The organism is Candidatus Seribacter sulfatis (assembly GCF_964187635.1).
Classification (GTDB): Bacteria; Verrucomicrobiota; Verrucomicrobiia; order Opitutales; family Seribacteraceae; genus Seribacter; species Seribacter sulfatis.
This window is the reverse complement of the sequence record NZ_CAXLMO010000112.1, coordinates 1-50,168: the sequence shown is the minus strand read 5'-3', so window position 1 is coordinate 50,168 and position 50,168 is coordinate 1. Positions and strand designations below refer to the sequence as shown.

Below are 50,168 nucleotides of genomic sequence, written 5' to 3'. Positions count from 1 at the left end.
CGGTAATCATAAAAGATAGCCTGACCGTTGATATTTTTCATGAAATAAATCCAGTTGGATGAATTGTTTGAGTACAAAAATGGCCATACTCCTTCTTGTTTTCATAATTTTAATGTTTTGAGTTAAATAAAATATTTACTTTCGATATACCATTTGCACAAAACAAGATAAAAATACAAAAAAAAGATTTTATATTCATAAATAAAATTTAAACTAATTTTCTGTACGAGCTTGCGAAGATTAGGGGTTCGAGCATAATTACACCATCTAATGAAATCCAAAAAGTCATATTTCTATTTATTTGTAATCGCAGTACTTTCAGTTTTGAGTCCACTCAGTGCTAAAGAGTTGGTTATTTGGATCAGTTCTTTCCAGGACCAGGTCTATTATGAACAGATGGGTGAGTTGTATTCGAAAGCGACCCAAAATGATGTCAAAATCAACGTGAAAGCATACGGTTTTCGCGAGATGCCTGATAAATTGGGAGTTGCCATTCGGTCGGGGCAGGGAATTCCCGACATGGTCCAGTTGGATGAAACTTTTTTTGGCGTATTTTTGAACGAAGATTCGCCTTTTGTTGACCTAACAAAAAAAGTGAAGAAATCCGGTTTAAGCAAAGATTTACATCCAAGGAGGTTGGAGGTTTTTACTTACAAAGGAAAGGTGATGGGGGTTCCCCAGTCTCTTAGCGCGATGGTGCTATATTATCGAAAGGATTTGTTTGAAGAATTCGATATCAAGCCAAGTGATTTAAAAACTTGGGACGATGTGGCAGAAGTGGGAGCACAATTACAGGAGGACCAAGGCCAGCGATTTATGGCATTGGATGGTACACTATTTGATGTATTTCTCCGGCAAAAAGGGACTGATTTATTTGATAAAAAAGGAAATTTTTTACCAGATGAAGAGAAAGCACTTGAAGTGCTGGAGGAGTTTGCCGAAATGTCAGCAGCTCAAATTACTGTAATGCCAGACAGAGGGTCCATTTTCGATCCGGTTTTCTTTAGCGGAGATTTGGAAACTGGCGAAGTGCTTTGCGTGCCCGGAGCCGATTGGTATGGTCTTGACCTTTTTCAACAGTTTGCGCCAGGGATGAAGGGATTATGGGGAATGATGCCACTTCCCACTTGGCGAAATGAGAAAGGTGAACTTGGGCCCCGAACTGCCACTTTTGCCGGTCAGGGGCTCATGATTTGCAAGGGAAGTAAAAAGAGGGAGGAGTCTTGGGACTTTATTGAGTTTGTGATGAAGAATAAGGAGGCCAATGCGGAGCGTTTTTTACAGGGAAACAGCTTTCCGGCATACCAGCCCTCATGGAAAGATGAAAGACTGTTGGCGAAACACGAATATTTTGAACAGTCCATTGGCGAGTTATTGATCCAACTCGCAAAGGAGATCCCACCGGTAGTCGTCGATCCAAGACGGCCCCAGGCTATTTTCCTCATGCAGGAGAATTATTTCGGTTCGGTAATGTTTGGTGCGTTGTCCCCCAAAGACGCGATCAAGCAGTATAGAGATGCGATGAAAAATAGCGGTCGCGATCGATAATTTTTTCTCCTGATTTTGGTTCTGTCTCAATACGAAAAAGGCTCTCTTTTTTGGCTTCTTGTTCCTTTTTTTGGACTTTGGGTTTTGTTTTGGTTGGTTCCGCTGATTTTAGGGATCGATCTATCATTACAAAGTCCTACTTTTACAGCCCCCCACCGGGAGATAATTGACTCAACAGGTACCAAGCCTCCCCCATTTTCCTTATCCTGGAATTTGCCAGAGAATTCTGAGGTGATTCAGGGAGACAATATAAAATATATTGGATTGCAAAATTTTAGTAATGTACTCGAAGATGCAAAATTTTATAAAGCCTTAAGAAATACTTTAATTTATGTATTGGGTTCGATTTTGTTACTCATTCCACTTTCATTCATACTGTCTGTCTGCCTGTTTCAATTAAGTGGATTTTTACGGGGCCTGCTCGTTTTTTGTTTAATGATACCCGGTTTGGCACTTCCCGGTGTCCTGTCCACTTTGTTTTATCTCTTCTTTCATGGCCGAACTGGTGCATTGAATCAATACCTTGTAGTTCCCCTCGGTTTTGAACCGGTGAATTGGATGATGGATCCGTCTTTTATTATGCCCTCGCTGATTATTCAGGCAGTTTGGCGGTGGACGGGAATGGTAACCCTATTTTTTCTTTGTGGATTACAGGCAATTCCAAATTGGCAATGGGAGGTGGCCAAAATTGAGGGTGCAGGGAAATGGTTATTGGTTCGAAAAATCTTAATCCCAAATCTTTGGCATCTGGCTTTGTTCGCAATGGTATTCTTGGTGGTGGATGGTTTTGCTTCGTTTTCCGGTGCCTATAACCTACTGGGTGGTTCGGGAGGAATATTAGACTCCGGTTTATTATTGGTCACCTATGTGTACCAAGTTGCTTTCCCAGGAGGTTCGGGACGATTTGATTTTCCGGGAGCGGCTGCGATGAGTCTGTTGGTGGTTCCTGTTACGGCGTTGCTTTTATTTATAATTTTACAGGGGCGGAGGAGGTGGGTTCTCCGATGAGAAAGTTAATCTCTTTTTGTATTTTGACGGGATCGGTCATTATCTGTCTGTATCCCTTCCTGTGGATGTTCCTGTCGTCTTTTAAGACGAATCGCGAAATTTACCAACCCACTTTACTTTTTCCGGAAAATTTTGAGATAGATTCCTACCAAAGTTTATTTTCTGAGCAGTACCTTCCTTTTTATTCCTTTTTTTCCAATTCCCTTTTTATCTCTGGTTTACAGGCACTTTTTGCCACCTTGATTACTGCAGCAGCGGCATTTGTATTTGCCAAGTATTCTTTTCGTGGAAAATCCTTTTTATTTGGCGTGGCAATTCTCGTAATTTTGATTCCCAAACAAGCTATGGCAGTCCCATTGTTTGATTGGATGTTATGGCTTGGATTGCAGGGAACAAGTTGGTCATTAATTTTTCCTGGTATTGCCAGTGGGTTGGGGATTGTTTTTTTTACACAGGTATTTCGAAAGATTCCCAACGAATTACTGGAATTGGCAAAAGTGGAAGGATTCTCTATTCCCCGTACATTTTTTCTGATACTTCCTTTAGTCGCACCTTCTTTAATTACTTATGGGCTGCTTCATTTTATCCTAAGTTGGCAGGAACACCTTTTACCGTTGTTGCTTTTGGATGATGAAAATACCACCTTGCCCATTGCATTATCAAAACTCCGGGATTCCAGTCATCGAATACCGGAGTCAGTAGGGATGGCGGCCGCTACCATATCCCTATTTCCAGTGGTGATTCTTTTTGCCGTTTGTTTTCGAAAAATGAAAACTGCTCTGGTCCACCTCTCGTTATCGTAGGACTCGCTTTTCTGTTTGAAGGTCAAACCAATGAACTCGGTTCCAATGGGGGGTCAGGAAATACTGTCTCCCCACCCGAAATTCCCGTAGTTCTGATTTAGCTATTATAGCATTCTCCTGAGCTGAAAAGTGTAGAATACGAGTGTCGCCTAAATTTTCAATTCTTTGGAGTGTTGCAGATAAGGAGTGAGAAGGTGCTTCATTATGAACTGTCCAATCTTCTGGGCGAATTCCCAATTCAATTTCTCTATCCGAAAGATCTGAATCCTTTGGTAAAGGGATTTGAATTGAGCCGTTGGTAAAAAAGGAATTATTTTGAACACTTTGAATCTCGCCCTTAAACAGATTGATTGGAGGGGATCCAAAAAATTCCGCCACAAAGCGATGCTCGGGAAAATCATAAATTTCTGTTGGAGTTCCTACTTGAATGATATGCCCTTGGTTCATTACGCAAAGCCGTTGTCCGAGCGTCATTGCTTCGACCTGGTCGTGTGTTACAAAAAGGGTGGTTTTTTGATATTCGTTGTGGAGTTTTGCCAGTTCATGCCGCATGGATGTGCGTAAATTTGCATCCAAGTTGCTCAATGGTTCATCCAGTAGGTGGATACTGGGATTGCGGACGAGTAATCGACCTAAGGCAACCCGTTGTCTTTGCCCACCAGAGAGTTCGTTTGGTTTTCGCTTAAGGAGTTCCTCGAGTCCGAGCCTTTGGGAGACGGGAATAATTTTTTCTTTGATTATCACTTTGGAAACTTTTCTGGCCTTGAGTCCAAAGGCAAGGTTATCATAAACGGATAGATTGGGAAAAAGAGCATAGTTTTGAAAGACCAGTGCCAAGTCTCGGTCCTTGGGTAGGAGCGAATCCGCATCTTTCCCTCCGATTTTAATCGATCCTCCAGTAAGTTCGTCAAGACCGGCGATTAATCGTAGTAATGTCGATTTTCCGCAACCGGAAGGTCCGACAAGGACGAGGAATTCACCTGCTCTAATCTCTAAACTAATTTCCTGTACCGCTCGTGTCCCATCGGGAAATACCTTGCTTATGTTATGGAGGGAAATACTAGACATTTTGATTATTGTGAAGGATGATGAGCCAAGGGTAAAGCATAGAGGGATTTGTTTTGTCGCTTGAGGAGTTTGGGTAAATTTGTAGATTGTAGTTCACACGATGATTACCTTGATGCAATTTTTCATTTTTATTGGAACCACGATCCTGTTGTTTTCCTGTGTGCCGGAGGTAAAGAAGGACTCCGTTGCGTTAATGAGTGATTCGCAAAGGGGGGAAACTTTGGTTGCAGAGTGTATGCTTTGTCACAGCAATAAAGAAGCCCAGCGTGGTCCTATATTACACGGTATGGAAATGTGGTACCTGATGGATCAATTAGAAAAATTTCGCTCGGGAGTGCGCGGGAAATTGGCTTCGAATCGCTCCGAGTATTTGATGGGGGTTGGAGCGCGAAAAATAAAAGATGATTTTGAATTGGCTTATGTGGCCAATTGGTTTTCTGAACAGGATCCACTGCCTGCCATTCGGACCGTGCAGGGTAGCTTGGAGGAGGGGAAGGAATATTTTAACCAAAGGTGTGCTTCCTGCCATGGGGGGAATGGAGAGGGCAACCGGTTGTTGAATGCTCCTTCCTTACAAAGACTGGAGGGTTGGTATTTTCTGGAGCAAATGAGAAAGTTTCGATCGGGGGAACGCGGGTATCACCCTCAGGATATTGGAGGACAGGCAATGGCGGCGGCATCCCAAGAGATCTCGGATCGAAATTTGCGCAATGTGGTCGCTTATTGTGTTGATGCGTTTGGCCCTGAGGAAGAATTATCGAATCGGGACCGCCTGGCTCCGAACAAATCGGTCAAACCATTTTAATTCCCATGATTTGCCTGTATGGCATGTAAGCGCTCGGGGGTGCCGACATCATCCCATTCTCCCTGATGGAGAATCCCTGCGACTCGATCCGATGCAATTGCCTGTTTTAGCCTCGGCACAATTGAAAATTTTTCCACTTTTGCACCTTCTAGAATTGAGGGGTGGTAAAGAGCAATACCGGCGTACAGGTATTGTGGTGACTCTGATTCTACAACGCGTCCATTGACAAGTGAAAAGTCTCCCCGCTCCCTCCATTCGGGTTGTTGGACAAGGTAAAGAAGAGATTGGTCATTTGACTCGAGCGAACGGGGAATCGAAGAAAAATCCAAATCGCACCACACATCTCCGTTCACTAGAAGAAAGGTTTCAGACCCTAGTAAGGGCAACGCTTTTGCCATGCCGCCTCCGGTTTCAAGGGGATCGGGACCTTCTTCGGAATATTGAATCGAAAGTCCCCATGTATCTCCATTTCCCAACGCCTCGGGAATCTTGGCGCCCAAGTGACCCAGGTTTATTACTACCTCTTTAATCCCTGTTTGGGCGATTTTTTCGAGGTGGTGTACAATGAGTGGTTTTCCTCCAATTGAAACCAAGGGCTTGGGTGTGTGGTCTGTTAATGGGCGCAATCTTTTCCCATAACCTGCGGCTAAAATCATCGCTTTCATAAATAATTAAGTAAGAATTTTGGCTCGATTAAATAATTCCTTTAAATCTTGTAATAGAGGGTTTCGATCGAGCACAGTGTTGATGTATTTTATTACCCGGGGCACTTCTTTCATATAATCAGGCTTGTGATCGCGAATGTGAAGGCGGTGAAAAATTCCGATACATTTTAAATGCCTTTGTAAGCCTGTAAAATCGAGCCAACGAATAAATTCATCTGTTTCGACCCGAGCATATTCAAGGTTGGAAGAAAGTAGTGAATCCTGAAACTGTAACGTGGTTTGCTTAATCCAATTTTCATCATTATCGACATAGCAATCTCTTAGCAGAGAAACCAGGTCATAAGTAACCGGTCCATGCATTGCTCCTTGGAAGTCGATAATTCCCACTTGCTCATTGGGGCAGAGAAGTAGATTTCTACAATGAAAGTCACGGTGCATAAATGCTTTTGGTATCCGGTCAATCTGCTCAATAAGAGTTTGAGTACAATGAAGATACTCGGAGTCAGGAACTCCCGGGAGGCACCATTCACGAAAGATATCGAGTTCCTTTTTTTGCCATGCCTGATCAAAAAGGGGTAGTTTTTCCTCGGAGTCAGTTAATGCATTTTGAAACTTTATAATTTCCGCAATAGCTGACTGGTAAAGAGATTCTCGATTTGGCCCTTTTATGGCATCCTGGTAGTGGAGATCCCCAAAATCAGAAAGAACTAAGAAGCCAAGTTCAAGATCCTGGGCAAAGATTTCGGGTACTTGGATTGCCGACTGCTTCATCCATTGCCCAATTTGCACGAAGGGCAAGGAGGGTTCCAAATCGGGTGGGGCATCCATAACGATATAGGATTGGCCCTGATGAACTAAACGAAAATAACGCCGGAAACTCGCATCCGCAGAGGCAATGGAAAGAGAACCGCCCTGGAAGGGAGTTTTTTCCTGAAGCCAATCCGCCAATAAGGCTTTTCTGTTATCCACCACCGAAATCACAGTGAAAAGTACTGTGGATTCAGGGGTAAATGGTCAAAGCAAAAATAGAAAACCTTGCCCAGATTTACCACTCATCGCGTGCATCTTAGGCAAGCAGGTCGGGTACAATTTTGGGATGCTCCACACCGGTGAGGCGTTGGTCGAGACCGAGATATTTATAAGTGAACCGTTCATGGTCGATCCCCAGAGCCCGTAATACTGTGGCGTTAAGATCGTTCACATGAACTGGGTTTTCCACGATATTATAAGCGTATTCATCGGTTTTCCCGTATTCAAACCCGGCTTTGAAACCACCGCCTGCCATCCACATTGAAAAGCTCCGGCCATGGTGGTCTCTTCCGTGGTTGTCCTTGGTTAGTTTTCCTTGCGAATAAATCGTTCGACCAAACTCTCCTCCGCACACCACGATTGTATCTTTGAGAAGACCACGCTGCTTCAGGTCCTTCACCAATGCCGCGGCCGGTTGGTCAATATCTTTGCACTGGCCCCGGATTTGCTTAGGCAAATTATTATGCTGGTCCCAGCCACGGTGAAAGAGTTGAACGAAAGGAACTCCGCGTTCGGACAGTCGCCTGGCAATCAGGCAGTTATGGGCAAAGGTACCTTTCTTCATGGCATCCTTGCCGTAGAGGTCGAGAACATGCTTGGGTTCATCTTTCAGGTCCACTAGTTCGGGGACACTCGTCTGCATACGGTAAGCCATTTCGTACTGGGCAATACGGGCATCGATTTCCAAATCTCCCGTTTCCATTTTCTTGGCCTGATTGATTTTGGCAATCCCATCGAGCATATTACGGCGCATATCCCGCGAAATACCATTGGGGTTGGAAAGATAAAGCACGGGATCTCCTGCCGAGCGAAATTTTACTCCCTGATGCTTAGAGGGAAGAAATCCGCTTCCCCACAAACGGTCGTAGAGGGCCTGAGCATTTCCTTTCCCTTTAGAGATCATCACCACATATCCGGGTAAATCTTTATTGGGGCTACCCATTCCCCAGTCAAGCCACGCCCCCATGGATGGTTTCCCAGGTTGCTGGGAACCGGTGTTGATCGCAGTAATCGCGGGGTCGTGATTGATCGCCTCAGTGTGGACTGATTTTACCAAAGTTATATCATCGGCAATACTGGCAATGTTGGGAATCGCATCACTAAACCAGGAACCATTTTGTCCATGCCTGGTAAAATCAAACATCGGAGCCACACAGGGAAAAGAGGACTGCTTCGATGTCATTCCGGTTATACGCTGACCGTTACGAATACTGTCGGGTAGTTCTTTTCCGTGGAAATCACGCATTTCCGGATGATAGTCGTACAGGTCGATGTGTGAGGGGCCACCGGAAAGGAATAAATAAATGACCCGTTTTGCCGTGGGTTTAAAATGAGGGCCGGGAAGAGTACCCGCAAACTTGTCCGATGCTTCAGATGCGGCTGCATTCAACAGTGATGGATTCAACAGATGAGCTGCACCCAGTGCACCTAAACCACGGGCACCAAGCCCGATCATTTGTCTGCGTGTCTGATTTTGATGAAATTCAAATGGATTCATTTTGATTACTCTCTGTTTAAGGTTTCGTCTAAGTTTAAGATCATGGAGGCTAAAACCGTCCAAGTTGCGTGCTCTTGGGCGGGGATTGATGAATCCCGGGATGTTTCTCCAATTTTTAATAAATCAACAGCCCTTTTCGGTTCTGCTTGGAAAATTTTACTTTGGTAAGAGTGTGCATCTCGTAACACTTCCTTTCTTATAGAATCAGCAGGTCGTCCAGTAGCCAGTTCGAAAGCGAAGTCTAAGCGATCTGAGAAAGACTTGGCAGGACTTTTTAGAATCCGCTGAGCAAACGCACGGGAGGCTTCGACAAACTGTTCGTCGTTCAATGTTACCAAAGCTTGCATGGGAGTGTTCGTACGCTGTCTTTGCAGGGTACAGGTTTCCCTGGATGGGGTATCAAAGGCCATCATCCCTGGGTGGGGGGCAGAACGCTTCCAATAAGTGTACATGCTTCGACGATATAGCTTATCTCCGTTATCGCGTACAAATCTGAGTCCACCATTTAAGGAAACCTCATTCCATAATCCTGGCGGTTGGTAGGGCTTCACCCCTGGTCCGCCAAAAGTTCGGTTGAGCAGTCCGCTTAAGGATAGAGCATTATCGCGAACAAATTCTCCCATCAGGCGAAAGCGGGGAGCTCGTGCATGGTATAAGTTTACCGGATCTTTTTCCATGTGAACCGCACGAGTCTCCGAAGACTGACGGTAAGTGGAGCTCATCACCATCTGCTTGATGGTTCTTTTTACATTCCAATTATGATCAATGAAATCTTTTGCCAACCAAGAGAGTAGATCCGGGTGTGATGGCCAACTTCCCTGTGAACCGAAATCACCGGGAGTGCTGACCAAGGGGCGGCCAAAAATGGTCTGCCAGTAGCGGTTGACGGTAACTCTTGCGGTCAGCGGGTGATCTTTATCCATCAACCATTTGGCTAATCCAAGGCGGTTTTTAGGTAAATCCTTTTTCATCGGAGGGAGAAAAGAGGGAGTATCGGGAAGGATTTCTTTTGATTCATCCGGTGAGGCATATTGTCCACGCATCAGAACATAGGTTTTTCTCATCTTGTTAGGTGGATTGTCACCCATGATCATGGAGGTAAGCTTTTTGTTCTTTAAAGCATTTAAATCCTGCCTCTTTTTGGTAACCGTGGCCAAGGTTTGTTTGTATCCAGGATCATGTCGGTTGAGGTAGTAGTCAATAACCAGGTTTCGTTGGGCCGGGTTCAGGTGTTTGGGCTCCTGTTTAATGAGGGGGAGGATAGGATCAATGTAGCCCAGTCGATCAATTTCCCGGGTACTCAGTACTCGGGAGTACAGTCGAAGTTCATCCATTTCGAGCCCATTGGTTGAGGAACCGTTAAAACGACGTCCAATACGAAAGGCTTTTGAGGTTGAAATTGTTTTGGTGAGCGAATCATGAGTGACCTCCATTGGCTGAGTCTTTCCATTGAGATAGACTTTCAATCCATTCCCTTTATTTTTACCGTCGTAGGTAATGGTCAAGTGGTGCCACTGATTAACTGGAATTGGCTTTTTGGAAACTGCTTTGAGGGCGTTGTCGGGGAATTCGTTCACGATGTGCATACCAACCTTTCCACCCTCGAGCCAAATATCGTAGCCTCTATGTTTTTGGGATTCATCCATTTTGCTAAGGATTGCACCGGTAAGATTTTTGGGAGTTTTAATCCAAACCGACCAAGAGAAAGATTGGTTATGTTCGAGTTTACCGATTTGAGTAGATTCAAGAAACCCATTATTCTCGATTTTTAATCCATTTCGTGATTTTCCTAATTCAGTCTGCTTTGCTCCTCCATGAAGGACCAAATCTCTACTTGGTTTTGCTATGTCATTGGTTTTATTTCCTTCAAAAGAATCAAAAGTAAGCCCGGCGGTTAACCCTGAAGGTTCAGGAATAGACTGGTAGGGCAGTGACATAATAACTTTGATCTCCTCCAAGGAGAGTGTTCGGTTGTAGACCCGCACCTCATCAATCTCGGTGCCATTGACTTGAGCGGATTTGAACCGGCGACCAATACGGAAAGGTTTATCCGTTTTAATGGTGTTCGCTTTGAGTGTGTTAGTTGCAATGATTTTTTCCTGCTTGGTTCCATCCATATAAATTTCCACGGCATTTGCATTTCTTTGCCCGCTATAGGTCACGCAAAGGTGGACCCATTTATTGGCGGGGATCGTTTTCTTGGAAACAATTTTGAGTGCATTATCGGGCCAGGCGTGAACGATGTGAGTGCCGGGTCGTCCGGCATCTAACCATAGGTCATACCCGCGAAATTGGTTTCCTTCATTCATTTTACTGAGGATTGCACCCCCGAGATTTTTCTGAGAGGTTTTGATCCATGCACTCATGGAGAAGGCTTGGTTATGTTCGAAGTCACCAAAATTTGGTAACTCGGCAAAGGAGTTATTCTCGATTTTGATACCTCCTGAAAATTTGGCCTGTTTAATTGATTTCGGAGAGTGATGGAGAATGCATGATGGCGCTCCCTTAAGGCCTACTTTTGAGGTGTTGTTTTCGAGGTTAAGTTGGTCGAAGGGGAGGTGGGCAACCAAGCCCTGAGGGTCAAGAACTTGAGGGTTTTCTTCTAATTGTTTTTTGGTTTGTTGAGTCCATTGATCGAACGATTTAAGGGATTCTTTTCGCCTGCGTTGAAGGGAACTACTAGCTACTTCAACTGCTTGGTTTGCCTCGGACAGTTGTTTTTTTCTCTTTGGAGTTATCACTTCAACCATCGGTGCTGTATTTCCCCGCCTGGTCTGCATACCCGGATCTGCGTTATTATTGTAGAAGGCATAAAATTTGAAATATTCCTCCTGGGAAATGGGGTCGTATTTATGATCATGGCACTGGGCGCATTCCATGGTTAGTCCCATCCACACATTCCCCGTGGTTTTTACTCGGTCAACCACATATTCTACCCGAAATTCCTCGGGAATAACACCTCCTTCATCGGTAGTTGCGTGGTTACGGTTGAAACCGGAAGCGATTTTCTGGGCATCGGATGGGGAGGGGAGAAGATCTCCCGCTAATTGCTCAATTGTGAACTGATCAAAGGGCATATTGGACTTGTAGGCATTAAGAATCCAATCACGCCACGGCCACATGTCACGGGGGCCGTCATCATGAAAAACCGATGTGTCACCATAGCGGGCAGCGTCCATCCATACCAAAGTCATTCGCTCGGCATAGGCATCGGATGCAAGTAAGCGGTCCACCACTTTTTCATATGCTTGGGGTGAGTGGTCGAGCAAGAAATCGTTTATTTCTTCGGGGGTTGGAGGCAACCCGGTCATATCGAAGTAAATTCTGCGAAGAAGGGTTCTACGGTCGGCCTCCGGAGAAGGATGAAGGTCTTTTTGTTTTAAGGTTTTAAGAACGAAAGAGTCGATGGGATTGCGTATCCATTGGGGCATTTCAGTCTTTGGTTCTTGTTGCTTATTTACGGGAATGAATGCCCAATGACCTTCCCATTTAGCTCCCTGTTCAATCCAGGCTTTGATTGTATTAATCTCAACCTTGGTGAGTTCCTTCTTAAATTCGGGGGGAGGCATAACTTCGTCCGGATCATCGGAAGTTATTCGGTGCCAAGCTTCGCTGTCTTCCAAACTATTTCGAACAAAGGCGGCAATTTCATCTTTCTCCCTAAATGCTTCCTCTTCAATATCCAGACGTAATTTCGCCTTGCGCGATTTTTCCGAAGGGCCATGGCAAAAAAAACATTTACTTGAGAGAATTGGCCTGATGTCCCGGTTGAATGATATTTCAGCGGAAAAGGCCCTGTTGGAAAACGGGGATAAGCAAATTAACGAGAAAATAGTGATAAAACTTAAGGATTCTCGAAGCATAATTAAAAAAATGGGTTTAAGTAAAGGCTTGCAGCAAGTTAACAAATAAAAGGGAGGATGAAATTTGATGTTTTAACGTACAAATCAAATAGTATAAATTGTCTTAATTAGGACAAGGAATTTGTTTACTTATAACTAACAATTAGTCTTTTTAGGCATTGTAGTTCATCTTTATCAATTAATTACTTTTAATTGTTAAAATTAATTTTAATATTGTGACATTCCACAGAAAAGAATTTTTGCCAAAAATATCGTAAAGATTATTTCAAATCTTCTTAACCTGCGTAAATTCGAGTGTTTTTAAACCTTTTCGTATGTATTCATTTTGATGCAATAGTTTCCAAATGAGCTGAGAGGAATAGTTTTCGAACATCAATAAAACGAGTCCTTTATCGATGCCCAGATAGCTTTTTGCAATCCATGGTTGGTTGCCTTTTGCCTTAGTTTTGAAGCTGTAGGCATCATACAGGCCATATTTTCCTACCAATCCGGGGATAGTATACATATATTTCAAGGCGGAAATGGAAGCCTCTGGAGTAAAAGGAAGAAATGAAAGAGCTCCGTAGGGTGCCACGGTACCATCTTCCAAAAGTTTATATCCTGCCCCGATCGGATAAGAACCATAATGCCCGCTATATCCAGTAGTGGGACTAATTGAGGCCGACATTCCCCATGAATTTTTCCCTAAACCTTTAATTCGGTGGGCATTGTCGATAGCATACTGCCGCGCGGCCAACGACGCGTGCCTGGAATTGGTGAACCAATCCCTGCCCAGTCTGTCCCGCAGGTTACGAAAATCGATAAACGCATGAGTCCATTGATAGGTAAAGGCGGCTCCTGTTCCACAAATAATAAATTTCTCGCCCTTGTAACTTCCTTTGTAAGTTTTCATTGCGTAGTATGAATCCGGTCCTGTGGCGAAATGTTGATTGGGGGAACCTGCCGCGAGGATGTAGAGAAAAATATGTTCCGCATAAGCAGACCACCCGCCAAACATCCCATCTTCTGTTATTCCAAAGGGTACTTTATCGGGAAGATCTTCCGGGTAGCAGGCGAGGTACGGGTGTTTGGTTTCGGGATTGGTAAACCATTTCCAGTTCATTTCCCGATACAGTTCATCGGTTAATACTTTGATTTCACCACCAAAATATTCTGCCGCCGCTAGTGCGCCTAAAAGCATAGTTCCCGCTGATGCATTACTAAGTTCAATATTATTTGAATCTTCCCACCCTCTTTTTCCGGTATCCGGATCAATGAAATGGTACCAAAAGCCGTTGATGCGTTTTAGTTTTTTCATTGTGTTCAGCGTGGTTATGATTCTTTTTTCAGCGCTCTTGCGACTTATCCAGCCCCGTTCTACTCCAATAATGATAGCGGCGAAATAAAACCCCTGTTCTTCAATGGCAATGGGACTATATTTATCCATCCCCACGTAATCCCCATTGGTCATACCATAGGTGGGACTTTTCGGATCGTCGTTCCACTCCTCCCAAAAAAAGTGGAAGCATCCTTTGAGTTCTCTTTCCATTATTGGAGTTAGTGTTGGAGCTGTCTCTCTAATCTTAAAAGGACTACCGATCAGAGGAGGGCCATTGAATAACGCCAAAACAAAAAAAGTAATCGTAAAAGATTTCGTCATGAAAGAAAAAGTGTAAATGTAATAATAGCCTTGAAGTGAGATTTCACATTGATTCAAGCTCTTAATTTATACATTAGTATTTTAATGAGTGAATCAACCCAGGAGGAAGAAACAATTGAAAAGCCGCAGGAAGAGGAAGAATTTTCTTTTGATGCCGTTGATTTGATGTTGGAGGGAGACCTCAAGTCTCAGATTAATTATTCGATGGTGAAGGGAATAGCCCAGGCATTGGATGAAAAGTCTCAGATTTTAATTAAGGCTGAGGAATCTTTTGAACCGCAGGAAGAGGAAACTTTTGCAGAGGTAGCCTTGCCCGAAATCGAGGCCATGGCTCTAGCCATTACGGAAGGTTGTGTGGACTTTACCAAAATCCGGTTTTGGGAGGCATGTGAAACTGCAGAAGTTGCCTGGGAGGAATCTAAAGATGCGGATGGCAATGTGGTGAGTAAGATGCCTTACGGTAATCCATTGGAAACCCCGGCGGAAGGGAACCGTATTCTGGCAAACCTGAAGCAAATTTCGACATGGTTGGCAGAGGTTCATTCCCTGCACGAGAAAAATGGAATGGGCTGGGTCTCTCCTTACGGTTGTCCGGAAGACGGACAACAGGCATATGATAACCGATCCAATTCGATCAATCAATTATCCCACATTATAGAATCGATCGGAGCAAACTTTGACTTATAACAAACGGGTTTATTCCCTTATGGTAGTATAAACACGGGGAACTCTTTTGGTAATCGAACAAAGCAATTCCCAAGGTATCGTTTTTGCATGAGTCGCAAGTTCAGTCAGTAGGATTTCCTTCTCCTTTTGTCTCCCAATTAGAGTGACTGTCTGTCCGAGTTCAATCTCGGAAGGTGCGTCGGTTAAATCAATCAAGGTCTGATCCATTGTAACTCTCCCCACTAAGGGGTAATTCTGTCCGTTGATTAAACCAAAGGCTCGATTCCCACAGGGAAGTGGAATGGCGTCGCCATAACCGGCACTGATAATCCCAATTTTTGAGTCCCTTTGCAGGGTATACTGACGACCATAGCTCAAAGTTGTTCCTTCGGGCAGATTTTTGATCATGGCCAGTTTCGCATGAAATGATAGAACTGGTTCAACTGGCAGATCCGCTAAAATACTACCCTGTGGAGGGGAGACTCCGAATTGAAGAAGACCGATTCGAACTGCATTGAAAATTGCGTTTCGATCAAATGAGCGAAGAGAGGAGGAATTATCCGCATGAACAAGAAATCCTGGTTTTTGGTGAATTTCTGTGTTTTGAAGAATCGATAAAAAGCGGGTTCTTTGTTCTTCAGTAAAAGAAAGATCGGAGGGCTGGGCAAAATGAGTCAGGGCTCCACAAAGTTTAATTTCACTGTGTTTTTTGATTTCTTCAATCAGTGGAATCGCATCATTCCACCAAATTCCATTTCTCCCCATCCCAGAATCAATTTTTAAGTGAACTGAGATTTGTTTTTGATGTTTTTGAGAAAGGGCACATAGCCTATTTAACTCCACTTCGGTGGAGAGTGTTGGAATTAAATCAAACTCTATCAATGCTTCATCTTCCTCTTCCAGTAGGGGACCTAAAATTAAGATTGGCCAACCGGAGCCCATTTCCCTGATCTCCGTCGCTTCTTTAATATTCGCAACGGCAAATAAATCGACCCCGCTTTGCATTAATCGAGCGGCAGTGGGATGAATGCCGTGACCATAGGCATCTGCTTTCACGACTGAAACATAGCGAACATGAGGGGGCAGTGAATCTCTAATCAATCTTAGATTCCTTTCAAGGGCGGCCAGATTAATCTCTGCCCAGCAACGCTGTGTTATCATTCTATTACTCTAGCTGTCCGGAGACAGGAATTTTATTTCCGGAACCCATTTTTTGAATTCTGGTGGTCGGGGAGAATAAATTTCTAGTTCTTCCTTAGGCTCCGAGATCTTAATTAAGTCCGAAAGCCCGTTCATTTTATTCAATCGATATTCCAAAATATTGTCTGGATCAATCGAGGTGATTTTTCTTCTTGGATCTTGAAGGTGTAAGCTCGATGGAAACTTTTTGAGTGCTTCCTCGCTTTCGAAAATTTCTTTTTTTCCAATGGGATGTTGATTGGAAGAAGAGCGAACGATTCGCCAACCCATACGAAAGGGAGCTTGAACGAAGTCAGGGTAGGGTTTCACCATTTGACTGGCAAGGTCAAGGGCATTGTAGGAGTAGAGTGCGAATTTGTTTTCGCATTCCCATTGTACTGTTTTTACAAATGCAAGGGTGAGGCGAAGGCCCAGTGTGGATCCAGGTCCGGCGCAAAAGAAAATAGAATCAATTTCTTTGATTCCCAATTCTAATTCTTCGAATAGTTGAGCCACGGATTGGAAAACTCCATCCATCGGAGAATTGGAAGTTTCTACTATTTTCCTCCATCCATTTTCTTTGGCAATTCCGACCTGTACATTGGCAGTGGACACATCCAAAACGAGAGCGGTAGAAAGCGGACTACTGGTCTTGTCTTCTTCCATTCCTCAGAGTACTTGAGTGGGGATCAGGTAAATGAACAGATTAATACCGGCGGCGTAAGTTTGTGGGAGAAATCCCAAGTTCTTCGCGATACTTTGCAACCGTTCGACGGGCGAGTTTGATTTCTTTTTCAGCTAGCAAATCGACAATTTTACGATCGCTTAATGGTTTACTCGGGTCTTCCTGTTCAATAATAGAACCAATTATTTCCTTCACACTAGTATTGGAAACGGAATCTCCGTCCTTCCCTGAATATCCGGGTGTGAAAAAATACTTTAACGGGAAAGTGCCATGGGGAGTCCGGACAAATTTGTTGGCGATGGCACGCGATACGGTTGTTTCATGAACTTCGATGGAGTCGGCCACTTCGGACATAGTCATGGGGCGTAGTTTGGAGGAGCCTTCTTCAAAAAAGCCTGTCTGTCTTTCAATGATTTTTCGGGTAATTCGTTCGATGGTATTTTGACGTTGATCGATCGAGCTTATGAGGAATTTACCTGCTCGCATTTGATTGCGAACATATTCCTTTTCCTTACTGGATAATACCCCTTTGGCAATCAATTCTTTATAGGTCCTGTTAATTTTTAGCCTGGGAATAAAATCACTGTTGAGGCTGATCACCCATTCATCACCGACTTTTTCCACAGTCGCATCGGCCGAGATTGACTGGTTATTATCTTCGGAAAACCTCTTGCCAGGAGCTGGATCGAGTTCACTAATCTTTTCGATTGCTTCGTGAATTACTTGAGTGGATTGAGATAATTTACGGGAAAGTTCAGGGACGCGCCGCCTTACAAGTAGAGGAAAATGGTCTTTTACGATTCGGTACTGATCTGTATCCTCCCAATCCCGAGCATCCATTTGCTTAATCAGGCAGTCTTGCAGGTCAATGGATGCAATCCCAATTGGTTCGAAGGTCTGTAATGTACGCAGTGCTTCCTGTAAGTCGGCCAGGGGCATTGATGAAAGAAGGGCAATGTCGGACAGATTTGAATTGAGAAAGCCATTTTCATCCAAGCTACCAATCAGGTATTCTGCGGCATCCCGAACGCCTTGGCTAATTTCAGTTAATTTTAATTGATCGAGTAAGTGTTCCTGGAGAGATACTTCGGAGGTGAGTGAATCAAAGAAAAACTTTCTTTTATCCTGTGCGTCGGTATTTCCTAATTTAGCTTCTCCTTCAAACTCGCTTTCAAAATGTTCTCTTAAATCCTCTTCCATCTCCTTGAGGATTGCAAATTCATCCGAAAAATCGAGGTCTTGTAATTCTTCTTGATTCTCGGATTCAATATCCTGTTCTTTGTCAGAATCCTTACCCTCTAATTCCGAACCAGGTTCTTCCGGGAATTCATCGACTTTTTCCACTTCCAATTCGTCAGGGGAGGGTTCGACTTCTGATGCATCAAGACTTTCGTCGTTGTTTCCTAATTCTTCAAGAAGGGGATTAGTTTGTAATTCTTCAAGAATAGCAGAACGCAGTTCGAGTGCAGGAACCTGTAAGATTTTGAGGGATTGCCTTAACTGAGGGGCAAGGACAAGGTTCTGAGTTTGCTTCTGAACTTGCCTGAGACCTTGGGATTGCATGGCCATAATAAACTTTCAGGTTTTAATTATCTGCAAATCGGGTTTCCCCGCGATGCCAACGAAGTGCTGCATTCTCTCCGTCATCTCCAAAAACATCATAAATATAAGCCGCTAACTTCTCGTTCGTGGGCCCATATCCTTCGCCATAAATAAAGCTCTCGAGTTCGGTGAGCATTTCTTCCGATGATTGATACCTCTCATCTCGTGCCCTCATCAGGGAAGTTTGGAGAATTTTATCAAGCCGCGGATCAATATCGGGACGGATCTCTTTGAAGTTTGGAACTTTCATTTCCAATATATTACGAATGGTATCCTCTGATTCATATGCTTCGAAGAGGTTGTAACCCAAAAGAAGTTCAGACATTACAATCCCACAACAAAATAGATCAGCACGATGATCTGTTACTTCACAGCGTGCTTGTTCTGGAGATAGGTATTCATCCTTACCGGCAATTACATCGCCTTCTTTATTGTACATTAGGTCCAGTGCCTTCGCGATTCCAAAGTCAGTCAATTTAACATCTCCCTCTTGGGCGATCATGATATTTTTTGGGTTAACATCGCGGTGGACAATCCCGAGCAAGCGACCTTGTGAATCTTTCTTGCGATGAGCGTAACCAAGTCCTCTGCATATTCGGGAAACAATAAAAACCGCCAAATCTGCGGGTATGTATTGTTCCGTTTCCACATGCCTATCGAGAAATTCCTCAAGATTCCAACCCGTTACATATTCCATGGTCATGAAATATTGCTCTCCAATTTTGCCTAGATGGTATGTCTGGACAATGTTGGTATGAATCAAGTCAGCAACTAATTTTGCTTCTCCGATAAAATTATTTCTAAACTCTTCAATTGCAGAATATTCTTCCCGAATCAGTTTGATTGCGACCACTTTTCGGAATCCACCAATTCCTTTTTGTGTAGCTTCGTAGACCAATCCCATCCCACCTTCCGCAATTTTACGAGTTAGTTCGTAGTGTACTTCGTTAAATATGTGTTTCATTTATGCCAATGTCGTAAAACTAAGTATTATCCTATCAGTTTTCAAGAAAATACTTAATTTTTTAAGAGTAAATAGTATATTTGGCATAATTTACGCTTATAGTCGCTTGATTTGACATAATTCTCTCCGATGTTAGTAATTATCTATGATCAAATTAACTATCGAAGCAGCCAAGGAGATCGAACGAATGTCAAAAGACTCTGATTCTGATAAAATACTCCGTATTTTTATTGAGCCTGGAGGATGTTCTGGATTTGAATACGGAATGTCAATGGATCGGGCTAAAGATTCTGATCAACTTGGCGAAAGTCAAGGAGTCCAATTTGCAGTTGATGGAGAAAGTGTAGAGTATCTGTCCGGCACAGAAATCCACTTTGATGATGGGTTGAGTGGAAAAGGTTTTGAAATCCGAAATCCAAATGCCCAGACAACTTGCGGGTGTGGGAAATCCTTCAGTTGAATGATTTAGTTGCTAGAATTCCGCTTCTTCTTATCTCGCTATTTCTGAGTGTTACCTGCTTGGGAATGAAAAAGGTAGGCCCTTTGCGCATGCAACTAGTGGCGGAACAAAACGGAGTTGTTCCCGGTGAAGATTTTTGGATTGGTTGGCACATTGTAAGAGAAAAGGGTTGGCATACTTATTGGAAACATCCCGGAGATGTTGGTGTTGCTCCTTCCCTTGAGTGGTCAACTCCAAAGGGGATATCAATTGGTGAACTAATTTATTGTACACCCGAGAAAGTGAAGATGGCAAGTATCCGTGCCAATGGAAATTACGGGGAAACTCTTTTTCTGTGCAAGGTAAGTGTAACTGATCAAGTGAAAGCAGGAGAGATTATAACTCTCAATGCAAGTGCATCTTGGCTTACTTGTTCCCGACAATGCCTGCCCGGGTTTACTAATTTATCGATTGAATTAGAGGTGGTAAATTCGAGGGAATTCGATTCGGATTGGCATCAGAAGTTCGAGCAGTTTAGGAGCTCAATTCCTCCACCTCTTCCTGACCATTGGGAGCCATCTGCAAGACTCAAGGGTAAGTTTATCGATTTAAAATTACTAAATAAAAACAATTGGGAGTCGAGTGAAGATCGCCCAATATTTTTCTCCTCCAATCGTTTAATTAGTTCGGATGGAAATCAGTTGTATAAAAATAAAGAAGATTTTCTTCATTTACGCTTCGAGCGTTCACCATGGGCTCGAAAGGATGAAAAGTTTTTATCAGGTTTACTTTTTAACGAGAAAGGATGGGGGGAAGGTTCAACTAGCCAATATTATAGTATTGAAGTCCCTTTGGTATCTTCAAAATAAATAACATGTTCTACTTTTAGAATTGAAAAAAATTCATTTTATAGGACTTTAGATATTATGATAATGAAAGCACACATTCTTAGGCGTATGATTTTGGGATGGATTGTAATATGTTCTATTCCAATATTACCCGCTCAGGATTTACCCGGGAGTTCTCTTCCTGGTTCTTCTACCACCATTGTGCCACCAGCAAATGAAGTAGCTCCTGCCGCAGTGGTGAAGAAGGAGTTAGATCCTGCGATGGTAAAAGAAATTAAGGATGTGGTAAAAACAAACATATTTGCCGTTTCCAAAAGGAATATCAACATGGCATTGAGTACGATCCATCCTGAATCTCCCACCGCAGAGAGTTCCAAGGATATGATGACTTATATTTTTGCCCGCCTTCAGCTAAAATACACGATACAACAGCTTGAGGTGAAGGAGATTGACGGCGATGAAGCGAAGGTCGAAGTATTGCAAGTTACACAGAAACTTTCCGGTAATGCCGCGTTTCGAGATAACCGAGTCAAGATGTTACACACCATGAAAAGAGATGGGAAAAAATGGAAAATGTTTAGCTCCGAGGCATTATTGATTGAATACCTTAAGTACTAAATCAATCATTTAGGCTGGAATTACATTTCCTCGAGTGTTTCAATTCCCAAAATATCCATTCCGATTTGTAATATAATTAACGAACGAGCACATAGAATAAGTCGGAGTGTTTTAATTTCTTCCTCTTCCACCATCACTTTGCTTTGGTTGTAAAACGAACTAAATTCGGTTGCTAATTCGAATAGATAGCAACCGAGAAAATGAGGTTTTAATTCTTTCGTGGTTTGTTTAATCACTCCCGGGAAAAAAAGAAATTTTCGAGCCAGGCTTCTTTCAGAATCTGTATTCGGTTGATAGTGGGTACTTAGAATTTGAGTTGGTAAAACTTGAGCTTTTCTAAAAATACTATGGATTCTGGCAACTGCGTATTGGAGATACGGTGCTGTGTTTCCTTGCATTGCGAGCATCTTTTCCCAGGAAAAAACATAGTCAAGCGTACGGTCCTGGGACAAATCAGCATATCGAACTGCACCCAGTCCAATTGCTTTTGCTCTTTTTTCTATTTCTACCTCAGCAAGGTCAGGCTTTTTCTCTATCACCATCTTTCGAGCCCTCGATATTGCTTCGTTCAACAGATCGATAAGTTTGATCGGTTCTCCGTCCCGGGTCTTGATCGCTTTATTGTCATCCCCTAAAATAGTACCGAACCAGACATGTTCAAGAGATGGACTTTTTCTCTTTTCTGCGGAGTACCATTTTTGTACAGTGAGGAAGAGTTGTTCAAAATGATCGCGCTGCCTTCCATCAGTAACATAGATAATTTGATCCGAATTCCATTCGTTTTTCCTGTATTCCACGGTTGCCAAGTCCGTGGTAGCATAATTACTCGCACCATCCGACTTACGAATGATAAAGGGCTGCTTTGAGAATCTTTTATGCTCGGGATGAAAGACCACAAGTGCCCCCTCATCTTCTTTACAAATTTGATGGGACAAAAGGTTTTCATAAATAGGATCAATTTTGTCTTTGTAGAAACTTTCTCCAAGTGAGTGATCAAAATGGACTCCCAGTATTTCATAAATTGAAAGAAAAGAATCCATGCTTATTTCTTTAATCTTTTGCCAAAGTGCAAGGTTTTCAGAATCTCCGTTTTGAAGTTTCACTAACTCCTCCCGCGCTTCTGCCAAATTACACTCTTCTTCTTTTATCCATTTGTTTCCTTGTCGATAAAGGTTTTCCAATTTTGCAATTGGGTCAGGACCGAGTTGATCAAGAGCGATTTTTTCTCTTTTAATTGCATAGAGAAGAATGCCAAACTGGGTTCCCCAATCCCCAAGGTGATTGTCCCGTATTACTTCGTGGCCAAGAAAGTGAAGCAGTCGGGCTAAGCTTTCCCCTATAATCGTCGAGCGAATATGGCCAACATGCATCTGCTTGGCAGTATTGGGACCGGAGAAATCAACCACCACTTTTTGCGGGTTTTCAGTCTGGACCGCCTTTTGGATTGATTCGGTATCAGCAAATTTTTCGAGCCATTGTAGAAAATAAGAAGGAGAAAGTTTGAAGTTAATAAAGCCAGGACCCGCGATACTGGTTTCCCAAAGATCAGTTTGGGGTAGGGCATCCATTAATTTTTGAGCCAGTTCCCTGGGGTTGATGCCTGCCTTTTTGGCAAATGGGAGTACGCCATTTGCTTGAAAATCTCCAAACCTTGGATCGGCCGGTCGAACCTGAGGTTGAAAATCTTCACCGAAATGTTCGCTCGTAGTGGTTACCGTACGAATTACACCTTCAATTGTATCACTAGAATCAAATTCAATTAACATGGTGCGTAATCCAAGCATATTACTAGAAAGGGTCAAGTACGACTTGGAATAAAAGCCTCGACTTATTTGAACTAATTAACTATATAATTTGTTTTGCCGTTTATTCATACCCCCAAATCGCGTAAGGACAATTATCATGCCTAAAGCCATTAGTTCCAAAAATAGCACCCCATCATTCTCTTATTTAATTGAGAAAAAAAGAGACGGAGGAGAGTATACAGACGATGAAATTCGTTTTCTTGTCGATTCAATATTAGATGAAGAGATGCCCGAGTACCAGCAGGCTGCCTGGGTAATGGCAGTATATTTTCAGGGCATGTCAGCCCAAGAAACTGCTTTTTTTACTGAAGAAATGATGCTTTCGGGTGAAGTGATTGAGATGATGGATGTTTCCCGTCCTAAAATTGAAAAGTATTCCACGGGCGGTGTCGGTGATAAAACAACCATTGTACTCGGACCATTAGCCGCTGCAGCAGGTGTGGCAATGCCCTTAATGAATGGCGATGATGAAGAATTTTTGACTTCTAATTGCGAAAAACTCTCCGCGATTCCAAAGATAAATAGTAAAATCAACTTAGAGGATTTTGCCACTCAGATTCGAAAAGTAGGTTGTTCATTTGCAGATCGGAACGACGAAATTTCTCCTGTTGAAGGAATTCTTTACAAATTACGACAAACAATCGGGGCAATCCCATCCATTCCTTTTATTACCGCAGGTACATTAAGTCGTAAGCTAGCGGCGGGAGCAGAGGGAGTTGTGGTAGATGTGAAGTGGGGCAAGGGCTCATTCATAAAGACTGCGGACGATGCGAAACAACTAGCACGCTCTATTACCCGGGTTGGTAGAACTCTGAAACGAAGATGCGTCGCTCTAGTAACCGATGTAAATCAACCACTTGGTTCCTGCGTCGGTGCTTCTTTGGAATTAAAAGAAGCGATTGAATTACTGAAAGGGGAAGGCCCAGAAGACTTACAGGACTTAGTTATGAAACTAGGTATGGAAATTGTGCGTCTTGCCGGAGTAGCAGGATCGACGCTTTCTGCCAAGCAGACTGTGCGTAAACATCTTGAAGATGGAACTGCCTTAGAAAAATTTAAAGAAATTGTTGAATACCAAGGTGGTGATTCGAAGGTAATTGATAACCCAGAAAAGTTACCATTGGCCAAGCATACCAAGAAATTACCCGCACCTAAGCGTGGTTATGTTCATACAATTGATGCCGGTCAACTTGCCCGTGGTGTCCAAATTTTAGCTCATGGAGAAGGACAGAAGTTTGATCCTGCTGCTGGTGTTGCTGAGCTTTGCAAGGTGGGCACTCAAATGAAACAGGGTGAACCTCTAATGATTATTCATTACAACGACGAAAAACGCTTAGGCGTGGCAATGGAGTACTTCAAAGCCGCTTATCGGCTTGCTCCTAAAAGACCAAATCCTGCACCTCTTGTTGTTGAACGAGTGGCCTAGATTTTATTTCTGAAATTTAAAATTTTTAAGATGCCTCTTTTTAAGGGGCATCTTTTTTAGTTCACACGGCCTAGGTAAGAACGGTCGCCGGTACTAATCTTGATTACATCGTCCTTTTTAATAAACAAGGGCACTTGAATGGTAAGACCTGAAGAGATGGTGACGGGCTTGAGTACATTTCCCGCAGTATCACCTCTTAATGCATCGGGTGCTTCAATCACAGTTGCTTCGACCGAGGCGGGGAGTTCCAACCGGATCGCTTTTCCATCGATTAGTAAAATATCGTAGGTGTTTCCTTCTACGAGAAAATTATCATCTTCTCCTATCACCTCACTTGGGAGCACGGTATCTTCATAGCTTTCAAGGTCCATAAAGTGATGTCCGTCAGGATCCTTGTAACTAAATTCAAGCTTATTGGTAGTCGTATGCATGAATTCGACATTATCAGTCGATCGAAACTTGGTAGTGGTGGTCGAACCACTTTGCAAGTTCCTCAGGGTTGTTTGCACAAATCCAGCTTGTCTGCCTTGCGTGCGGTGCAGCATTTCTAATACTAGGTGGGGTGCACCTTGATAGTTCATTACCCTACCTTTACGAATGTCTGTTGGAGAAGCCATGTTAATTTCTTTTTCTTGAAGTATTGCGGAAAGAATACCATGGGTAGTAGATTCCTGAACCAATGCCAATCTTATGTTTTCAAAAATTAAAATTTAATGAGTAATAAAAATTCAACAATTGAAATGATTTCTTGGAATGTGAATGGTCTTCGGGCCTGTCGAAAAAAAACTTTTGATGAGTTCGTCGCAAAGAAAAATCCCGACTTACTCTGTCTCCAGGAAGTAAAGTTAAATTCAGAAGTGATTCCAGATGATGACTTCGGATACGCATTCAGACATTATCACCTTGCTGAAAAGAAAGGTTATTCTGGAACCGCGATTTTTTCTAAAACTAAACCACTCTCCATTCGTGAAGATTTTCCTGATGGTAAACACGTTGGTGAAGGGCGTACGATTACCTTCGAGTTTGAAGGTTTTTTCTTGGTTAATGTATATGTTCCTAATTCAAAAGGTGACCTTTCCCGCCTACCTCACCGCTATGACTCCTGGGATCCGGATCTTAAAGATTATCTTATCGAGCTGAGGCAATCGAAACCGGTTGTTTTATGTGGTGACCTTAATGTAGCACATCGAGAAATCGATTTGGCAAATCCAAAAACCAATCGAAAAAGTGCCGGTTTTACTGATGAAGAAAGGGAAGGTTTCTCCAATCTTTTAGCAGAAGGTTTCATCGATACTTACAGACATTTACACCCCGAAAAAACAGGAGCATATTCATGGTGGTCTTACCGAGCGGGTGCACGGGCCCGAAATGTGGGCTGGAGAATTGACTATTTTGTGGTCTCTGACTGCTTGGCCACCTCCATCCGCGATGCTTATATTCTTCCCGAAGTGGAAGGCTCTGATCATTGCCCAGTCGGACTGACGATTGCCCGTGCCTGATTTCGAAAAAAAGGAAATCCTTTTTCGAAGGACCCTAGAGCTGGCCAAAAATGGCTGGGGTAATACCCATCCCAATCCCATGGTGGGTGCAATTATTGAGGAAGGGGGTGAGGTGGTTTCAGAAGGACATCATAAACGTGCCGGCTCCCCACATGCTGAAGTTGCCGCTATTTCAAACCTCGGGCGAAGTCCGATTGAAGGGGCTTCGATGTTCGTCTCTCTTGAGCCCTGTTCGACGCATGGCCGAACCCCTCCGTGTGTGGATGCTATTTTAAAGTCTGGAATTAAGAATGTGTTTATTGGCTGCCTCGATCCAAACCCCGAGCATGCTGGGCGTGGAATCAAGATCTTAGAAGAGGCAGGAATTTCAGTACATCTTGGCTCAAAAGAAATTCAGGCCCAAGCCACCCGTTTGAATTTTGTATTTAATCATAATATGCTCAAGAATTGTCCATTGATTGCCCTCAAAATGGCAGTGACTAAAAACGGAATGGTTGCTGAAATCCAAGGAGTGCCGAGCCGTATTACCGAAGCGGAGGCCCGGGCCAATATGATGCATTGGCGACGATTTTTCCCCGCGATCTGTGTTGGGGCAGGTACAGTGCTTTCGGATGATCCCTCTCTCACCGCCCGCTTTACTGCTGAGACCTGGTGTCCACTTCGCATTATTGTCGATTCTAACTTGGTGACCCTTGGTTCACTGGTTCCAGACCGGGTTATTTATACCGATGAATTTGCTGATCGCACAATTATTCTCACCACCAGTCACGGGCTTTCTCGGCAAGATCGTGTGAGTCGGGCCAAGGAGTTGGGGGTTCGGTTGGTGAAAGTGGCTGAGGACGAGACTGGACGAGCCAAGCCTGATGCACTCAGATCTGCCTTGAATCAATTTGAAATGAACGCAGTTTATTGTGAGGGTGGCCCAACACTTGCCCGATCTTTACTTAATACAGGAAATGTGGATTACCTTTTTAAGTACCGTTCTCCCAAAGTATTCGATCATGAACAGGCCCTTTCAGGACCCGACTTTGATGATTTCCTCATAAAGGTACCTATAACAGAAAGTTTAGGCGAAGACCATCTAACACACGGATTTTTATGAAAACTATCTACTTAGCCTCGGGTAATGCCCATAAACTTAAGGAACTTCAAAGTGCACTCGATCTGGCAGGGTTGTCTGTTATCGTGTCTGGACCCGATGCGATTGGGGGTATGCCAGAAGTCGAGGAAACAGGCTCCACATTCGAGGCGAATTCCTTACTCAAGGCAAATGGTCTACGAGAAATTGGACCAGCTGGTGCTTGGTTCTTGGCCGATGACAGTGGGATTGAAATTGATGCCCTTAACGGAAAGCCCGGCGTTATCTCTGCCCGTTATGCCGGAGAGGAGTGTGATGATGAAGCCAATAACGACAAAGTTTTAAGGGAAATGATTGAGGTACCCCATAATCAGAGAAGCTGTCGTTTTCGCTGCGTTCTTGCATTGGTGGGGCATGATGTTGAGGAAACCTTTTCCGGAGCCTGTGAAGGAATGTTGCTAAGTAAGAGAACAGGAACCGGAGGTTTTGGCTATGATCCGTTATTTCAACCCTTGGAAAGTCAGTTCACCTTTGCGGAAATTTCCCTTGATGAAAAAGCAAAGATTAGCCACCGTGCCCGTGCTTTAATCAAACTGATCAGTTGGTTAAAGCAACAAGATGTTTAGCGTCACCTGTAAAGCCTGTCCTTAATCATTGATTTAAAAGAAGAGTCGCGTTTTATTTTACCCTTCTCCTTGACATCGAGAGGGCTGAAAGCCGGTGGCGAACCACTCGGGGGCCAGTAATTGCCCAGCGCACTCCCTACACGCCCATTGCATGCAGTCGATTGCCGCGTCGGTCACTTCGTTCTCTCCTCGCAATGACATGTGTGTGCGAGTTTTGACCGAACCGTACACTACCATTCCGTTCTACGCCTTGTCATCGCGAGGGCCTCGCCCGTGGCGATCCACTGTGAACCGGGAAGCGAATAGACAACTCACCCACGTGACTCGAGACACGATGGATTGCCGTTTCGCTCACTTGCGTTTCTTCCCTGTAATGATAAAAAGTGTGCAATTAAACAAAACGATTATCTTTTGCTTAATCGACCGAGCTTCCCCACCAATCCTTGTTTGGTTTGTAGTTCGGTTCGAGAAAGGTGGCGTGACGTTTTTCCAATCCTTGCTTTCCTGAGGATTTAATATTTTTCCAACGGGCGTCTCTCTTTACGGAATCAAATTGGGGGTCGGGCTTAGGAAATTGGGCATTGGTTTGTTTGATCCAAGTGATCAACTTTTTTCGCATTTGCTGGGCACGATTGTTTTCCTTTGCGATCAGATCGTTCTGCTCGCCAATATCATTAGCAAGATTATAAAGTTCGTTCCTTTTATCCTCATGATAATGAATGAGTTTCCAGTCACCCTCCATAATGATCGAACTGGGTTCGCCTCCCTGGTTTCCATAATGTGGATAATGCCAGTAAAGTGGGCGCTCGTTGATCGCTTTACCTTTTAATAAAGGAACAAGGCTGACGCCGTCCAAATTTTGTTTTTGGGGAAATTCGATTCCGCAAAGTTCAAGCAGGGTAGGGTACCAGTCGATTCCATTTACTGGAGTTGCTTCTATTGAGCCTGGCTTTGTGATGCCGGGAGCCTTGATATAAAAAGGTTCGCGAATTCCTCCTTCCCACTGCCGACCTTTACCCCCGCGCAGGGGTAAGTTTGAGGTAGCATAGGCATCCCCGGAGGAAACGCCTCCATTGTCGGAGGTAAAGCAAATGATGGTGTTCTCATCCAAGCCATGTTCATCAAGCTTAGCCAGTACGAGACCGATAGATTGATCGAGTTGCTCGATCATTCCTGCATAGATCGGACAGTCCTGTACCTGACGTACATTCAGACGACGATCGAAGAGGAACCTTTCTTTGTTTTTGATGAGCCCCATTTTTTCTGCTTTGTTCCGATATTTTTTCCACAGTGTTTCTGTGGTTTGAATAGGGGCATGAACGGCGTAGAAGGACAGGAAGGCAAGGAAGGATTGATCTTTGTTCTTTTCTATAAAGTCTGCAGTTTCCAGACCGAGGCGTCGCGTGAGGGATTCCCCATCCGCTCCGGATTGAAGATTTGGGTTTGTGTAGGGAGAAAAGAACCCACCCCGTGGACCACCCACATCCCATCCACCTTTGTTTAGATCAAAACCATGGTCGGTCGGCCACGAACCTTCGCTTCCCAGGTGCCACTTTCCGGCGAAGAAGGTTTTGTAACCGGCGTCTTTCATCGCTTCGGCAAGAGTGATTTCGGAATGACGCAAGTTGCGCTCATATTCGGGTGGGAGGTGACTGTCATTTCTTCCCCGCTTTCTCCATCCTTCTCCCGGTGAATCTCCTATCCAGGTGGTGATGCCATGATTGACCGGGTATTTTCCGGTCACAATACTTGCCCTTGATGGACTGCATACCTGACAGGTGGCATAGCCCCGGGTGAATTTCATTCCCCCGTTGGCTATTCGGTCAATATTCGGACTTTCATAAAAACCTGATCCTTCATTGGATAAGTCTTTTGCTCCCATATCGTCTACAAGAATAAACAGAACATTGGGTGGACTTGCCATACAAGCTATCGACAAACTTGAAAACAAAAAGGATAATAGAACCGATTTTTTTGGCATGTGAAACCCCAACACCAATAGTCGAATATTGGCAATGATTAAGAAAGGATTTCAAATAATGAAATTCGAGTTTAAGTGGAACTTAGCCTAGGTTATCCAAAGCCTGATTAAAGGTTTGGCTTGGTCGCATAGCGGCTGAAGCTTTCTCCACACTGGGGAGATAGTACCCGTCCAAATCAACTGGTTTGCCCTGGGCAGCGATTAGTTCCTGAGCTATCTTTTCTTCATTGTCGCGAAGAGTTTGTGCTAATCCCGAAAACTGAGACTGAAGATCACTCTCATCCGATTGCCCTGCCAGGGCTTCTGCCCAGAAAAGTGTGAGATAGAAATGACTACCGCGATTATCGATTTCATTCACTTTTCGGGATGGTGATTTATCTTCATCTAGAAACCGGCCGATGGCAGAGTTTAGTGTGCCTGCTAAAACCTGTGCTTTTGAATTCCCGGTTTTATTTGCTAAGTCTTCAAGCGACACTGCAATGGCCAAGAATTCACCAAGTGAATCCCAGCGCAAATGGCCTTCCTCTACAAATTGCTGAACATGCTTGGGTGCTGACCCACCTGCTCCGGTTTCAAATAATCCTCCTCCTGCGAGTAGCGGGACAATGGAGAGCATTTTTGCACTTGTTCCGAGCTCCAGAATGGGGAAGAGGTCAGTAAGGTAGTCACGCAAAACATTACCGGTTACGGAAATGGTATCGAGTCCGTCTTTACATCGTTGGCATGTGACTTTAGTTGCCTCAATCGGGGCAAGAATCTGTATGTCTAATCCTTCGGTGTCCAGCGTGGTCAATTTGGCATTTACATACTTGATCAAATTGGCATCGTGAGCCCGCTTCTCATCGAGCCAGAAAATGACCGGAGTACCGCTCAACTTTGAACGGTTTACCGCAAGTTTAACCCAGTCGATAATCGATATTTTTTTGGTTTGGCACATGCGCCATATATCTCCGGTTTCCACATCATGGGAAAGCAACACATTTCCCGTTTCGCCTACGACACGAACAGTACCTGCTTTTTCAATTTCGAAAGTCTTGTCATGGGATCCATATTCCTCTGCCTTTTTAGCCATCAATCCGACGTTGGCCACATTGCCCATAGTAGTAACATCAAATGCACCATTCTCTTTACAGAAATCGATGGTTGCTTGATATACTCCGGCGTAATTACGATCCGGGATTACTGCTTTTGTGTCCTTGGGGTTACCATCTGGTCCCCACATTTGTCCTGAAGTACGAATCATGGCGGGCATGGACGCATCGATAATCACATCACTGGGAACATGGAGATTGGTAATCCCCTTATCCGAATTAACCATGGCAAGGGGAGGGCGTTCCTTGATAATTTGATCGAGCTTTACACGAATATCTGACTGATCTTTTTTATCAAGTGTATCAAGGATGCGGTAAAAATCAGAAAGTCCATTATTGGGGTTGAATCCGGCGCTTTGTAGAGTTTCTGCGTGGTCCTCTAGAAGATCGCCTAGGTATGTTTCCACACAGTGTCCAAAGATAATTGGGTCGGAAACTTTCATCATGGTGGCCTTCATATGGAGAGAAAAGAGCACACCCTGTTCATTTGCTTCCTTTAATTGCTCTGCTAAGAATAAACGAAGCGAATTACGATTCATCACTGAGGCGTCAATTACTTCACCTTGGAGTAATGATAAATGATCTTTGAGTATCTTCTTCTCGCCACTGGCATCGATAAATTCAATGGAGACGACCCGATCTTTATCGATGATCGTAGATTGCTCACTTCCGTAGAAGTCGCCTGACTTCATGTGAGAAACATGAGTCTTGGACTCTGCTTGCCAAGGACCCATTGAATGAGGATTCTTTTGGGCGTATTCCTTGACCGGTTTAGCCACGCGTCGGTCGGAATTCCCCTCTCTTAGCACAGGGTTTACCGCAGAGCCGAGGACTTTGGAGTAGCGAGAGCGAATGGATTTATCTTCATCGGTTTGTGGGTCATCAGGAAAATCAGGGATGGCGAATCCTTTTCCCTGAAGTTCCAGTATCGCCTCTTTGAGCTGTGGTATAGAGGCACTGATATTAGGAAGCTTGATAATGTTAGCTTCTGGTTGGCTGGCAAGTTCTCCCAGCTCAGCAAGTACATCTGGAATGCGCTGATTTTCCGAAAGGTAGTCAGGGAAATGAGCCAGGATACGACCAGCGAGGGAAATATCTTTCGATTGAAAATGCACGCCACTGAACGATGTGAAAGCACGAAGAATGGGCAGAAGAGAGTAAGTCGCGAGCGCGGGTGCCTCGTCGGTTTTAGTGTATATAATGTTGGATGCAGAGGACATATTTAAAGTAAATTAAGTGATATATCCTTACTGCATTCGTGGGTGCCTGCAAACATCTTTCGAATAAATGTTTAAAAAAAACCTTATTCTTAAAAACAAAAAAACACTTAAGAAATAAAGGTTACTACAGTACGAAAAATCAATAGTTTGAATAATTTATTCCTCACAGGAATATGGCCATCGGCTCTTCTAGGAATGGAAATGAACCAAAACTATTCCTTTCAGGTTCCCTTTTTGAGGAGCGTTTGAAAGAGTGGTTGATTATTACCGAAGTAGCGATGTATTTTTCCCAAATGAATTAGGGCAATTTAAGCATTAACATTTTAAAATAAACCCTGTTCGCAGGCATGAACAAATGATTCTCCCACTCCCTTTAGTTCCTCCCATTCTTTGCGAATTTTTTTGCTATCCTCAGCACAAATCTTGCTGTCGTTTTTGTTGCTTTGGGATACGACTTGAAGGAGGTCGGAAAATTCACGGACTAATTTTTGTGTATGTGCAAATAAGTCTTTATTTGGATCTTTTTCGGTGCTTGGATTGGGACAATAAAATCCGTCTGCTTTTTGACACAGCCAGGAAATAATTTGTTCGTCCCCTGTGGCTTCGAAGATTTTCGCTAAGCGGTCGAGAGGGTTAGTAGCACCGCTGTCAGTCGGTTCATCCCCAGGTTGGCACCATTTGTAAAGAAGGGAAGGAGAAACCCCCAAGTCTGATGCAATGGTTTTAACCCCCACATCCTCTACGGATTGTTTTAAAACTTCATGAGATTTCATAGCAAGTATACTATACCCATTTTTTGGGTAAAAGAACCATTACAAAATCTAAATATTATTATAAAACAACCGAAGCAGGCGAAGTATAGATAATAAAAGAAGTTTATTTGATCTAACCTGATTCGCTATCTTTTGATCTATGTAGAATTTAAAAATACTGACAAAAATTAATGTATGCTCAGAACCAAATTCGAAAACTTGAACCCAATGTCCACCCACGATATTGGTTTGCTCCATGGGAGCTAAGCTCATCGTGTTGAATACCGGTAATAAGTTTAAGGTTTTCCCCGCATAAATAATAATTTAGTCCGAGATAAAAGGCATGGTGTTTATCGCCTCTGCCATTATTAAGATCGATCGCACTATCACGAGAATCCGCAAGGGGGGCATAACGACTGTTTAACCGGAGGCCTTCCTTTTGGTCTGACTGCTGGAACAGATAGCGTCCCACTAGTTTGAGCTTATCTTCCTTTAGCCAATACATAGGCATGAGCACTAGACCGCCAAAATCTCCCTCTCGATCGGCATTCGCCTGATCTCCGTTATTTCCAAATGCAAGGGTCGAATGAAATGCCCATGAACCGTCGCCAATACGGTTCACAAGGGAAAGAGCCCAATCATTTCCACCTGCCAACTGATCTTGGTTTAAATTTCCATCTTGTTTGTAATAGGAGAGCCAATATTCATGCAATTGATAAGAGCTTTGCTCTGAGAAATCCCCCAACCATGATCCATAGTAAACCTTACTGTCTTTCCACCCACCAATATAATCGTCATAAGTTCCGGAAAAAACCGCGGCATCAAATGTGTTAGTACCAGCTTTCCATTTAACCCATGCCGCTAAGGGGTTTCCCTTTTCTTTATCGTAGAGCCAAAGCTTATTAGAAAAAGAAGAACGTTCCAGACAATTAATCATGGTGGAAGATCGTTGCCATTCATCGGCCATCCTTCCAGTTCTTCTACCATAGCCGATTTCCATGGCATCAATGTTTTCGAAATCCCAAAATTTATCGGCATCAAAAGTAATGTTGGCAGCACGAAAAGTTTCATGTCCCCATTGTCGATAAGCCCCCCCCTTACTTGCTGGATAATTATGCCGGTCGTTTGATAATTGGCTTACTACTTTAAACTTCCAGTAGCTTCCCCATTTACCGGATATTCCCATCCAAAACCTTCGGAATTCCTCAAAGTCATCATTGAAATTCTTTCCCATCTGGTCTGCTCCATCGATGTAGCCAATCTGGTGTTGATAGGAAAGAAAAAGTTTTGCACTTTGCAAACTGCTGGACTCAGGGTTTTCATAAAACTTTCCGATGTTTTTTAGTTTCTCACAAGTTTCTTCCTTTATTTGTGCAGATGTGGGAAGTGCGATATTGATCAAAAAAGCTACGCATGCAAGAATGCGCATTGAGACAGTACTGTAGTAAAATGACATCCTTTTGAATATCTAGGATGGCCTTATTGAGTCAACTCCGATTGATCTATCGTCTTTACTTAAATTTATTATCCAATTAAGAATTACTTATGAAAGCACACGAGTTCTTCCTCCACGGATTATTTTCTTCACACTCTGGTAATAAGGATACCCTACAAACTCAGTTACATTGGACCTTACGAATCACTGCAGCATTGTGCTTTATTGGACATGGCACCTGGGGAATAATTACCAAGTCAGGTTGGCTTCCTTTCTTTGCCTCGCAAGGAATTGAGCCTGAGATTGCTTGGAAGTTACAACCATTAATTGGCCTGTTTGATATTTTAATGGCGGTCATATTGTTACGAAAGCCAAACCGTACGGTCTTGATTTGGATGTTTTTATGGGCCTTGTGGACTGCAATTTTACGACCCCTTGCTGGTAATCTAGAAAAGATTCAAGTAGATGGTGAATGGGTTGTCCAGTTGGCTACTGAATCGATGAGGGTGGCAAAAATGCAAACATGGGAATTTTGGGAAAGGGCAGGGAATTGGGGACCTCCATTCATTCTATTGGTTATGGCCGGAGCGTTTACATTAACTGGTAAAGATTTAGTAACTCCTTATAAGGAACCCAAGCTCAAGGATTCCACCATTGATACTATTTTCTTTTTATTGAAAACTTGCCTTGCATTACTCCTTATTGGGCATGCAGGGTTTGGCTTTGCGGTAGAGAAGAAAATGCTTATCGATCATTGGCAATCGATCGGAGTCAATGCAGATGTAGGATTTATTACCCAAGTGGGGTATGCTGAATTTGCCTTGGGAGTGTTAGTTTTTATTGCTCCATTCCGCCCGCTGATTTTCCTTGCCTTGGGATGGAAGATTTTTACTGAGTTTCTATATGTCCCCGCGGATACCGTTGCAGGGATGGGGATTGTCAATATTTTCGAATGGATTGAGCGTTGGGGAGATTATGGAGTGCCATTAGCAATGCTCTACATTATATCATATCGGAAAGCAAAAGCGGGCTAACCTAGAAGCGACTGACAATCCGAGGGATTTAATTTTGCTCGTGAATTTTTTCCTTTTCGTTTTCCGCTTTATTTTCAAGTGAGCTAATCTCTTCTGCAACCTGCTTACGAAGGGTATCGACCTCTTCATGCAGGTCTTTTTGCAGAGCATCTGATATGCTCTTTTCGAGAAAGATTTTCCTCTCTGCAATCTTTGCTTTGTACTTGGAGTCAATCTCCGCAATAGTTTTTTTCTGATCATCGGACAAAGCGGAGCTACTACCCCCCATTCTTTCCATGGCTAATTCAAAGGAACTTTTCATGGTTTAGAAAGTACTTCAGATTCTATGGAATGGAAAGATTCAAATATTTTGAGCACAGTTTGCTCATTCTGATTGGTTAAAGAATAGGGTTCATTTCCTTTTGAAAAAATAAGCGATAAGGACGAAAATTCGGAAATTTTGCTGTTAATCTTAATTTTTACATTCCCTCCAAAATGATAACTCCCATTATTTCTTAATTTCATAGAGTTTGCAGAAATAAAAAGATTATTTTCTCCTTTTAGATGAAATTGAACTTTGACATTTCTTGCCTGCAAAAAACGAATCGCCTGTTTTTTATGATATTCTTTAATATCCTTTATCAGGCTTTGACTTTCCATATTTTCCATTTCTATTTTTACAATTAGGTCTTCCACATAGAAAAACGGAATTGAAAATTTGAAGAATCCAATCTTGGGAGATTCCTTAGAAATTTCCTTGAAGTAAAAGCTCAATGCTGGTTTTCCAGTCTCGCTATTGTAATAGGTAGAATTGAAGTTTTTAAACTCCGAGAACCGATGAATATTTGATCCGTATAAACTAGGACAAATAAAGAGTAAAACAATCCAGGATAGTTTTTTTTTACAGATTAACACTATTCCAACTATTACTACTCCACATATAAAATTTCTTGTATGCATAAGGGTAATACCAGTTTTGGTCATTAGATCTGTAAATATTTGGAAATTCAGAGGTTTTTGTCCAGAACCATTCTTTGCTGTCAAAGTAATAAATCCAGATATTTGTGGGAGAATCTGCTTTTACATACGACCAACCTAATAATCCATGAAACATTAGAAATTCATTGGATCCTTGTTGGCGATTCGGAGCATAGAAATACCCAAGCCACCCCGCTTTTTTCCAATTGGGTGCACCTTTAACCTCTACTGCACCGGCGATCGCATCGTTTGTTACGAGGTCTTCATCTTTGGCATGTTGAGCTACGATTGATTGAGTCCAATTTGGCAAAAGTCCACCAAAAGTAGGGTCGGTCACTTCAGAAGTTACAAACTTTTCTCCAACTGCTTCCGGCAACTGTATACCAGGATCAAATTTACCGGCGAAGAATGAATTTAAACTAATTATATCTTGATTAGAACTATCATCCAAATTGTGATTATTGTCTAGAGCTAGCAAGAATTCTTCTAAGTCAGACCTGAGTTCCAATTCATCGTCTAAGTCATCAGTTGTCATTTCTAATAATCTCGACTGTCCAAGACGTAGTTTCATCCGATCAGCCCCATTTTTATAATGACTGATCGCATTTTTAAATGATTCCTTTGCAGCAATGAGTTGGTTTGATGATTTTAATCTACCAAATTTCATGAATCGATCGGAGGGGGCAAGTAAAGTTTCTAGGTTTACTAAATCGTCTTCCTCAAGGCCTTCTAATTCTTTCAAGTTATAATCCCAGTCATAACTCGATATTGTCTGGGCAAATGCTTTTAATGCCTCAACGAAAGCCATGATCATATAGGCGTCACCAGAATCGACTTCAATGGTGTCTTCCTTGCCAGTGAAATCTTGAGTGAGTATAATTGTCCCGTCGTGGGTAGCCATTTTAGAGAAGTGTGAATTAATAACAGTGAGTCGAGGGATAAACACATCCACCATGAAATCTTCAATTTGGCCTAGATCTGCAACCGAGTTTAGGTCGGAGTTCTCATCATAATCCAAATCATTTCTCCAAAGGTCGGGTAGGGAAAAATCAATAAGAGAAGAAGCAGCTCCGCCGTTAATTGCAACTTGCTTTAAGGAGGAGGCATCATCTTCCTCCAGTAAATTTAAGAGCTGTTCGAATGCATAAATGAAATTTGCTTTTGGGTCATTAGGAGAAGACAGAAAAGAGTTTTCCCGATTCAACATTTGCCCAGACAAATTTTGAACTGAAATTGGTACTTGCGGAGTAATATCCACATCCACTCCACTGGAACGAAGCGTTGCTAAATCAGCTCTGTTATCAGAGTCAGCAAGGTTGATGTAATTTTCCTCAATATCGATATATTTAAGATTGGGCATTTCCAGGAACGGTTTAAGTGAGGTCAATTTTTGACCCTCAAGTTCCAAGTTGTGCAAGTTGGTTAACTTCTGAATTCCGTCAATTGAGGTAAGTTTTCCTCCATAGCTAATGTCTAAATTGATCAAGGATGTTAATTGAAATAAGTAATCTAAATCTTCATTATTGAAATTATTATCGCCTAAGAATGCATACTGTAAATTACTGAGTTGTTCGATACCCGATAGCCCATTAATTCCTTTATCGCTTGCATATAAATATGTAATTTGATCAGGGGATGTGGCTGATTTTTGTGAATTCCAATAACTTTGCCATGTCGACGAGAGTAATGTGTTTAACATTACGAACTGAAAACAAATTAAAAACTTTAAGAAATTCATCAATATTACGAGCTTAATGGTGTATTAAAATAACTCTACTTGTTATTTTATGGTATTGGTTAATTATCATTTAAAGCGTTAAAGTTAATTTATCATTTGCTGTTTCTGTAGATTCTGTCAATATAAATCAAGTCTTATAAAAAGTTGAGAGTATCAGTTTTCTACTGGCATGAGGTTTTTTTGATCTGTTCTTTGGTCGTCAGCAAACACTATTTTTTCATTCCCATTTTTATTTAGGTCTTCCATTTAGAGTTTATTGATAGGGATCGAATTAATTCCAATCTTTATTTTAATAATATTGATACCTTAGAATTATCGATCTTATAAAAAAACTTTATTTATTGATAAACTGTACCGCGCAATAATGTAATAAAGTTAAACTATTTTGGCTTTGAAGGTTGTGTCTCTTGGAATGAACTAAATTAGTAAACTTAATGGTATTGTTTAACGGCAAAATAAATAAATAAATTTCTACATTACATAATAATTTACTTTACGAAATTATTTATCTGAGCACAGACAATTAAGCAGATTGATTACTTAGGAATCTTGGTCCATTCTTTACCATTCCATTTAATCATTTTTCCCGATTCAATGAGGTAATACCAGGTCTTTTCAGATTGTTTGTAGAGGTAAGGGAAGGATGATTTTTTTGTCCAAAGCCATGCATTCGAAGATTGCTGGAAGAGCCAAATATCAGAAGGAGTGGTCGAGGACAGATAAACCCAGCCGAGTTTTAAATGATACATCCAAAATTTGCTATTATCGTTGCGCGTGGGAATATAAAAGTAACCGAGCCAATTAGACTGCTTCCAGTTCGGGGCATTTTTCACTTCGGTCACACCTTCGATTGCGTCGGAGGAAACTAGGTTTGCCTGCTCCAGCTGTTGTTTGAGAGTTTCTGCCTTCCAAAAGGGAACCACTCCCCCAAAGGTGGGGTCCTTGACTATTGAGGATTCAAATTTGTTACCCACCGGTGAGGGCATGGAGTCGGACAAGTCCACTTTTCCAAGAAAGAAATTCTTTAAATGTATCACATCGTTTTGAGTCTCAGAATTATTCAGGTCGATTCGATAATCGAGCGAGATCATTACATCGTCTAAATCATTACGAAACCTTTCCTCCCTGGAAAGGTCAGAACTGTCCAAATTAAAAAACCTTTTTTCCGTGATCCTGTATCTTAGGTATTCGGATGCACTTTTATAAAAAGTAATTGCGTCCTTAATATTTGCCTTTGATTCAGCAAGAAAATTCTTCTTTTTAAGCGAGCCGAACTGGCTAGAAGAATCAAAAAGTGATTCTAAATTGACCATGCCTGTATCGTGCATTTGCTTGGCGGTAAAGCCATTCATTGGCCATTCATAACTCATGATTACTTGAGAGGCACCAATCAATGCCTTAATGATAGACTTGAGTAATAAGACATCCCCCATGTCAGCATAAAGCACCTGTTCTAAACCAGTAAAATCTTGAGTCAGTGTAATGTAGGTTGTACTCGCCGGAATTTGAGCCAGGTAGAGGTTGGCAATCTCAAGGGTAACAACAAAGGTGCCCTGGAGGTAAGTTTGAATCTCATCAAATTGAAAGGTTGGATTGATATTATTTCCGTAGTGTAAACCTTCCAACCAGATGTCGGGAAGGGAGAAAGAGCCAATTTCTTGATTTGCACCCAGTGCAAGAGCAAGTGCTTTAAGAGAGTTTGTACTGTTATCCTCAACTAGATTAAGGAGGAGTTCCAAGGCATAAACAAAATTGGCATGGGGGTCGGTGGAGTCGAGTTTTAGTTTTTCTTTGATCGAAGCCATCCCCACCGAAAGGTTTTGAATGGGAACAGGAATTTGCTGTTCAACTTCAACGAATGCATACTGCCTCAGAGCACTTATTTCGCCTTGTGTTCCCACATCTGAAAGGTCGAGGTAGTTTTCTTTTATTTTTAAATAATATAAATAAGGTAACTTTGCGAGAGGGGAGAGGCTTGAAATACGATGTTTGTTGAGGTACAAATATTGAAGCGATGAAAGTTTTTCGATTCCTTCCAATGAAGAAATGGTACTCCCCCCGCTCAAATCCAAAGTGGTAATACTTCCAATATTGAGAAGGGGCGATATATCACTTATTCCATTCTCTTTTATAATCAGAGATTGAAGGTTTTTTGCGAATTGAATACCTTCTAGATTCCGAATGATTCTTCCATTCTCTGGTGCCGTGAAATAGGTGAGCCCTTCGAGGTGAGCTTGGGTCAGCTTTGCAGGATTTTTGGTGAGGGGGATACCTGAAAAATATAATGCGTATGGATTGCTGGCTAAAAATTCTTTAAAAGAAGTGGTGAGGTTGTTGTCAGTAGGGTAAACATTAGTACTGAAATAAGCTTTATAATTTACATCCTGAGTGATTTGAACGCTTAGTGGAGTGGTTTGATTGAGGTAATACCCGAGATAAGCAGAAGACCAGTTCCCATCTGTGGTGTTGTTTGTATCCCACCCTAAAAAAGTAGTGGTGGATGAGTTATTTGCAGTAAGGTTAGCTAAAGAACCGTAGGAATAAGAACCGGCACCGGAAACATTTCCCTCGCCAATCACTTCAGATGAAACTGTAAAGGTGAGCAGTTCAAAATTGGCCGTCACATTGAGATCTTCAGTAGCAGTTACTGCAATTGGGTTTGATGTGCCATTCACATCCCCAGTCCAACCAGAAAAGTAATATCCAATTGCGGGAACCGCCTGAATATAAACTGAGGCATTTACCGGAACATATTGATTTGTTGTGTACCAGAGTGAGTAATATTGTCCAAGAGAATTTTGAAAGGTATAGGCAGTTCCTCCGCCAGGGTCGGCAGTATAGTAAGGTTGATACACAGTTCCTCCTATTGTCGGAGATTTTCCGACCGATACTATAATTGGGTTTGGAGTGAAGTTGGCCGTTACATTGAAGTTTGTACTTGAAGTAATTGAAAGCGGATTTGCCGTGCTATTAGAATCACCCGACCAACCAGAAAAATAATACCCGTTAGTGGGTGTAGCAAAAAGGTAAACCGTTGAGTTTGTATAGACTGAGGAGGAAGAAGAGAACCAAAGTCCGTAGGAATTTCCAGAGGAATCAGTTATTATTGTGGGGGGGTAATTAATTTCATCTAATCCATAGTAACCCGGATATGAAACCGTACCCCCAGTCGTTAATGAGGAAGAGCCCGTTACCGAAACCGTTTGTGAATGCAAAAAATTCGCCCCTACAGCATATAGAAATGTAATTGTGAATAGGATACGCATCGGAAACATAGCCATTTAGAATTAAACTAGAATGGCAATGTAAAAATCGAAATCAATAGGGTGTTACTCACTTTTAAAATTATTCAATTTATGTAATTACAAAAAAAAGGGGCGATCTCGCCCCTTCTTTAATAACTGTAGATTTAATTTAGCCTTTTTTACCTAGCACCGCCATTACAATCAATAGTGCAACAAGACTGGCCAAACTTGCACCCGTTCCGATAAAGGAATCAACCACACCGGTTATATTTCCTATTATGTCAATTCCACCATTTTCTCCACCGGCTCCGAAGACAATTTGCACGACTACAAGTAGTCCAATTGCAACGATCAAGATTTCGGTTAAGCCACCAATAGTGTCTTTTAGTTTTTTTGCTACATTTTCCATTTATTTTTTCCCCACTTTTAGGTTTATTTATTTCAGAAGCTAAATGTACTCTGAAAGTTTATTATTTGTTTCTTTGGAAAATGGCCAAAATAATCAGGATAGCCACTAGACCAACAAATCCATTTTCACCGCCAATTTCCGCCACTATCTGAGACAAGTTTTGAACGACACTTGCTCCAAATATCGCACCTTTGCCAAAGACAATTTCAACGACAATCCCAAGTGCAATTAATCCAATGCCAACTTGGGAAACGAGTTTTATCCATTCGTGTACCTGTGAGATCACATCCTTCATAGTATCCTCTGTTTTAGAATTATGTGCCAAGGGAGCCTCATTCCGAAGAACCGGAAGATTTTAAAAGCTACCACCATCCTTGACATCACTTTTACTATTGGTGCTCATTAACATAGCTTCTGTCAAGCAGTATTTTATTTTTTAATTAAGTTTATTAATTAAATTAATGGATTGATCGGTGTTCGTGATTACGAATCTAAAGTTGGTAATTTGCTTGGAATCCATCAGCGCTTCAGCTTGAGTAAATTCATGAATTCTTTGCGAATAAAGAAAATGGAATTGGGACCAATTGGAACGAATGCTTATTTGGTGTGGGAGGAGGGAGGGAAAGAGGCGATATTGATCGATGCCCCTCCTGAGTCGAAAGAGGAGGTAATTCCTATTCTCGAAAGGGAATCGCTTTTACTCACTGAGATTTGGTTAACGCATGGACATTGGGATCACATGGCAGGTGCTGCTGAATTAGCAACTAGTTCAGTCAAAGTGGTCGGTCATCTTGCCGACCAAATGCTTTTTGAGAAACCAGCAGTGATGTCCACATTCGCGATTCCAGGAATGGAATTCCAGCCAATCGCGATTACCCAATGGGTAGAAGAGGGGGACACTTTAGATTTATTGGGTCGAAAGGTTTCAGTGTACCATTGTCCTGGTCACTGTCCTGGAAATGTAATCTTTTTTGTGGAAGCCGAAAAAATTTGTTTTGTGGGAGATGTTATTTTTGCCCAGAGCATTGGGCGTGCTGATCTACCTGGTGGAGATTTCTCCACATTGGAGAGTTCGATTCAAAAAAAGATTTATACCCTGCCCGAAGAAACGGAAATTCTCCCGGGGCATGGTCCCAATACTACTGTTGGCAACGAGCGACGTGGAAATCCTTTTGTTCGACCTGAGTAGAAAGTAAGTACTTTTTAAATTGCATAGTGATGATTCGATTTGCTGATACAGCTGTGGAGGAAGATGAATTTGATTTATCTTCTATCGTCGATTTCATTTTTAAAGAGGGTGGGTGGTTGGAAAATGCCCTCGATTTTGAACATAGACCAGAGCAGCATGAAATGGCAAAGTCGACTGCGCATGCACTTTTGAATGAAAGCCACCTATTATTTGAAGCGGGAACAGGAGTAGGCAAGAGCTTGGCTTATTTAGTGCCGTCCGTTCTTTTCTCATGCACGCGAAAAAGACCCTGTGTCGTGGCCACCAACACGATAAGTTTACAGGAACAACTCTTAAATAAAGACATTCCTGCTCTTCGATCTTTAATGGAGTCCAATCCTGCCCTCGAAAGCTTTAAGGATTTCCGCTGCGCACTCTTAGTGGGGCGAGCTAACTACTTATGCACGACTCGATTACATCGTGCTTTAAGCGGTCAGGGTGAATTATTTGAGGGCCGACAAAAACGGGAGTTAGAGAGGATTGCCGAGTGGGCAAATAAGGGTGCTGTCGAAGGCATTCGGCAGGAATTATCTCCCCTTCCTATGGGAGCGGTATGGGATGCAGTAAGTGCTGATTCATCGCTTTGTTCATCCAAAAGATGTAAGCCAGAAAACTGTTTTTACCGAAGGGCGAGGGCGGAGGTTGAGGAATCTGATTTGGTAATTGTGAATCATAGTTTACTTTTTTCTTTAATGGGTGCTGGATTTGGACCAAATGATGACAAGGGAGGGGTTATGTTCGCCAATGATTTTGTTATTTTTGATGAAGCCCATGAAATGCCTGAGGTTGCGGGCGACCATCTAGGATTATCGATTAGCTCATGGGCATTAGAGATGAGTGTAAGGAGGATCTTTAACCCAAAGAAACGAAAGGGACTGATATCACGAATCGGGAGGAGCGTGGACTTTGAAGCCGTAGAAAATGCGGAATTTGCTGTCGCGGACTTCTTTCAATATTTACATGCGAAAACCCTGGGTGGAAAGGACCGTATCCGACTTTTAGAGAAGGGTGTTTTACCCATGGAAGTATTTCCGCCCTTGAGTAGACTATGCCGATGTTTAGTGGAGCTGGGTGAGTTAACGGATGATGAATCCCTGAAGATGGAATTAAAAGACCAAGCCCGAAGAATGCAGGGATATCTAAATGGTTTATCCGAGGTGATTGAGCTTAAGGATAATAATTCTGTTTACTGGATTGAACGAACAGGGAAGCAGAATCAGATCATTCACTTACGAAGTGCCCCTTTGGAAATTGCAAAAGTGTTACAAGGACAACTTTTCTCCCGAGATGTTTCTGTACTCATGACGAGTGCGACATTAACCCGTAAGGGGAATGCATCTGCCTTTCGATCCACGATTGGTGTGGAGCATGTGGAAGAGGGAATAGTAGATTCTCCTTTTGATTATGAGTCTAATCTACAAATACGGGTTTTAGCCGACTGTCCTGATCCTATGTCCAACAACCGCTTACCTTATTTAGAGTACATGGTTGAAGTGCTACACGGCTGCGCTACCAGTATAGAGGGAGGAACATTAGTTTTATTTACCAATTATTCGGATCTGAAGTTTTGTTATCAAAATTTGCTTCCACGATGGAAGAAATTGGGGCGATCAGTCTATGCACAAGGAGAAGGGCTTTCGCGGTCCGATCTACGAGATAAAATGATTGAAGAACAGGATGTTCTGCTTTTAGGTGCGGAAAGTTTTTGGAAAGGCTTTGATGCGAAGGGACCCTGTCTCTCCCAAGTTATCATTACCCGATTACCCTTCGAAAATCCGAGTCATCCCGTACTCGAGGCAAAATCAGAGGTTTTGGGGAAAGAGGGTAAAAGTGCTTTTATGGAACTTACTTTACCCTCTGCAGTAATTCGTTTGAGGCAGGGAATGGGTCGCTTAATAAGATCTAAAAATGATGTCGGTGAGCTGGTTATTTTAGATTCTCGAATATTAAAAAAAGGATATGGGAAAGATTTTATCAGAGAATTTCCTAAAAAAGACTATGAAATTATAAATTCAACCGATCTTTTGCCTAATCTTTTCAATGAGGAGTAAAAGAATCTTGAACTTTCTTAATAAATTTTCAAAATTGACCTTTCCCTTTTATTGGTATCAATAATTAAAACCTTACCCTTGCCTACAATATGATTTTAACCTCACATGGACATAGCGATGTTGGATTCGTTCGTGAAAAAAACGAAGATTCTTTCTTAGTTGATGAGCATCGGGGAATATATGCAGTGGCGGATGGAGTGGGAGGACTTCCTTTTGGGGCATTGGCAAGCAAGTTGGCCGTTCAATTTTTTAGATCATCTATTTACGATACAGATGATTGCACTACCGAGCAGGAATTAAGGTTACTTGCTCATTCCATTCACCAAAACATTGTAGAGTGTGGTACCATTGTGGGGGGAGAAAATGGAATTGGTTGTACTTTTTCCGGGCTTCGCCAAGTGGGTGATAAAATGGTTTTTGTACATGTGGGGGATTCTTCTATCTATATCCATGATGAAAATGGACTTAATAAGGTTTCGAAGTGTCATACGCTCGGAGATGAACTGATTGACAAACATGGACCAGAGGCAGCCATCGATATGCCCGAGCACTACATGCACACGCTTACCCGTTGTATGGGCCAAGACATCGACTTTGAGGTCGATATCGGAGAGATTGCAATGGCACCTGGAAGTTCGATTCTAATTTGTTCAGATGGAATAACCAACATGGTTGCATTGCCTGAAATCGAAAAAATGATCAATGAATTAGATCCGATGTCTTTTGTCCACTCGTTAATTGATTTGGCAAACCAAAATGGTGGAACTGATAATTCCACTGCTGTTTGTCTCAAAATTTCTTAAATTAGCACCTCTCTTATGTCTGAGAGAATTAGCCTGTATCTTGATAAATTAGCGAAGAACCCTGATAATTTGCTTAATCGCTTTAGCTTGGCACAGGTTTACTACGAAACTGGTGAATACGAAGAGTCCATCCTTCACCTCCGAATTTGTTTTGAAAAAAGAAATGATTGGATGATGGTTACATTACTCTTGGGTAAGGCATTGATCGCAGTTGAGCAAAAAGAAGCAGCTTGCGAACCACTGAAGCAAACCATTGTGCTTGCCCAGAAGCAAGGACATGAAGACCCCGAGCACGAAGCAAGAACTCTTTTGGCAGAATGCGTGGAGTCTGAAAGTGTTTGATTTTTATTGGTGCTTTCAATTTCTTTCCTGAAAGTAAGGAAAGCGTTTTAGAATGACGAGTTTAACCAATAGCATCTCGCTCGTTAGTGGACTCACCATTGTTTCTCGATTTCTTGGCCTTTTTCGAGATGTTCTTTTTTTTACCTGTTTCGGAGTTTCTGCGATCGGAGATGCTTTCATTCTCGCATTCACATTACCCAATCTGTTCAGAAGAATGCTTGGGGAAGGTACCTTGAGTTCTGCCTTTATACCGGTTTATTCGGAGGTAAAAGAATCCCATTCTCTACAAAATGCAAACGATGTCCTGAATCAGGTTTTAACGAGATTATTTTTCCTCCTCTCTATAATATCGATTGTTGTATGCCTATTGTCATGGTGGGCCTCGAACTACTATTGGGTAGAAAGTCAGAAGTGGATCGATGGTCTTTTCTTAAATTCCATTATTTTTCCCTATGTTCTTCTCATATGTATATCCGCTATTATAGTCGGGGCATTAAATACACATAAAAGTTTTTTTGCCGGCGCCTTCTCCCCCATTATTCTAAATATCGCGATGATTGGGGGCTTGGCATTTTGTTACTTTGGCATGTCTTGGCGGGGGTTGGAGCTGGGTATGGCATTATGTGTCGCAGTTCTGGTCGGTGGAATATTCCAGACCGTTTGGCCGTGGATTCAATTAAGGCAATCTTTTGATTGGCGGTGGAAGTTTAATTTTTCGAGCTCCTCTGGATTGGAAAAAATAAAAGGACTCTTTTTGATCGGTGCTTTTAGTGCAGCAGTTTCGCAAGTTAATATCATGGTATCCCGTTTCTTGGCTTACCGCTTGGAGGATGAGGGGGCATTATCTTACCTTTTTCTTTCTGCTCGTTTGATTGAACTTCCGCTTGGGGTTTTTGCGATTTCGATCTCAACGGTTGTTTTCCCACAATTATCCAAGGCATTTCAAAAAGAGCAAAATAATGAGTACAAAAATTATTTTGCTCGGGGATTTCGATTAACAATGAGCTTGATTATACCAGCAGCAATTGGATTAGCCCTACTGTCAGATTCTATAGTAAGCGTATTTTTTCAATGGGGAGAATTCGGAGGCAAAGATGTTATGCTTGCCTCTGAGGTTCTTGTTATTTCTTGTTTTGCTTTACCCTTTTATGCAATGGCAGCCTATTTTGTAAAAGCATTTCATTCCCAAAAGAACATGAAGGCTCCATTACATGCTGCGGTCATTAGCTTATGCGTTAATTTTGTTTTGAGTGTAGTGCTGATGCAATATTATGGAATGATTGGACTGGCGTGGGCCAATGTAATTTCCGCCTGCTTACAAACTTTATTCCTGGGCACAAGGTTAAATGTTTTTAATCTAAAAACTCTTCTCGGAGAAAAAACCTTTTCAGTAAATAGTATTATTATCTCTTCCTTTGCCATGCTGGGAATATTATGGTTCACCATTCAGCAGGAGTATTTTGGGGAGAGTAAGCTATCGAGCATTGTGGAATTAATGGTTTTGATCCCACTTGGAGTATTAGTGTATGGAATTTCTTTAGTAGTCTGTGGATTTCCTGAACTCAAAAAATACCGAAAGAAAATATCGTTCGGTTTTTTTAGTAATGGACAATAAGTAAGTTCTTACTGTGAACGTGGGGTTGACAAAATTGGCAAGATTGAGACTACTATTATAGATACTAAACTATGATTAAAAGATCTCATACCCAATTTGGTTTTACACTAGTAGAATTGTTAGTGGTTATTGTAATAATCGGAATTCTTGCGGGAATAACTTTTTCGGGAGCGAACTATTTATTAAGTTCCCAAGATGAAAAACAAGCCAAAAGCCATATTGGTGCTCTTACCTTAGCCCTTGAGCAATACAAAAGTGAAATGGGAGGATATCCACGAACCAACTTAATTTCGAATGAAGAGGATATATTTGAGTGTGGTGCCTTTCTCTTGCGGTCATTGGCTGGCTTAGTGGACCGTAATGGCGATCCTCTTGATCAAGAGGATTTGAGGAAAAGTTTCCTTCCAGGCGATTCGCTTATTTTAGGAATTCAAAAAGGAAATCGAAATGAAATTTTTCTTCCGGAAGAAGAAGATTGGAACCCGAACTCAGGAGAGACTTTTTTTCCAATGGATCCGTGGAGCGAACCCTATGTCTATCAATTTCCACGACGGGATGGACATAAAGGATTCTTACTCTTTTCGAAGGGGGCGGACGGACAATCGTCTGTTTTTGCTCAAGAATTAACTGCCACTCCTACCAAGGAAGCAATCGACGAAGATAATATTCCAAACACTGAGCCGGGGAAATGGTGAACCGCTTTATGAACAAGAAAAAATCCAAATTGCGAGGGTTTACCCTTATTGAATTATTAGTGGTTATTGCCGTAATTGGCATTTTAATGGGAATGTTGGGGCCCAAAGTGTTTGATTTACTGACGAGTTCAAAAGTAAAAAAATCACAGTCAATATTTCGCTCATGGGTCACTCAACTTTATCAATATAAAGAATTTTATAAATACTTTCCTCCCTTTCTTTTGGAGGAGGATGAAGGAGTGCCAATGCTTCTCTCAGAAGCTGAAAATCACGAATCTTTTATAATCGCACTTAAGGGAATGAGATGGGATCCAGATTTAACAGAATGGCAACCCATTGATCAGGGCAGTGAGTTGAGGGATCAAAATCGAAAAGGTCGAGAATTTCATTCATTTTCAGAAGATGAATTTGGTCCAGAGGGATATCTTGCAGATTCCTGGGCCGGGACTAAAATTCGGGTCGTAGTTGATCAGGATGGGGATGGTTTAATCAAGTTAGGATCGGCAGCAGTTGATGAAATTCTTTCCGCCCTTAAGCAGGATTACGATTCGGAGGTTGTGGATAATGCAAAAGATAAATTATCTGTGATTCGTGAAAAAGTTGGAATTTATGTACTCGTTGATGAGACCGGTGAAACAGAATCAGAAAATGTTTTTTCCTGGGATGTCGGGAAATATTTAGAAAAGGACTGATTGACCGTTTGAAAATCGATTATTATCAAAAGCGAATTAAACTAAAGGGGTTCACCCTTTTGGAATTATTGATTGTTTTGGCAGTGATGGGTTTAATGATGGGACTAGTTGGCTTTTCCTTACTCGGGGGCGGTGGTGCCGAGCTTGGTGCCGCCCAGAGGGAATTACTCGGACTTGTACAGCAAGCACGATCCCGTGCTGCATTATCGGGTAGTGAGACTCGATTAATTGTCAATAATACCGAGACCGATTTGGATAAATTTCACCGCTATGTAGAACTCATTGTTCAGGACACATGTTCAACGACCGGTGAAGTGAAGTGGATTGTAATGGGGGAAGGGAAATATTTAACCGATGGTGTTTATTTTGTTCCAGAGGGAGAAGATAAGTCGGAAACAGGAGAGGGATGGAGGAGTGATGCCTATACGATATGGAGCGATGAAAATGATGATTTTTCTTTAGCGGATTCTTTTAAGGGGGAGCGGGAACAAAATGGGGATAACCAATTTCGGTATCTTGCCTTTAACCAACTAGGTAATGTCGTTTTTCCTGAATCTTCTGGATCCGGCGTACAAAAAGCACCGAAATTAGTTTTGGGCGTTGGTTCCCCCAATCCAGGTGAATCCGGAAAACCCCTTCGTTTTGATAACCCTAATTCCATTGCCGGTATATTACTTCGCCGTTACGGCGGGTTTGCTGTATTGGAGTTGGAAGATTTTGAATAAATTATGGTCGTGATGAAACCATCGAGTTGCTCTCGAAAATCTTCTAAGAACGGTTTTACTCTCTTGGAAGTGGTCATTGCGTTGGCAGTTTTTGGATTTTTGATCGGTGGGTTACTTGGGTTTCTCCCCTGGGGAGTCGAAGGGGTGGGGAAGGTAAGAGAGCAGAATATTGCCTACGGATTAGTAGATGCGGTTCAAGTTGAATTAGAAAGAATGGGTTTTAGTCTCGTGGAGCGCGGAACCAAAAGAATTAGAGGGATTTCATCCCCCACACCAGAGGATATGAAGGACGAGCGGTGGAGCCTACTGTTAGTTGCTCCCAAAGAAGGGCACCGAGTCGAGTTTGAACAAGTGATCGAGTATGATAAAACCTTGATGAATGATTCGGGGAGTCAGGAGGATGGGCAAATGCAGGAACTTTGGATTAATGAATCCGGTGGTAGTAATTTTCCATTTAATCAATCTGCACAAGGTGTGCCACTTTCTCTTCTCGGTATGAAAGGAAGTGAAACAGGGCCTCCGTGGTCCAACAGATGGCTTCCTGAGTCGGAAAGATATTTTCTCATTAAATGCTCACAATATCCACTTGAGCATCGACACCGTCATCATCCAAGTAATGGATTTCTTGCCTTACAAATTGATATTCAATGGCCTTATAAAATACCTGACCCATCAAAGGGAGAGGAGGGCTTTCGTAGAGTGTCACATCGATATCGAACGCATTTCCGTTTTCCTTTGGCGATTACCCGTTAGGTGACTGAAAATTCAGCAAAATATAAACTGAGCATTTGGGT

General features: G+C 42.4%; 44 protein-coding genes. 22 read left to right on the top strand and 22 right to left on the bottom strand.

The window, feature by feature from the left end:
- The first annotated feature begins 270 nt into the window (after positions 1 to 270).
- Genes ACKPQ5_RS10335 through ACKPQ5_RS10325 form a run of 3 tightly spaced genes read left to right on the top strand, consistent with a single transcriptional unit; the run spans position 271 to position 3,359 of the window.
- Entirely contained in the window at positions 271 to 1,548 is a 1,278-nt protein-coding gene (locus ACKPQ5_RS10335; protein WP_407679030.1) for an ABC transporter substrate-binding protein, read from the top strand.
- Between the two features lie 15 nt (positions 1,549 to 1,563).
- Positions 1,564 to 2,556, top strand: coding sequence for a carbohydrate ABC transporter permease (locus ACKPQ5_RS10330; protein ID WP_407679029.1), 993 nt, complete (start codon positions 1,564 to 1,566; stop codon positions 2,554 to 2,556).
- The gene (locus ACKPQ5_RS10325; RefSeq protein ID WP_407679028.1) at positions 2,553 to 3,359 is read left to right on the top strand and encodes a carbohydrate ABC transporter permease; all 807 of its coding nucleotides are present in this window, start codon (positions 2,553 to 2,555) and stop codon (positions 3,357 to 3,359) included. Before ACKPQ5_RS10330 ends, ACKPQ5_RS10325 begins: the two co-directional genes overlap by 4 nt.
- Here ACKPQ5_RS10325 and ACKPQ5_RS10320 read toward each other — a convergent pair.
- On the bottom strand, positions 3,351 to 4,427 hold the full coding sequence (locus ACKPQ5_RS10320) for an ABC transporter ATP-binding protein (protein ID WP_407679027.1): 1,077 nt from the start codon (positions 4,425 to 4,427) through the stop codon (positions 3,351 to 3,353). The genes ACKPQ5_RS10325 and ACKPQ5_RS10320 overlap by 9 nt on opposite strands.
- A gap of 100 nt (positions 4,428 to 4,527) precedes the next feature.
- Here ACKPQ5_RS10320 and ACKPQ5_RS10315 point away from each other — a divergent pair, with 100 nt between their 5' ends.
- Entirely contained in the window at positions 4,528 to 5,232 is a 705-nt protein-coding gene (locus tag ACKPQ5_RS10315; RefSeq protein ID WP_407679026.1) for a c-type cytochrome, read from the top strand.
- On the opposite strand, the gene murU is transcribed toward ACKPQ5_RS10315, so the two are convergent.
- The 5 genes from murU to ACKPQ5_RS10290 all read right to left on the bottom strand — a co-directional run bounded on the left by murU (position 5,229) and on the right by ACKPQ5_RS10290 (position 13,926).
- Positions 5,229 to 5,897 carry an N-acetylmuramate alpha-1-phosphate uridylyltransferase MurU gene (murU, locus tag ACKPQ5_RS10310; protein ID WP_407679025.1) on the bottom strand — a complete coding sequence of 223 codons (669 nt, stop codon included), beginning with the start codon at positions 5,895 to 5,897 and terminating at the stop codon, positions 5,229 to 5,231. The two genes, ACKPQ5_RS10315 and murU, sit on opposite strands and share 4 nt — an antisense overlap.
- Before the next feature lie 6 nt (positions 5,898 to 5,903).
- A complete protein-coding gene (locus tag ACKPQ5_RS10305) occupies positions 5,904 to 6,866 on the bottom strand; it encodes an aminoglycoside phosphotransferase family protein (protein ID WP_407679024.1) in 963 nt (320 codons plus the stop codon).
- 97 nt (positions 6,867 to 6,963) lie between these two features.
- Entirely contained in the window at positions 6,964 to 8,424 is a 1,461-nt protein-coding gene (locus ACKPQ5_RS10300; RefSeq protein ID WP_407679023.1) for a DUF1501 domain-containing protein, read from the bottom strand.
- Between the two features lie 5 nt (positions 8,425 to 8,429).
- The gene (locus ACKPQ5_RS10295) at positions 8,430 to 12,287 is read right to left on the bottom strand and encodes a DUF1553 domain-containing protein (protein WP_407679022.1); all 3,858 of its coding nucleotides are present in this window, start codon (positions 12,285 to 12,287) and stop codon (positions 8,430 to 8,432) included.
- A 265-nt stretch (positions 12,288 to 12,552) separates the two neighbouring features.
- Positions 12,553 to 13,926, bottom strand: coding sequence for a glucoamylase family protein (locus ACKPQ5_RS10290; RefSeq protein ID WP_407679021.1), 1,374 nt, complete (start codon positions 13,924 to 13,926; stop codon positions 12,553 to 12,555).
- A gap of 84 nt (positions 13,927 to 14,010) precedes the next feature.
- Between ACKPQ5_RS10290 and ACKPQ5_RS10285 the strand changes: the two genes are divergently transcribed.
- The gene (locus ACKPQ5_RS10285) at positions 14,011 to 14,613 is read left to right on the top strand and encodes a hypothetical protein (RefSeq protein ID WP_407679020.1); all 603 of its coding nucleotides are present in this window, start codon (positions 14,011 to 14,013) and stop codon (positions 14,611 to 14,613) included.
- A gap of 9 nt (positions 14,614 to 14,622) precedes the next feature.
- On the opposite strand, the gene alr is transcribed toward ACKPQ5_RS10285, so the two are convergent.
- From alr to ACKPQ5_RS10265, 4 genes are read right to left on the bottom strand one after another with little or no spacing between them, the layout of a single operon-like run.
- Positions 14,623 to 15,753, bottom strand: a complete 1,131-nt coding sequence (alr, locus tag ACKPQ5_RS10280; protein WP_407679019.1) for an alanine racemase — start codon at positions 15,751 to 15,753, stop codon at positions 14,623 to 14,625.
- A 9-nt stretch (positions 15,754 to 15,762) separates the two neighbouring features.
- Positions 15,763 to 16,437 carry a hypothetical protein gene (locus tag ACKPQ5_RS10275; protein ID WP_407679018.1) on the bottom strand — a complete coding sequence of 225 codons (675 nt, stop codon included), beginning with the start codon at positions 16,435 to 16,437 and terminating at the stop codon, positions 15,763 to 15,765.
- A gap of 40 nt (positions 16,438 to 16,477) precedes the next feature.
- The gene (rpoN, locus tag ACKPQ5_RS10270) at positions 16,478 to 18,025 is read right to left on the bottom strand and encodes an RNA polymerase factor sigma-54 (RefSeq protein ID WP_407679017.1); all 1,548 of its coding nucleotides are present in this window, start codon (positions 18,023 to 18,025) and stop codon (positions 16,478 to 16,480) included.
- A gap of 16 nt (positions 18,026 to 18,041) precedes the next feature.
- A complete protein-coding gene (locus ACKPQ5_RS10265) occupies positions 18,042 to 19,022 on the bottom strand; it encodes a serine/threonine protein kinase (RefSeq protein WP_407679016.1) in 981 nt (326 codons plus the stop codon).
- Positions 19,023 to 19,167: 145 nt separating this feature from the next.
- Between ACKPQ5_RS10265 and ACKPQ5_RS10260 the strand changes: the two genes are divergently transcribed.
- The 3 genes from ACKPQ5_RS10260 to ACKPQ5_RS10250 all read left to right on the top strand — a co-directional run bounded on the left by ACKPQ5_RS10260 (position 19,168) and on the right by ACKPQ5_RS10250 (position 20,927).
- Positions 19,168 to 19,482, top strand: coding sequence for a HesB/IscA family protein (locus ACKPQ5_RS10260; RefSeq protein ID WP_407679015.1), 315 nt, complete (start codon positions 19,168 to 19,170; stop codon positions 19,480 to 19,482).
- A gap of 65 nt (positions 19,483 to 19,547) precedes the next feature.
- Positions 19,548 to 20,330, top strand: coding sequence for a protein-disulfide reductase DsbD domain-containing protein (locus ACKPQ5_RS10255; protein WP_407679014.1), 783 nt, complete (start codon positions 19,548 to 19,550; stop codon positions 20,328 to 20,330).
- Positions 20,331 to 20,393: 63 nt separating this feature from the next.
- Positions 20,394 to 20,927, top strand: a complete 534-nt coding sequence (locus ACKPQ5_RS10250; protein ID WP_407679013.1) for a hypothetical protein — start codon at positions 20,394 to 20,396, stop codon at positions 20,925 to 20,927.
- Between the two features lie 20 nt (positions 20,928 to 20,947).
- Here the strand turns inward: ACKPQ5_RS10250 and argS are convergent, their stop codons facing one another.
- Entirely contained in the window at positions 20,948 to 22,729 is a 1,782-nt protein-coding gene (gene argS / locus ACKPQ5_RS10245) for an arginine--tRNA ligase (protein WP_407679012.1), read from the bottom strand.
- Positions 22,730 to 22,829: 100 nt separating this feature from the next.
- Here argS and ACKPQ5_RS10240 point away from each other — a divergent pair, with 100 nt between their 5' ends.
- The gene (locus ACKPQ5_RS10240; RefSeq protein ID WP_407679011.1) at positions 22,830 to 24,158 is read left to right on the top strand and encodes a thymidine phosphorylase; all 1,329 of its coding nucleotides are present in this window, start codon (positions 22,830 to 22,832) and stop codon (positions 24,156 to 24,158) included.
- A gap of 56 nt (positions 24,159 to 24,214) precedes the next feature.
- Here the strand turns inward: ACKPQ5_RS10240 and efp are convergent, their stop codons facing one another.
- On the bottom strand, positions 24,215 to 24,838 hold the full coding sequence (efp, locus tag ACKPQ5_RS10235) for an elongation factor P (protein ID WP_407679010.1): 624 nt from the start codon (positions 24,836 to 24,838) through the stop codon (positions 24,215 to 24,217).
- 54 nt (positions 24,839 to 24,892) lie between these two features.
- Between efp and ACKPQ5_RS10230 the strand changes: the two genes are divergently transcribed.
- Genes ACKPQ5_RS10230 through rdgB form a run of 3 tightly spaced genes read left to right on the top strand, consistent with a single transcriptional unit; the run spans position 24,893 to position 27,361 of the window.
- Positions 24,893 to 25,657, top strand: a complete 765-nt coding sequence (locus ACKPQ5_RS10230) for an exodeoxyribonuclease III (protein ID WP_407679032.1) — start codon at positions 24,893 to 24,895, stop codon at positions 25,655 to 25,657.
- Positions 25,650 to 26,759, top strand: a complete 1,110-nt coding sequence (ribD, locus tag ACKPQ5_RS10225; RefSeq protein WP_407679009.1) for a bifunctional diaminohydroxyphosphoribosylaminopyrimidine deaminase/5-amino-6-(5-phosphoribosylamino)uracil reductase RibD — start codon at positions 25,650 to 25,652, stop codon at positions 26,757 to 26,759. The genes ACKPQ5_RS10230 and ribD overlap by 8 nt, the downstream gene beginning before the upstream one ends.
- A complete protein-coding gene (gene rdgB / locus ACKPQ5_RS10220; RefSeq protein ID WP_407679008.1) occupies positions 26,756 to 27,361 on the top strand; it encodes an RdgB/HAM1 family non-canonical purine NTP pyrophosphatase in 606 nt (201 codons plus the stop codon). Before ribD ends, rdgB begins: the two co-directional genes overlap by 4 nt.
- 415 nt (positions 27,362 to 27,776) lie before the next feature.
- Here rdgB and ACKPQ5_RS10215 read toward each other — a convergent pair whose 3' ends face one another.
- The 4 genes from ACKPQ5_RS10215 to ACKPQ5_RS10200 form a co-directional block, all read right to left on the bottom strand.
- Positions 27,777 to 29,285, bottom strand: a complete 1,509-nt coding sequence (locus ACKPQ5_RS10215; RefSeq protein ID WP_407679007.1) for a sulfatase — start codon at positions 29,283 to 29,285, stop codon at positions 27,777 to 27,779.
- Positions 29,286 to 29,424: 139 nt separating this feature from the next.
- Entirely contained in the window at positions 29,425 to 31,653 is a 2,229-nt protein-coding gene (locus tag ACKPQ5_RS10210; protein WP_407679006.1) for an NADP-dependent isocitrate dehydrogenase, read from the bottom strand.
- A gap of 323 nt (positions 31,654 to 31,976) precedes the next feature.
- A complete protein-coding gene (locus tag ACKPQ5_RS10205) occupies positions 31,977 to 32,426 on the bottom strand; it encodes a phage regulatory CII family protein (RefSeq protein ID WP_407679005.1) in 450 nt (149 codons plus the stop codon).
- A gap of 178 nt (positions 32,427 to 32,604) precedes the next feature.
- A complete protein-coding gene (locus tag ACKPQ5_RS10200) occupies positions 32,605 to 33,861 on the bottom strand; it encodes a hypothetical protein (protein ID WP_407679004.1) in 1,257 nt (418 codons plus the stop codon).
- An 89-nt stretch (positions 33,862 to 33,950) separates the two neighbouring features.
- Between ACKPQ5_RS10200 and ACKPQ5_RS10195 the strand changes: the two genes are divergently transcribed.
- Positions 33,951 to 34,874, top strand: coding sequence for a hypothetical protein (locus ACKPQ5_RS10195; RefSeq protein ID WP_407679003.1), 924 nt, complete (start codon positions 33,951 to 33,953; stop codon positions 34,872 to 34,874).
- Positions 34,875 to 34,902: 28 nt separating this feature from the next.
- On the opposite strand, the gene ACKPQ5_RS10190 is transcribed toward ACKPQ5_RS10195, so the two are convergent.
- The 6 genes from ACKPQ5_RS10190 to ACKPQ5_RS10165 form a co-directional block, all read right to left on the bottom strand.
- Entirely contained in the window at positions 34,903 to 35,175 is a 273-nt protein-coding gene (locus tag ACKPQ5_RS10190; protein WP_407679002.1) for a hypothetical protein, read from the bottom strand.
- A complete protein-coding gene (locus ACKPQ5_RS10185; protein ID WP_407679001.1) occupies positions 35,172 to 35,549 on the bottom strand; it encodes a hypothetical protein in 378 nt (125 codons plus the stop codon). Before ACKPQ5_RS10185 ends, ACKPQ5_RS10190 begins: the two co-directional genes overlap by 4 nt.
- A gap of 205 nt (positions 35,550 to 35,754) precedes the next feature.
- Positions 35,755 to 37,530: a leucine-rich repeat domain-containing protein gene (locus ACKPQ5_RS10180; protein ID WP_407679000.1), complete on the bottom strand. Its 1,776-nt coding sequence runs from the start codon at positions 37,528 to 37,530 to the stop codon at positions 35,755 to 35,757.
- A gap of 575 nt (positions 37,531 to 38,105) precedes the next feature.
- Positions 38,106 to 40,784 carry an InlB B-repeat-containing protein gene (locus tag ACKPQ5_RS10175; protein ID WP_407678999.1) on the bottom strand — a complete coding sequence of 893 codons (2,679 nt, stop codon included), beginning with the start codon at positions 40,782 to 40,784 and terminating at the stop codon, positions 38,106 to 38,108.
- A gap of 199 nt (positions 40,785 to 40,983) precedes the next feature.
- Positions 40,984 to 41,223: a hypothetical protein gene (locus ACKPQ5_RS10170; protein WP_407678998.1), complete on the bottom strand. Its 240-nt coding sequence runs from the start codon at positions 41,221 to 41,223 to the stop codon at positions 40,984 to 40,986.
- A gap of 61 nt (positions 41,224 to 41,284) precedes the next feature.
- Positions 41,285 to 41,548, bottom strand: coding sequence for a hypothetical protein (locus ACKPQ5_RS10165; protein WP_407678997.1), 264 nt, complete (start codon positions 41,546 to 41,548; stop codon positions 41,285 to 41,287).
- Positions 41,549 to 41,767: 219 nt separating this feature from the next.
- On the opposite strand from ACKPQ5_RS10165, the gene ACKPQ5_RS10160 reads away from it, so the two are divergent.
- From ACKPQ5_RS10160 to ACKPQ5_RS10120, 9 genes are all read left to right on the top strand, one after another.
- Positions 41,768 to 42,412 carry an MBL fold metallo-hydrolase gene (locus tag ACKPQ5_RS10160; RefSeq protein WP_407678996.1) on the top strand — a complete coding sequence of 215 codons (645 nt, stop codon included), beginning with the start codon at positions 41,768 to 41,770 and terminating at the stop codon, positions 42,410 to 42,412.
- 29 nt (positions 42,413 to 42,441) lie between these two features.
- Positions 42,442 to 44,502, top strand: coding sequence for an ATP-dependent DNA helicase (locus ACKPQ5_RS10155; protein WP_407678995.1), 2,061 nt, complete (start codon positions 42,442 to 42,444; stop codon positions 44,500 to 44,502).
- Positions 44,503 to 44,591: 89 nt separating this feature from the next.
- Entirely contained in the window at positions 44,592 to 45,305 is a 714-nt protein-coding gene (locus ACKPQ5_RS10150) for a PP2C family protein-serine/threonine phosphatase (RefSeq protein WP_407678994.1), read from the top strand.
- A 15-nt stretch (positions 45,306 to 45,320) separates the two neighbouring features.
- A complete protein-coding gene (locus ACKPQ5_RS10145) occupies positions 45,321 to 45,647 on the top strand; it encodes a tetratricopeptide repeat protein (protein WP_407678993.1) in 327 nt (108 codons plus the stop codon).
- A 52-nt stretch (positions 45,648 to 45,699) separates the two neighbouring features.
- Positions 45,700 to 47,262 (top strand): murein biosynthesis integral membrane protein MurJ, encoded by a 1,563-nt coding sequence (gene murJ / locus ACKPQ5_RS10140; RefSeq protein WP_407678992.1) that lies wholly within the window; start codon positions 45,700 to 45,702, stop codon positions 47,260 to 47,262.
- 71 nt (positions 47,263 to 47,333) lie between these two features.
- Complete coding sequence (locus ACKPQ5_RS10135; protein ID WP_407678991.1) at positions 47,334 to 47,957, top strand: type II secretion system protein GspG; 624 nt, start codon at positions 47,334 to 47,336, stop codon at positions 47,955 to 47,957.
- An 8-nt stretch (positions 47,958 to 47,965) separates the two neighbouring features.
- Positions 47,966 to 48,649 carry a type II secretion system protein gene (locus ACKPQ5_RS10130; protein WP_407678990.1) on the top strand — a complete coding sequence of 228 codons (684 nt, stop codon included), beginning with the start codon at positions 47,966 to 47,968 and terminating at the stop codon, positions 48,647 to 48,649.
- Positions 48,650 to 48,657: 8 nt separating this feature from the next.
- Positions 48,658 to 49,374 (top strand): pilus assembly FimT family protein, encoded by a 717-nt coding sequence (locus ACKPQ5_RS10125; protein WP_407678989.1) that lies wholly within the window; start codon positions 48,658 to 48,660, stop codon positions 49,372 to 49,374.
- Positions 49,375 to 49,386: 12 nt separating this feature from the next.
- Positions 49,387 to 50,127 (top strand): type IV pilus modification PilV family protein, encoded by a 741-nt coding sequence (locus ACKPQ5_RS10120; protein ID WP_407679031.1) that lies wholly within the window; start codon positions 49,387 to 49,389, stop codon positions 50,125 to 50,127.
- The last annotated feature ends 41 nt before the right edge of the window (positions 50,128 to 50,168 follow it).

Coding starts and splice junctions, on each gene's coding strand:
- ACKPQ5_RS10335 (WP_407679030.1), top strand. CDS start 271: ATGAAATCCAAAAAGTCATATTTCTATTTATTTGTAATCGCAGTACTT.
- ACKPQ5_RS10325 (WP_407679028.1), top strand. CDS start 2,553: ATGAGAAAGTTAATCTCTTTTTGTATTTTGACGGGATCGGTCATTATC.
- ACKPQ5_RS10320 (WP_407679027.1), bottom strand. CDS start 4,427: ATGTCTAGTATTTCCCTCCATAACATAAGCAAGGTATTTCCCGATGGG.
- ACKPQ5_RS10315 (WP_407679026.1), top strand. CDS start 4,528: ATGATTACCTTGATGCAATTTTTCATTTTTATTGGAACCACGATCCTG.
- murU (WP_407679025.1), bottom strand. CDS start 5,897: ATGAAAGCGATGATTTTAGCCGCAGGTTATGGGAAAAGATTGCGCCCA.
- ACKPQ5_RS10300 (WP_407679023.1), bottom strand. CDS start 8,424: ATGAATCCATTTGAATTTCATCAAAATCAGACACGCAGACAAATGATC.
- ACKPQ5_RS10295 (WP_407679022.1), bottom strand. CDS start 12,287: ATGCTTCGAGAATCCTTAAGTTTTATCACTATTTTCTCGTTAATTTGC.
- ACKPQ5_RS10290 (WP_407679021.1), bottom strand. CDS start 13,926: ATGACGAAATCTTTTACGATTACTTTTTTTGTTTTGGCGTTATTCAAT.
- ACKPQ5_RS10285 (WP_407679020.1), top strand. CDS start 14,011: ATGAGTGAATCAACCCAGGAGGAAGAAACAATTGAAAAGCCGCAGGAA.
- alr (WP_407679019.1), bottom strand. CDS start 15,753: ATGATAACACAGCGTTGCTGGGCAGAGATTAATCTGGCCGCCCTTGAA.
- ACKPQ5_RS10275 (WP_407679018.1), bottom strand. CDS start 16,437: ATGGAAGAAGACAAGACCAGTAGTCCGCTTTCTACCGCTCTCGTTTTG.
- rpoN (WP_407679017.1), bottom strand. CDS start 18,025: ATGGCCATGCAATCCCAAGGTCTCAGGCAAGTTCAGAAGCAAACTCAG.
- ACKPQ5_RS10265 (WP_407679016.1), bottom strand. CDS start 19,022: ATGAAACACATATTTAACGAAGTACACTACGAACTAACTCGTAAAATT.
- ACKPQ5_RS10260 (WP_407679015.1), top strand. CDS start 19,168: ATGATCAAATTAACTATCGAAGCAGCCAAGGAGATCGAACGAATGTCA.
- ACKPQ5_RS10255 (WP_407679014.1), top strand. CDS start 19,548: ATGAAAAAGGTAGGCCCTTTGCGCATGCAACTAGTGGCGGAACAAAAC.
- ACKPQ5_RS10250 (WP_407679013.1), top strand. CDS start 20,394: ATGAAAGCACACATTCTTAGGCGTATGATTTTGGGATGGATTGTAATA.
- ACKPQ5_RS10240 (WP_407679011.1), top strand. CDS start 22,830: ATGCCTAAAGCCATTAGTTCCAAAAATAGCACCCCATCATTCTCTTAT.
- rdgB (WP_407679008.1), top strand. CDS start 26,756: ATGAAAACTATCTACTTAGCCTCGGGTAATGCCCATAAACTTAAGGAA.
- ACKPQ5_RS10215 (WP_407679007.1), bottom strand. CDS start 29,285: ATGGCAAGTCCACCCAATGTTCTGTTTATTCTTGTAGACGATATGGGA.
- ACKPQ5_RS10210 (WP_407679006.1), bottom strand. CDS start 31,653: ATGTCCTCTGCATCCAACATTATATACACTAAAACCGACGAGGCACCC.
- ACKPQ5_RS10205 (WP_407679005.1), bottom strand. CDS start 32,426: ATGAAATCTCATGAAGTTTTAAAACAATCCGTAGAGGATGTGGGGGTT.
- ACKPQ5_RS10200 (WP_407679004.1), bottom strand. CDS start 33,861: ATGTCATTTTACTACAGTACTGTCTCAATGCGCATTCTTGCATGCGTA.
- ACKPQ5_RS10195 (WP_407679003.1), top strand. CDS start 33,951: ATGAAAGCACACGAGTTCTTCCTCCACGGATTATTTTCTTCACACTCT.
- ACKPQ5_RS10190 (WP_407679002.1), bottom strand. CDS start 35,175: ATGAAAAGTTCCTTTGAATTAGCCATGGAAAGAATGGGGGGTAGTAGC.
- ACKPQ5_RS10180 (WP_407679000.1), bottom strand. CDS start 37,530: ATGTTAAACACATTACTCTCGTCGACATGGCAAAGTTATTGGAATTCA.
- ACKPQ5_RS10170 (WP_407678998.1), bottom strand. CDS start 41,223: ATGGAAAATGTAGCAAAAAAACTAAAAGACACTATTGGTGGCTTAACC.
- ACKPQ5_RS10160 (WP_407678996.1), top strand. CDS start 41,768: ATGAATTCTTTGCGAATAAAGAAAATGGAATTGGGACCAATTGGAACG.
- ACKPQ5_RS10155 (WP_407678995.1), top strand. CDS start 42,442: ATGATTCGATTTGCTGATACAGCTGTGGAGGAAGATGAATTTGATTTA.
- ACKPQ5_RS10150 (WP_407678994.1), top strand. CDS start 44,592: ATGATTTTAACCTCACATGGACATAGCGATGTTGGATTCGTTCGTGAA.
- ACKPQ5_RS10145 (WP_407678993.1), top strand. CDS start 45,321: ATGTCTGAGAGAATTAGCCTGTATCTTGATAAATTAGCGAAGAACCCT.
- murJ (WP_407678992.1), top strand. CDS start 45,700: ATGACGAGTTTAACCAATAGCATCTCGCTCGTTAGTGGACTCACCATT.
- ACKPQ5_RS10135 (WP_407678991.1), top strand. CDS start 47,334: ATGATTAAAAGATCTCATACCCAATTTGGTTTTACACTAGTAGAATTG.
- ACKPQ5_RS10130 (WP_407678990.1), top strand. CDS start 47,966: ATGAACAAGAAAAAATCCAAATTGCGAGGGTTTACCCTTATTGAATTA.
- ACKPQ5_RS10120 (WP_407679031.1), top strand. CDS start 49,387: ATGAAACCATCGAGTTGCTCTCGAAAATCTTCTAAGAACGGTTTTACT.